General features: G+C 50.9%; 49 protein-coding genes (1 of these 49 running past the window's edge). 28 read left to right on the forward strand and 21 right to left on the reverse strand.

Features of this window, described 5'->3' with window-relative positions; genetic code table 11:
• On the reverse strand, positions 1-1,042 hold a 1,042-nt coding region (locus tag KP22_RS00005; protein WP_039321652.1), incomplete at its 3' end, for a BapA prefix-like domain-containing protein.
• A 721-nt stretch (positions 1,043-1,763) separates the two neighbouring features.
• Between KP22_RS00005 and KP22_RS00010 the strand changes: the two genes are divergently transcribed.
• The 7 genes from KP22_RS00010 to KP22_RS00040 all read left to right on the forward strand — a co-directional run bounded on the left by KP22_RS00010 (position 1,764) and on the right by KP22_RS00040 (position 9,482).
• Positions 1,764-3,410, forward strand: coding sequence for a multidrug ABC transporter permease/ATP-binding protein (locus tag KP22_RS00010; protein ID WP_039321655.1), 1,647 nt, complete (start codon positions 1,764-1,766; stop codon positions 3,408-3,410).
• A gap of 194 nt (positions 3,411-3,604) precedes the next feature.
• Positions 3,605-4,654: a type II asparaginase gene (locus KP22_RS00015; protein WP_197061550.1), complete on the forward strand. Its 1,050-nt coding sequence runs from the start codon at positions 3,605-3,607 to the stop codon at positions 4,652-4,654.
• A 281-nt stretch (positions 4,655-4,935) separates the two neighbouring features.
• Positions 4,936-5,457 carry a shikimate kinase AroL gene (gene aroL / locus KP22_RS00020; RefSeq protein WP_039321658.1) on the forward strand — a complete coding sequence of 174 codons (522 nt, stop codon included), beginning with the start codon at positions 4,936-4,938 and terminating at the stop codon, positions 5,455-5,457.
• 139 nt (positions 5,458-5,596) lie between these two features.
• The gene (gene ppnP / locus KP22_RS00025) at positions 5,597-5,881 is read left to right on the forward strand and encodes a pyrimidine/purine nucleoside phosphorylase (RefSeq protein WP_005975968.1); all 285 of its coding nucleotides are present in this window, start codon (positions 5,597-5,599) and stop codon (positions 5,879-5,881) included.
• 348 nt (positions 5,882-6,229) lie between these two features.
• A complete protein-coding gene (locus KP22_RS00030; protein ID WP_039321662.1) occupies positions 6,230-7,507 on the forward strand; it encodes a nucleoside permease in 1,278 nt (425 codons plus the stop codon).
• Positions 7,504-8,505, forward strand: a complete 1,002-nt coding sequence (locus KP22_RS00035; RefSeq protein ID WP_039301497.1) for an ADP-ribosylglycohydrolase family protein — start codon at positions 7,504-7,506, stop codon at positions 8,503-8,505. Before KP22_RS00030 ends, KP22_RS00035 begins: the two co-directional genes overlap by 4 nt.
• Entirely contained in the window at positions 8,505-9,482 is a 978-nt protein-coding gene (locus KP22_RS00040) for a PfkB family carbohydrate kinase (protein WP_039321665.1), read from the forward strand. Before KP22_RS00035 ends, KP22_RS00040 begins: the two co-directional genes overlap by 1 nt.
• Here the strand turns inward: KP22_RS00040 and KP22_RS00045 are convergent.
• Positions 9,456-10,202, reverse strand: a complete 747-nt coding sequence (locus KP22_RS00045; RefSeq protein WP_039301504.1) for a GntR family transcriptional regulator — start codon at positions 10,200-10,202, stop codon at positions 9,456-9,458. The genes KP22_RS00040 and KP22_RS00045 overlap by 27 nt on opposite strands.
• Before the next feature lie 1,134 nt (positions 10,203-11,336).
• Between KP22_RS00045 and KP22_RS00050 the strand changes: the two genes are divergently transcribed.
• Positions 11,337-13,127: a methyl-accepting chemotaxis protein gene (locus KP22_RS00050; protein ID WP_039321668.1), complete on the forward strand. Its 1,791-nt coding sequence runs from the start codon at positions 11,337-11,339 to the stop codon at positions 13,125-13,127.
• A gap of 124 nt (positions 13,128-13,251) precedes the next feature.
• On the opposite strand, the gene rdgC is transcribed toward KP22_RS00050, so the two are convergent.
• A complete protein-coding gene (rdgC, locus tag KP22_RS00055) occupies positions 13,252-14,181 on the reverse strand; it encodes a recombination-associated protein RdgC (protein ID WP_039301510.1) in 930 nt (309 codons plus the stop codon).
• Positions 14,182-14,472: 291 nt separating this feature from the next.
• On the opposite strand from rdgC, the gene mak reads away from it, so the two are divergent.
• Positions 14,473-15,384, forward strand: coding sequence for a fructokinase (gene mak, locus KP22_RS00060; protein WP_039301513.1), 912 nt, complete (start codon positions 14,473-14,475; stop codon positions 15,382-15,384).
• A gap of 3 nt (positions 15,385-15,387) precedes the next feature.
• Here mak and KP22_RS00065 read toward each other — a convergent pair whose 3' ends face one another.
• Together KP22_RS00065 and sbcD are read right to left on the reverse strand one after the other, a co-directional pair.
• A complete protein-coding gene (locus KP22_RS00065) occupies positions 15,388-19,071 on the reverse strand; it encodes an AAA family ATPase (protein WP_039321671.1) in 3,684 nt (1,227 codons plus the stop codon).
• Positions 19,068-20,294, reverse strand: coding sequence for an exonuclease subunit SbcD (sbcD, locus tag KP22_RS00070; protein WP_039301519.1), 1,227 nt, complete (start codon positions 20,292-20,294; stop codon positions 19,068-19,070). The genes KP22_RS00065 and sbcD overlap by 4 nt, the downstream gene beginning before the upstream one ends.
• Positions 20,295-20,588: 294 nt before the next feature.
• Here sbcD and phoB point away from each other — a divergent pair, with 294 nt between their 5' ends.
• The 6 genes from phoB (at position 20,589) to proY (ending at position 28,244) form a co-directional block, all read left to right on the forward strand.
• Positions 20,589-21,278 (forward strand): phosphate response regulator transcription factor PhoB, encoded by a 690-nt coding sequence (gene phoB, locus KP22_RS00075; protein WP_039301522.1) that lies wholly within the window; start codon positions 20,589-20,591, stop codon positions 21,276-21,278.
• Between the two features lie 27 nt (positions 21,279-21,305).
• Positions 21,306-22,628, forward strand: a complete 1,323-nt coding sequence (gene phoR / locus KP22_RS00080; protein ID WP_039321673.1) for a phosphate regulon sensor histidine kinase PhoR — start codon at positions 21,306-21,308, stop codon at positions 22,626-22,628.
• A gap of 15 nt (positions 22,629-22,643) precedes the next feature.
• On the forward strand, positions 22,644-23,582 hold the full coding sequence (locus KP22_RS00085; protein ID WP_039321675.1) for a PstS family phosphate ABC transporter substrate-binding protein: 939 nt from the start codon (positions 22,644-22,646) through the stop codon (positions 23,580-23,582).
• A 241-nt stretch (positions 23,583-23,823) separates the two neighbouring features.
• Entirely contained in the window at positions 23,824-24,930 is a 1,107-nt protein-coding gene (locus KP22_RS00090; protein WP_039301528.1) for a cobalamin-independent methionine synthase II family protein, read from the forward strand.
• Positions 24,931-25,408: 478 nt separating this feature from the next.
• Entirely contained in the window at positions 25,409-26,728 is a 1,320-nt protein-coding gene (brnQ, locus tag KP22_RS00095; protein ID WP_039321677.1) for a branched-chain amino acid transport system II carrier protein, read from the forward strand.
• A gap of 139 nt (positions 26,729-26,867) precedes the next feature.
• Positions 26,868-28,244 carry a proline-specific permease ProY gene (gene proY / locus KP22_RS00100; protein WP_039301532.1) on the forward strand — a complete coding sequence of 459 codons (1,377 nt, stop codon included), beginning with the start codon at positions 26,868-26,870 and terminating at the stop codon, positions 28,242-28,244.
• Positions 28,245-28,382: 138 nt separating this feature from the next.
• Here the strand turns inward: proY and KP22_RS00105 are convergent, their stop codons facing one another.
• The 3 genes from KP22_RS00105 to KP22_RS00115 form a co-directional block, all read right to left on the reverse strand.
• Positions 28,383-29,657: a mechanosensitive ion channel family protein gene (locus KP22_RS00105; RefSeq protein ID WP_039301534.1), complete on the reverse strand. Its 1,275-nt coding sequence runs from the start codon at positions 29,655-29,657 to the stop codon at positions 28,383-28,385.
• A gap of 219 nt (positions 29,658-29,876) precedes the next feature.
• Positions 29,877-30,479 (reverse strand): peroxiredoxin C, encoded by a 603-nt coding sequence (locus KP22_RS00110; RefSeq protein WP_039301535.1) that lies wholly within the window; start codon positions 30,477-30,479, stop codon positions 29,877-29,879.
• A 215-nt stretch (positions 30,480-30,694) separates the two neighbouring features.
• Positions 30,695-31,276 (reverse strand): acyl carrier protein phosphodiesterase, encoded by a 582-nt coding sequence (locus KP22_RS00115; protein WP_039321678.1) that lies wholly within the window; start codon positions 31,274-31,276, stop codon positions 30,695-30,697.
• Positions 31,277-31,587: 311 nt separating this feature from the next.
• On the opposite strand from KP22_RS00115, the gene queA reads away from it, so the two are divergent.
• From queA to secF, 5 genes are all read left to right on the forward strand, one after another.
• Positions 31,588-32,655 (forward strand): tRNA preQ1(34) S-adenosylmethionine ribosyltransferase-isomerase QueA, encoded by a 1,068-nt coding sequence (queA, locus tag KP22_RS00120; protein ID WP_039321680.1) that lies wholly within the window; start codon positions 31,588-31,590, stop codon positions 32,653-32,655.
• Between the two features lie 96 nt (positions 32,656-32,751).
• On the forward strand, positions 32,752-33,897 hold the full coding sequence (gene tgt / locus KP22_RS00125) for a tRNA guanosine(34) transglycosylase Tgt (RefSeq protein ID WP_039301591.1): 1,146 nt from the start codon (positions 32,752-32,754) through the stop codon (positions 33,895-33,897).
• A gap of 109 nt (positions 33,898-34,006) precedes the next feature.
• Positions 34,007-34,339, forward strand: coding sequence for a preprotein translocase subunit YajC (gene yajC / locus KP22_RS00130; RefSeq protein ID WP_010282033.1), 333 nt, complete (start codon positions 34,007-34,009; stop codon positions 34,337-34,339).
• A gap of 27 nt (positions 34,340-34,366) precedes the next feature.
• Positions 34,367-36,214, forward strand: coding sequence for a protein translocase subunit SecD (secD, locus tag KP22_RS00135; protein WP_072012517.1), 1,848 nt, complete (start codon positions 34,367-34,369; stop codon positions 36,212-36,214).
• Positions 36,215-36,286: 72 nt separating this feature from the next.
• Positions 36,287-37,198: a protein translocase subunit SecF gene (gene secF / locus KP22_RS00140; RefSeq protein WP_052012483.1), complete on the forward strand. Its 912-nt coding sequence runs from the start codon at positions 36,287-36,289 to the stop codon at positions 37,196-37,198.
• Positions 37,199-37,266: 68 nt separating this feature from the next.
• On the opposite strand, the gene KP22_RS00145 is transcribed toward secF, so the two are convergent.
• Positions 37,267-37,836 (reverse strand): SadB/YajI family lipoprotein, encoded by a 570-nt coding sequence (locus KP22_RS00145; protein ID WP_039321682.1) that lies wholly within the window; start codon positions 37,834-37,836, stop codon positions 37,267-37,269.
• A gap of 217 nt (positions 37,837-38,053) precedes the next feature.
• Between KP22_RS00145 and nrdR the strand changes: the two genes are divergently transcribed.
• From nrdR to pgpA, 6 genes are all read left to right on the forward strand, one after another.
• Positions 38,054-38,503: a transcriptional regulator NrdR gene (gene nrdR, locus KP22_RS00150; RefSeq protein WP_011092719.1), complete on the forward strand. Its 450-nt coding sequence runs from the start codon at positions 38,054-38,056 to the stop codon at positions 38,501-38,503.
• A gap of 35 nt (positions 38,504-38,538) precedes the next feature.
• Entirely contained in the window at positions 38,539-39,675 is a 1,137-nt protein-coding gene (gene ribD / locus KP22_RS00155; RefSeq protein WP_039301601.1) for a bifunctional diaminohydroxyphosphoribosylaminopyrimidine deaminase/5-amino-6-(5-phosphoribosylamino)uracil reductase RibD, read from the forward strand.
• A gap of 109 nt (positions 39,676-39,784) precedes the next feature.
• Complete coding sequence (gene ribH, locus KP22_RS00160) at positions 39,785-40,261, forward strand: 6,7-dimethyl-8-ribityllumazine synthase (RefSeq protein ID WP_039301604.1); 477 nt, start codon at positions 39,785-39,787, stop codon at positions 40,259-40,261.
• A gap of 10 nt (positions 40,262-40,271) precedes the next feature.
• Entirely contained in the window at positions 40,272-40,691 is a 420-nt protein-coding gene (nusB, locus tag KP22_RS00165; RefSeq protein ID WP_039301606.1) for a transcription antitermination factor NusB, read from the forward strand.
• Between the two features lie 68 nt (positions 40,692-40,759).
• Positions 40,760-41,740: a thiamine-phosphate kinase gene (gene thiL / locus KP22_RS00170; protein WP_039321683.1), complete on the forward strand. Its 981-nt coding sequence runs from the start codon at positions 40,760-40,762 to the stop codon at positions 41,738-41,740.
• Positions 41,715-42,251: a phosphatidylglycerophosphatase A gene (gene pgpA / locus KP22_RS00175; RefSeq protein WP_039321684.1), complete on the forward strand. Its 537-nt coding sequence runs from the start codon at positions 41,715-41,717 to the stop codon at positions 42,249-42,251. Before thiL ends, pgpA begins: the two co-directional genes overlap by 26 nt.
• A gap of 264 nt (positions 42,252-42,515) precedes the next feature.
• On the opposite strand, the gene dxs is transcribed toward pgpA, so the two are convergent.
• From dxs to xseB, 3 genes are read right to left on the reverse strand one after another with little or no spacing between them, the layout of a single operon-like run.
• Positions 42,516-44,381, reverse strand: coding sequence for a 1-deoxy-D-xylulose-5-phosphate synthase (gene dxs / locus KP22_RS00180; RefSeq protein WP_039321685.1), 1,866 nt, complete (start codon positions 44,379-44,381; stop codon positions 42,516-42,518).
• An 18-nt stretch (positions 44,382-44,399) separates the two neighbouring features.
• A complete protein-coding gene (gene ispA, locus KP22_RS00185) occupies positions 44,400-45,311 on the reverse strand; it encodes a (2E,6E)-farnesyl diphosphate synthase (RefSeq protein WP_039301616.1) in 912 nt (303 codons plus the stop codon).
• The gene (gene xseB / locus KP22_RS00190) at positions 45,308-45,556 is read right to left on the reverse strand and encodes an exodeoxyribonuclease VII small subunit (RefSeq protein WP_039301619.1); all 249 of its coding nucleotides are present in this window, start codon (positions 45,554-45,556) and stop codon (positions 45,308-45,310) included. Before xseB ends, ispA begins: the two co-directional genes overlap by 4 nt.
• Before the next feature lie 253 nt (positions 45,557-45,809).
• On the opposite strand from xseB, the gene thiI reads away from it, so the two are divergent.
• A complete protein-coding gene (thiI, locus tag KP22_RS00200) occupies positions 45,810-47,258 on the forward strand; it encodes a tRNA uracil 4-sulfurtransferase ThiI (RefSeq protein WP_039301622.1) in 1,449 nt (482 codons plus the stop codon).
• Positions 47,259-47,293: 35 nt separating this feature from the next.
• Here the strand turns inward: thiI and yajL are convergent, their stop codons facing one another.
• Positions 47,294-47,884 (reverse strand): protein deglycase YajL, encoded by a 591-nt coding sequence (gene yajL / locus KP22_RS00205; RefSeq protein WP_039321686.1) that lies wholly within the window; start codon positions 47,882-47,884, stop codon positions 47,294-47,296.
• Entirely contained in the window at positions 47,847-48,755 is a 909-nt protein-coding gene (gene panE / locus KP22_RS00210) for a 2-dehydropantoate 2-reductase (RefSeq protein ID WP_039321688.1), read from the reverse strand. The genes yajL and panE overlap by 38 nt, the downstream gene beginning before the upstream one ends.
• 188 nt (positions 48,756-48,943) lie before the next feature.
• Between panE and KP22_RS00215 the strand changes: the two genes are divergently transcribed.
• A complete protein-coding gene (locus tag KP22_RS00215) occupies positions 48,944-49,435 on the forward strand; it encodes a YajQ family cyclic di-GMP-binding protein (protein WP_005976012.1) in 492 nt (163 codons plus the stop codon).
• A gap of 60 nt (positions 49,436-49,495) precedes the next feature.
• Here KP22_RS00215 and KP22_RS00220 read toward each other — a convergent pair whose 3' ends face one another.
• The 7 genes from KP22_RS00220 to ampG form a co-directional block, all read right to left on the reverse strand.
• Positions 49,496-50,860 carry an MFS transporter gene (locus KP22_RS00220; protein WP_039321690.1) on the reverse strand — a complete coding sequence of 455 codons (1,365 nt, stop codon included), beginning with the start codon at positions 50,858-50,860 and terminating at the stop codon, positions 49,496-49,498.
• Positions 50,861-51,084: 224 nt separating this feature from the next.
• Positions 51,085-51,975 carry a heme o synthase gene (gene cyoE / locus KP22_RS00225; protein WP_039301634.1) on the reverse strand — a complete coding sequence of 297 codons (891 nt, stop codon included), beginning with the start codon at positions 51,973-51,975 and terminating at the stop codon, positions 51,085-51,087.
• Positions 51,976-51,989: 14 nt separating this feature from the next.
• Positions 51,990-52,322, reverse strand: a complete 333-nt coding sequence (locus KP22_RS00230; protein ID WP_011092734.1) for a cytochrome o ubiquinol oxidase subunit IV — start codon at positions 52,320-52,322, stop codon at positions 51,990-51,992.
• Entirely contained in the window at positions 52,323-52,937 is a 615-nt protein-coding gene (locus KP22_RS00235; protein WP_039301637.1) for a cytochrome o ubiquinol oxidase subunit III, read from the reverse strand.
• A complete protein-coding gene (gene cyoB, locus KP22_RS00240; RefSeq protein WP_039321692.1) occupies positions 52,927-54,918 on the reverse strand; it encodes a cytochrome o ubiquinol oxidase subunit I in 1,992 nt (663 codons plus the stop codon). Before cyoB ends, KP22_RS00235 begins: the two co-directional genes overlap by 11 nt.
• Positions 54,919-54,922: 4 nt before the next feature.
• Positions 54,923-55,885, reverse strand: coding sequence for a cytochrome o ubiquinol oxidase subunit II (gene cyoA, locus KP22_RS00245; RefSeq protein WP_039301644.1), 963 nt, complete (start codon positions 55,883-55,885; stop codon positions 54,923-54,925).
• Between the two features lie 423 nt (positions 55,886-56,308).
• On the reverse strand, positions 56,309-57,671 hold the 3' portion of the coding sequence (ampG, locus tag KP22_RS00250; protein ID WP_039321694.1) for a muropeptide MFS transporter AmpG. The gene runs 125 nt beyond the window's last position; only the last 1,363 of its 1,488 coding nucleotides appear in the window; its start codon lies off the right edge, out of view; its stop codon occupies positions 56,309-56,311.

Raw genomic sequence — 57,671 nt, forward strand, 5'->3', positions numbered from 1 at the left:
CACTCAGGGTATAGTCGCCGTTGGTTAACGCCTGAAGGACATCCGCAGGGATGGTGACTTTCCAGGATCCGTCGGCGGCCACAGTCCCGGTGTAGGTCATGCCGTTGAGGGTAACGGAAACGGTCTGCCCGGCCTCGGACGCTGAGGTACTGCCTAACAGATCCAGTGCCGATTGCAGTTCATCGGCGTTCAGCAGGTCATCCCCGGTCAGAGCCTCAAGTGTGAGCGTCGGCGCGGTGGTATCGACCAGCACAGTGAGGCTGGCTTGCGTTCCATCGGGACTGCTAACCCCGATCGCGTATTCGCCATTGCTCAAGGCGGCCAGCGCTTCGCTTGGCAGCGTTAAATTCCAACTTCCGTCTGCATTAATGCGTGTCTGGTAGACAACGTCATTGAACGTAATCGTCAGAAGGGTACCCGCAGCCAGATTAACGCTGGTGCCGCTGAGCTGCTGCGCTATGCCAACTTCGCTGCCGTTAAGGATATTATCGCCGGTTAAAGGCGATATCAGGATATTTGGGGTTGGGGCGGTCGTATTATTTTGATCGTCGCTACGCCCTGAACTGATACCAACAGCTGCGCCAGTGGCCAGTGCGAGCCCACCAAGAACACCGGCTATCGCGGTGGTAGACAGGCCAGAAGTACCGATACTCATTGCTCCCAGACTGGATAGAGCCACATATTCTGGTACAACGGCTAGCGTTTCCCCTGCTAGCGTCGCTCCTTCTGCGGCGGCTGCGCCAGAGAACTGTGCATGGGTAAGCTGGGTGCCATCATCAAAAACCAGTTCACTGTGGTAGCCTGCGTCGTCAAGCGTGAAGAAGCTTTGATAGCGAACGGTCGTGCCGTCCTCCATGTGCAAGATAAGATCGTCATCGATGCGTTCATAACGAGATACGATGTCCGGCGTGCCATAAATCCTTATTGTACTGCTTTCCAGCAGTTCGACATTTGTTGCTCCCTGAGGGACGACACCGATGAACTGACCGCTCTGGCGCGACAGGATATTGGCATTTCCCGCAATAACATTCATATCTGACATGAAATAGCCTCTTTCTTTTCTGTGACCATTGTCTGAATACGACTCCTGGCAGCGCGGATGCCATTGCGGAGAGGTATGGGTATACGCGCGACCAGAAGGGGCGCTGAAATAGACCTGGTTCAGAAATAGAAAGCAGAAAATAACAAAGCATGGCTAAATAAATATCGTGCCGTGCATCCCTCTTCCATGAGGACTAGGCTATCGGGATGACATCCATCCAATCTTTGATATTTATAGGTGTGGCTTAAGTAAAAATCCAATTTTTTTGAAATGTTTTGAAAATAAAAAATCATGGTAAAAATATGACTGATTAAATGATTTTTTTTGCTTTAACTTTTTAAATTCTCACTTCACTAATTATCATCTTGAATTGCATCACTTAACACTCGTAATGATCGTGGTGGCGTTTTTTTTTCGGAGAGTTGTAGACGGAAAGGCAATGCTTTGTCGCGAAAATAATGTCTCTATTTGTTTTGATTGTATCAATTTGTATTTTGCTTTTTTGCCACCGCTAGGGTTGTCTAGCACTACTTTGCCGTGAGGAAAATGGTCATCATCTGTGATGATTTATCGCCATTTAGGTACCTGTGCTGGTCACGCCAGGCGCTGATGTTAGGGCTATCGAGTTTCATCTGAAGCTGAGTATGAGAATTATTCTTGATATCACGGTTATCACCATTACACTGCGAGCGATTGTTTTTATCTGAGAGACCAGGCTGTTATGGCGTTGCTCCGCATTGTTTACCAACAATATCGTTGGCCCTTTCTTGCCGTTATCCTGCTCAGTTTGCTGAGTGCCGCGTTGGGCATCGGGTTGATCGCTTTTATCAATCTGCAACTGATTGAAACGGTCAATCAGTCGTTGAGTGTCTTGCCGCAGTTTTTGGGTTTATTATTGCTTCTAATGGGGGTGACGCTGGTATCGCAACTGGCGTTGACCACGCTTGGGCACCATTTCGTTTATCGCCTGCGCGGGCAATTTATCAAACGAATTCTGGATACCAACATTGCGCGCATTGAGCAGATTGGGAGTGCACAACTGCTCGCTAGCCTGTCCAGTGATATCCGCAATATCACCATCGCGTTTGTACGCCTGCCGGAACTGATTCAGGGCATTGTGCTGACTATCGGTTCAGCGGCTTATCTGGCGTGGCTCTCTCCAAAAATGCTAGTCGTGACGTCCATCTGGATTGTGGTAACCCTCTGGGGCGGATTCATGCTGGTTTCCCGCGTATACCGCCATCTTACTCACGTTCGAGAAGCGGAAGATCGCCTCCAGAAAGATTACGAAACCGTGATTAATGGGCGTAAGGAGCTGACGCTCAACCGGGAGCGGGCGCAAAAACTGTATGAAGAGGTTTATCAGGCCAATGCGCAAGATTATCGACAGAATGTGATTCGCGCCGACACCTTCCATCTCAGTGCGGTGAACTGGTCGAATATTATGATGCTGGGCGCGATTGGCGCCGTCTTTTTCATGGCGAATAATCTTGGCTGGGCCGATACCAATGTTGCAGCGACTTACTCACTTACGCTACTTTTTTTACGGACGCCGATGCTTCAGGCCGTTGGCGCACTGCCGACGCTGCTGAGTGCGCAAGTCGCATTCAATAAGTTGAAACGTTTTGATTTGGTGGATTATCAGGAATCTTTTTCCTCTGCGATCGCTCCTGCTGACTGGCACACGCTGGAGCTGCGTGATGTGGTGTTTCGCTATGACGATTTCGGCTTTGAAGTGGGGCCGATCAATCTGGTGATAAAGCGTGGCGAACTGGTATTTCTCATTGGCGGGAACGGGAGCGGGAAATCGACGTTAGCGATGCTGCTGACGGGGCTTTATACCCCGGTGTCGGGCACGCTGTTGCTGGATAACCATCCCGTTACGTCGGAAACGCGAGGGGATTACCAAAAACTATTTTCTGCCATTTTTACCGACTTCCACCTGTTCGGACAGATGATGGGGCCGCTGGGCGCGGAGCCCGATACGGCGTTGGTCGATGATTGGCTGGATCGCCTGAACATGCGCCATAAACTGACGTTGGAGAACCATCAGGTGATGAATTTGCAGCTCTCGCAGGGGCAGCGTAAGCGTGTGGCGCTACTATTGGCCGTTGCCGAACAGAGGGACATCTTGCTGCTGGATGAATGGGCTGCCGATCAGGATCCACAATTCCGTCGCGTGTTCTATCTTGAGCTTTTACCGCAGTTGCGCGCTTTGGGGAAAACGATTGTGGCGATCAGTCATGACGATCACTACTTTGAATATGCCGATCGCCTGCTTGAAATGCATCAGGGTAAGCTGTCAGAACTGACGGGGGCGGCGCGTGAACAGGCCTCGCAGGATGCCATCGCGCAGATTAGCCGGTAACGTAAGAATGTCGCCCTGTGAGTCACAACACACCGTTAGCGTGAAGTCTGACAGGCATATATTAATTCGTTGAGTTCTGGGGCATTATAAGCGCCAATGTTGGCAGGCTGCCAACAGAGTTGAGGTTTTTTACTTACAGATCAGGCACCTGACGTATCTGGTCTGCCACTTAACTCAATAAGTTGGTATAGGTTATGAAAAGGATGTTTAACGCATTATTCGTTGTTGTTTTTGTTTGCTTTTCGTCTCTGGCAAATGCGGCAGAAAATCTACCCAATATTGTCATTCTGGCAACGGGTGGTACGATTGCCGGTTCCGCCGCAGCTAATACGCAAACCACTGGGTATAAAGCGGGTGCTCTGGGTGTAGAAACGCTGATTCAAGCGGTACCAGAGCTGAAAACGCTTGCCAATATCAAAGGTGAGCAGGTTGCCAGCATCGGCAGTGAAAATATGACCAGCGATGTACTGTTGAAGCTGAGCAAGCGCGTGAACGAGCTGCTGGCACGCAGCGATGTTGATGGCGTGGTCATTACGCACGGTACGGATACGCTCGACGAATCTCCTTATTTCCTGAACCTGACGGTGAAAAGCGACAAGCCGGTAGTCTTTGTTGCTGCGATGCGTCCGGCAACGGCAATCAGTGCCGACGGCCCGATGAACCTGTATGGTGCAGTAAAAGTGGCAGCAGATAAAAACTCTCGCGGTCGTGGTGTGCTGGTCGTATTGAATGACCGCATTGGTTCTGCCCGTTTTATCAGTAAAACCAACGCCTCTACTCTGGATACCTTTAAAGCGCCAGAAGAAGGTTATCTGGGCGTGATTATCGGCGACAAAGTTTACTACCAGACTCGTCTGGATAAAGTTCACACCACGCGTTCCGTGTTTGATGTGACCAACGTAGATAAACTGCCAGCCGTCGACATTATTTATGGTTATCAGGATGATCCAGAATATATGTATGACGCCTCTATTAAGCACGGCGTGAAAGGCATCGTGTATGCGGGCATGGGCGCAGGTAGCGTATCCAAGCGTGGCGACGCGGGTATCCGTAAAGCGGAAAGCAAAGGCATTGTTGTCGTGCGCTCCAGCCGTACCGGTAGCGGTATCGTCCCACCGGATGCAGGCCAGCCTGGTCTGGTTGCCGATTCTCTGAGCCCGGCAAAATCACGTATTCTGCTGATGTTGGCGCTGACGAAAACGACGAACCCAGCTGTGATTCAGGATTACTTCCACGCTTATTAATCGCTTGTGCGGTTTGTAGTGTGATGGCCCCGCCTTTAAACGCGGGGCTTTTTATTTCCTGTCATCCCATTTTTACTTTTAGTTATTCAACTTTTCGTTTCCACTGAGAAGTCACTTCCCTCTCTGTCGATTTTATCGGTATGATTCAGCCCACGACAAAGCAGGTAATCACCCCGTTTATCTTTGATTCCCGAAATCGTTCGAGTTGTGGCACAGCCAAATACGCGTGCGGCTTGAACTATAGCGGAACGGGTGAGTAAAAAAGAAGGATTCGTCATTACATGACACACCCCATTTTTATGGTTGGTGCCAGAGGCTGTGGGAAGACCACTGTAGGGCATCAGCTAGCGCAGGCGTTGGGATATGACTTTGTCGATACCGACCTATTTATGCAGCAGACGACCAACATGACGGTCGCCGATGTGGTCGAGCAGGAAGGATGGCATGGTTTCCGCCAACGTGAAAGCCTGGCGCTTCAGCAGGTGACGTCTAACCGCTGCGTCGTGGCCACAGGTGGTGGAATGGTACTAGCGGAAGCCAATCGACGGTTTATGCATGATAAAGGCATTGTGATTTACCTCCACGCGGATGCCGAGCTACTGGCTCAGCGGTTGGAAGAAAATCCGCAAGATAACCAGCGACCTACACTGACTGGTCGCCCTATCGCCGATGAAATGGCTGATGTACTGGCTGCGCGTGACGCGTTTTATCGCGGTGTCGCGCACCACGTCATCGATGCGTCGCAGACGCCTGAAGCTATTGTGGCAAGCGTGTTGAAGGTGCTGCGTTCGTCGGCAGCGTAGGGCGGTAAAACGGGATACTGGTAAAATAATCACCAGTCAGTGTTACTGAGCACTAACTTTCAATGAATAGATCGTGACAGTAGCTCAACTCTCCTTTTAAGATGAATTTCCTGAATTTTTCGACAATAGGTGCCGCGCTATGCTGAATGTAAATGAGTATTTTGCAGGGAAGGTCAAGTCAATCGGTTTTGAAGGCGACAGCATTGGTCGCGCTAGTGTCGGGGTTATGGATGCGGGCGAATACACGTTTGGAACCGGGCAGCCGGAAGAAATGACCGTCATCACCGGGGCATTGAAAGTACTGTTGCCCGGCGCGCCAGATTGGCAGGTTTTCACACCGGGAGAAACGTTTTTCGTTCCGGGGAAAAGCGAGTTCAATTTACAGGTAGTAGAACCAACTTCTTACTTGTGTAAGTACCTGTAATAACTATTGTATTTATATTCTATATCCTAAGTAATCCGAGTTTCAGGACCAAACGTTAGCGTTTTGCACAACGCACGTGCAACTTGAAATACCACGGGTATACAGCATTCTCGCCGCGTTATGTGCTACATGATGCGGCGTTTTTTATGCTGATTCTGCATCATCCCCCTTATCTCCATTTTAACTCCACGCTGTTATCGCGCTTTTCTGCCATTCTTTCTCCCTGGAATGATAAATAATGCTGCAAAAATGTTACGTAGCTCAAGAAATGAACTCAAAGGTATTTAAAAGGTATTATTAATTGGTATTTTAAAGGTGTACCTTTACTCTGTCATGAAGGATGTAAATATGAAAACTACAGCAAAGCTGTCGTTCATGATGTTCGTTGAATGGTTTATCTGGGGAGCCTGGTTTGTCCCACTCTGGTTGTATCTGAGCAAAAGCGGGTTCTCAGCGGGCGAAATCGGCTGGTCGTATGCCTGTACCGCGATTGCCGCGATTTTGTCGCCGATTCTAGTAGGGTCACTCACCGATCGTTTCTTCGCTGCGCAAAAAGTGCTGGCGGTGCTGATGTTTGCTGGGGCAATACTGATGTACCTGGCAGCGCAGCAAACGGAATTTATGTACTTCTTCCCGCTGCTGCTGGCGTATTCATTGACCTACATGCCGACTATCGCCCTGACGAACAGCATCGCCTTTTCGCATGTGGCCGATGTGGAACGGGATTTCCCACGCATCCGTGTATTGGGAACGATTGGTTGGATCGCCTCCGGTATCGTATGTGGTTTTCTGCCAACGTGGCTTGGATTTAGCGATATCTCTCCCACCAATATTCCGTTGCTGATTACCGCCGCCAGCTCCGCGTTGCTAGGATTATTTGCGTTTTTCCTGCCCAATACGCCACCGAAAAGCACCGGCAAGCTGGATGTTAAAGTCATGCTGGGGCTGGACGCGATTGTGTTGCTGAAAGACAAAAACTTTCTGGTGTTTTTTATCTGCTCCTTCTTGTTCGCGATGCCGCTGGCGTTTTATTACATTTTTGCCACGGGCTTCCTCACTGAAGTCGGCATGAAAAATGCGACAGGCTGGATGACGCTGGGCCAGTTTTCGGAAATTTTCTTCATGCTGGCGCTACCGTTTTTCACCAAACGCTTTGGTATTAAAAAGGTGTTGTTGCTGGGGCTGGTGACAGCGGCCATCCGTTATGTCTTCTTCGTCTACGGCGACGCTTACCACTACTTTACATATGCACTGCTGTTCCTCGGCATTTTATTGCATGGAGTGAGTTACGATTTTTACTATGTTACCGCCTATATCTACGTTGATAAAAAAGCGCCGGTACATATGCGTACGGCAGCGCAGGGGCTGATTACGCTTTGCTGTCAGGGGTTCGGCAGCCTGTTGGGATACCGTTTGGGTGGCGTGATGATGGAGAAACTTTTCGCCCACGGCGAGCCGGTAAACGGCCTGACCTTTAACTGGACCGGTATGTGGCTTTTTGGTGCGGTGATGATCGCGATTATTGCGCTGATCTTTATCCTGCTGTTCCGGGAGTCAGATAAAGCGATCTCAACGATTGACGTAAAGGGTGCAAACCAGCATTTCAGTACAGAGGAAAACAAATGAAACAAGAACGTATTCTCGGTGCCTTATATGGCCAGGCTTTAGGGGATGCGATGGGCATGCCATCAGAACTGTGGCCGCGAACGCGTGTTAAAGCGCATTTCGGCTGGATTGATCGTTTTTTACCTGGTCCGGCGGAAAACAATGCGGCGTGCTATTTCGGCCGCGGCGAGTTTACGGATGATACCTCGATGGCGCTGAGTCTGGCCGATGCCATCATTGAATGTGATGGGGAAATCAATGCCGATGCGATTGGTCGTCACATCCTGAAATGGGCTGAATCGTTCGACGCATTTAATAAAAACGTGCTCGGCCCAACGTCTAAAATTGCGTTGAACGCGATCCTTCAAGGCACGCCGGTAAGCGAACTGGAAAATAATGGCGTCACGAACGGTGCAGCGATGCGGGCATCTCCGCTCGGCTGTCTGCTGCCCACGCACAGTCTTGATGCTTTCATTGAGCAGGTTGCGCTGGCATCCAGCCCGACGCATAAATCCGACTTGGCGATTGCGGGAGCCGTCGTCATTGCCTGGGCTATTTCCCGAGCGATTGACGGAGCAGACTGGCAGGATATCGTCGATGCGTTGCCGTCTGTGGCGCGACATGCTCAGGAAAAGCGTATCACGACGTTTAGCGCCTCTCTTGCCGCGCGTCTGGAACTGGCGCTGAATATCGTGCGTAACGCAAACGGTACGGAAAGCGCCAGCGAGCAGCTTTATCAACTGATTGGTGCGGGAACGAGCACGATTGAATCTGTTGCTACTGCAATAGCCATGGTGGAACTGGCGCAAACCGACCCAAACCGCTGTGCGATTCTGTGTGCCAACCTCGGGGGGGACACCGATACGATTGGGGCGATGGCGACGGCGATATGTGGTGCGTTGCACGGCGTAACGGCGATTGATGTCGCGTTGAAGCAAGAACTGGATGACATTAACCAGCTTGATTTTCATCGCTATGCCAGCCTGCTGCTGCAATATCGTTCAGCGCGGGAGGCGTGATGAAAGCCAGCGAACTTGCCGCAAAACTGGATGAATTAACGACACGTCAGCCGCTGACCATCATTGGGGCAGCGGTAATTGATGTGATTGCCGATGCTTATGCGTTGCCGTACCGCGGATGTGATATCGAACTGAAGCAGCAAAGCGTGAATATTGGTGGCTGCGCCTTGAATATTGCCATTGCGCTTAAACGCCTTGGGATGGTGACACAAAACGCTTTGCCCGTCGGGCAAGGTGTGTGGGCGGATATCATTCGTAATAGTCTGGAAAAGCAGAACATTACCACGGTGGTACAAACCGATTCGGGAGACAACGGCTGGTGTCTGGCGCTGGTTGAGCCGGACGGCGAACGTACGTTTATGTCCTTTAGCGGCGTTGAAAACCAGTGGAGTGACAGTTGGCTCGCATCGCTATCCGTCGCATCGGGGAGTTTGATTTCTCTTTCGGGCTACCAACTGGCGGCGCCATGCGGCGAGCGTCTGGTAAGCTGGCTGGAAACCTTGCAGAACGTCACCCCATTTATCGATTTTGGTCCACGGATTGCCGATATCCCGGCAAACCTGATGGCGCGTATTATGGCGCTTCATCCCGTAGTGTCGCTTAATCGTCAGGAAGCGGACGTGGCGGCGGAAACGCTCGGTGTGTCGGCTGAAGCGAAAATTCTGGGTTGTGCCTGGCGGGAGAAATACCGTGCACCGGTGATTATTCGGCAAGACAAAGCGGGAGCCTGGTATTTCGATGCGACTTCTGAGGGGCTCGTCGCCCCGTTTCCGGCAACGGTGGTTGATACCATCGGCGCGGGAGACAGCCACGCGGGAGGGACGTTGGCAGGCCTAGCCGCTGGGTGGTCGTTGGCGGATGCCGTCATGCTGGGGAATGCTGTCGCAGCTTATGTCGTGAGTCACCGTGGGGGAGATTGCGCGCCGACCCAGACTGAACTTCGTGCTCGGTTACTCCTCGCAGACGAACACGTATAGATCGCTACGGCAATAGCTGATGCTGTATTCGATAGGCCGGTTCTGTTGGTCGAGCGCAATTTGCTTGATCACCAGTACCGGTATTTTATTATCAAGCTGAATATGTGACTGAAACTCGGCATCGGGCATACGTGCGCTGACGCGACTGCGTGTACGCTGCGGATTGATGTTCTGGCTACGGAAATAGTCATAAAGCGAGACGCCGATATCCGCAGCGTCAGCGATCAGCTCAACAGGGACATACGACTCTTCTATGGAAACGGCGTCTTCATCCACATAACGGATGCGCTTTAGCAGAAAAACGGGGGTCTCAGGCGCAATAGCCAACTGTTCGGCTACTTCCTTGCTGCTTTTTACGATTTGCTTGTTCACCCACAGCGTATTGGGTTTTTTGCCTCGCAGCACGACCTGTTGTGAAAATCCGCGCGCTTCTTTCAGCGAATACTCAAAAATATTATTGATTTGTGTACCGTAGCCGCGCACGCGGGTAACAACACCTTCTTCTTCCAGCGTCTGCATAGCCTTGCGCACGGTAATGCGCGACACACCCGCTAACTGGCTCAGGTCTCGCTCTCCCGGCAGAATGTTGCCATGTTCCAGCGCACCGCTACGCACGGCATTTTTGACCGTTTCGGCAAATTTTAGGTAGAGCGGGGTATTGTCTGCTGTCGCAAAACGCTGAGTAAGCTGTTCTATTAATTGAGTATGCGCGTGTTCCATTCTTCTCTGATCCTAGTCTACCTGCGTAGGGTATTCATAATACCACTGGTATTATCGTCTATACTCGTCATACTTCAAGTTGCATGTGCGTTGGCTACGTTCACTCACCCGAATCACTTACTTGAGTAAGCTCATCGGGACTCCTTCTCTTGCCGCCTGCCTGAAACTCGAATTATTTAGAGTATATATACCTAAAATGGCAACGTTGTAATCCATTGTCAGATGATGACACCTACGATACGAAATGCGCGGTAGGCGCGTGGTGGCAATGTGTTAATGCAGGCGTTCACTTTGGGCTATTGATTCATTAAAAATAAATAATTTTATGTCGAAGAATTCCACTGTGTAGCGCGTATAATTAAGTTGATTAATCGATAGCATATTTTTCTATAATGCAATCTCTCATCTTTATTGTAACGCTAATCATTAACTCCATACATGAATTGTTCTATTTAATTATATTTATACTCGTCATACTTCAAGTTGCATGTGCGCTGGTTGCGCTACTCGGCCCACTCGCGTGATCTCGTCCTGAAGGGCTGCCGCAAGCAGCGTTTAAATCGGCCAAGCCGATTTGTCCTTACTCACTCCAGTCATTTACCTGAGTCAGTTCCCGTGGATAAAATGAGAGACAACCTGTCGCTCACCAGAGGCCAGCCGCTAGCTGGTCAAATTCGTTCCCGACAAATTTTTCACTCAGTTGCCGCGTTACAAGGCCATAAATGAGCCTTGCCCTATAGCGCCAACGCATGGCGTTGTTCAACATGCTAACGTTTTGTCACGCCACTCGAATTATTTAGGGTATCTTAATTAATAATACGAAAGAATGGCGAGTTTATTAAGAATTATCCCTGAGCTGTTAAAATTTAATGCATAATGAATCGCATCAATAATTTTTTATTATGGATAACAATAAGTGGTTTATTCTTTTCTGTCGTTTTTCGATGGTGGTTTGCTTTGGTTTTTTAGCATATTATTCATTGCCAAACTTTTTTTACGTAATAACTTGGTTGAATGTATTAATTTTTAAAGCAACTTTTAAGATAAATGGCGGCTATAGAATGTGAACGCATTCAAGTTTTATTTTGCAGTGCCGTTATGGATAGTATAACTATTCTACGCAAAGAGTATTTTATGCTGAAAACGACGCGTTCCCGCATTCTTGCGGCCTGTTCGACCATTGTTGTACTTTCTCTTGTTATTAATACTTTTCTTAATTACACCATAGCCAATAACGCCAATAAAACATCGACCCAGAATACGCTGGATGCAGTAGCGACTAGCCATAGTATAGCGATTAGCGACTGGGTTGCTTCTAAAACGCTGATGATCTCCGCGCTGCATGATCGCGCCATACAGGATGAAGATCCTATCCCGCTGTTTAAACAGATTGTAGCCTCCGGCGGGTTCCTGAACGTGTACATGGGCTATGCAAATGGTACGGCCAAGTTTGCCGATCCTGGTGGTATTCCCGCCGATTACAACCCCACCATCAGACCCTGGTATCAGCAGGCGGTGAAAGAAGGCAAGCCGCTAGCGACTGCACCGTACGTTGATATGGTAACGAATACGCTGGTGGTATCTTTTGTCGCTCCCGTACTGGAAGGTGGCAAGGTTAGAGGCGTCGTCGGCAGCGACGTCACGATGAATAGCGTGATCGAAAACGTGAAAGCAATCAATCCAAGCCCGGGGAGTTTCGGCGTATTGATTGATCGTAACGGTACGATCATTGCTCACCCCGATGAAAAACTGACGCTGAAAAATATCACCGATATTGCCCCTGCGATTAATCTGAACGATATTCTTTCAGCTAATAGCGCCCGTGATGTGGATTTTTCTGGATCGACAAAACTGGTATTGGCAAAACCGATTACTGGCACGAGTTGGTACATGCTGGTGGCGTTGGATAAAGCCGAAGCCACCGCAGGCATGCGCTCTCTGCTATCTACTTCTGTCATCACGCTGGTTGCTATCGCGCTGCTGGGAACGCTGATTATCGGTTTCATCATTACGTCAACGCTCAAACGTCTGCTGCAAATCCGCGACGCAATGGATGATATCAGCAACGGCAACAACGACCTGACACAGCGACTGCCGGATGAAGGGCATGATGAAGTGTCGCAAATTGCCCGCTCGTTTAATATTTTCGTCGATAAGATCAGTCAGGTAATGATTCAGATTCGGGATATCAGCGCGTCGCTTCAGGTTGCAGCGGATGAGATCTCAGCAGGAAACAACGATCTCTCTGCGCGCACTGAATCTGCGGCGTCGAGCATTCAGCAAACGGCAGCTTCTTTGGAGGAAATCTCTGCGGCAGTTACACAGTCGGCAGGATCTGCGCAACAGGTTAACGCTAAAGCGCTGCTGCTGTCGAAAGATGCGGGCACGGGCGGAAAAGTGGTGTCTGATGTGATTGTTACGATGGAAGAAATCGTGGTCGCGTCTGGCAAAATCGGCGACATTATCGGTGTGATCGATGGCATTGCGTTCCAGACTAACATTCTTGCACTCAACGCCGCCGTAGAGGCTGCGCGAGCAGGTGAACAGGGCCGTGGTTTCGCCGTTGTCGCCGGTGAAGTTCGCAGCCTGGCACAGCGCAGTGCGCAGGCCGCAAAAGAAATTAAAGAGCTGATTGAAGCGACGGTCTCCAGCGTGACGTCTGGCTCAGTTCAGGTTCGTCAGGCTAGCGACAAAATGAATGAAATTGTCGGCGGCGTATCTACGGTGAGCACGGTGATGTCTGAAATTACGCATGCAGCGGATGAGCAAATGCGTGGCATTAACGAGATCAACAAAGCGGTAGCGCAGTTGGATTCGATGGTGCAACAGAACGCCGCTCTGGTGCAGGAGTCTGCTGCTGCGTCTGGGGCGCTGCAATCACAGGCCGGAGAATTGAATTCCGTTGTCGGAGCATTTCGGGTTTAACGGCTTCAGGTAGTGAAGTGGTATTGCCCGCCGAACATTGGCGGGCAATCACCGACTGCATTAACAATCGGCTGCATTAACAATAGGCTGTATCAAAAATCGGCTGTATCAAAAATCGACAGTATTAACGTTGGGCTTCACCGCCCAACGCTTCAATCAGATTCGCAATCAATGCAGCCAGCTCGCTGGTCATCAAAATGAAATCGGCATCAAACCGCTGAGCAAAATCTTCCCGATCGATATCGTCATTCTGTTCCCGCAGCGTATCGGAGAACTTCAAGCGTTTTACCGAGCCGTCATCAGACAAGACCAGTTGAATGCGTTCCTGCCAGTCCAGTGCCAGCTTGGTCACCAGCTTGCCCGCTTCAATATGCACGGCAATTTCATCGCAGACCAAATCCTGTTTTTTACAGCGGATAACGCCGCCGTCTTCCAGAATCGCTTTCAACTCTGCTTCATCCTGTAGCACAAAACCCGCCGCTGGCTCACCAGAACGAACCCACTCGGTCAGCGTTAGCTCGATGGGGTTTTCCATCGTCAGCGGTACAACAGGCAGAGAGCCCAGCGTTTTGCGCAGTAGCGCCAGCGTGTCCTCCGCTTTTTTGGCGCTGGCGGCATCGACCATAATCAGGCCGTTAACCGTGTCGATCCACAGCCAGACCTGACTGAAACGGCTGAATGCACGTGGCAGCAGGCTGTGCAGCACTTCGTCTTTCAGTGAATCTTTTTCGGTTTTTTTCAGCTTGCGATGCTGTTCCGCTTCCAGACGTTCAATTTTGGCCTGAAGGGTTTGTTTGATGACGGGAGATGGCAGAATCTTTTCTTCTTTGCGAACGCAGATAACGATTTGCCCATTAACCACATGCGTTAATGCATCGCTATGCGAGCCCATTGGCGATACCCAACCCGTTTTCATCATATCCTGACTGCCGCACGGGGTGAACGGGAAGGCGCTGAGCCGTTTTTCCATTTCATCCGCAGACAAAACGTTATCTTTCGACAGCACGCTGTCCCGGCTTAAGCGGTAAATCATTAAGTTTTTAAACCACAACATGGTGTTATCCCTGACTGGGCGCGCAGGTTTGCACGCGGGTTTGTAATATTGCGCGCATGATAACGAATTCGAGACCGTAATGTGGAATAAAATACCGCGATTCAGAGGAATACCTATCACGCTTTGGATTGCAGCTGATTGGTTTCTCTGGTTATCTCTATATAAGAAAGTTTTCAGGTTGGTGACAAACTTACTGTTGTAGAACAAGAGTGACCACTGCTCGACGCAACGTTGTCAGCGACCTCATTTCTCGGGGAATCCGAGCCTATTTACCACACGAGGGGAGACATCATGAGAATCGGTATCGATCTGGGCGGGACGAAAACAGAAGTCATCGCGTTGGACGACGAGGGGCAGGAACGTTTTCGGCAGCGTATGCCGACGCCAAGAAATGATTATCCGGAAACCCTGCGGACTATTGTCACTCTGGTGGCAATGGCTGAAAAAGCGATCGGCTGCCACGGTAGCGTCGGCGTGGGTATTCCGGGGACGCTGTCGCCGTTTACCGGTAAGGTAAAAAATGCCAACTCCACCTGGCTCAACGGTCAGGCGCTGGATCTCGATCTTGCCACGCTGCTAAATCGACCCGTGCGGGTGGCGAATGATGCGAACTGTTTCGCTGTTTCAGAAGCGGTAGACGGTGCCGGAGCAGGGAAGCAGACGGTTTTTGCGGTCATCATCGGCACTGGCTGTGGATCGGGAATTGCGCTGAACGGGCAGGTTCATGTCGGTGGCAACGGTATTGCTGGCGAATGGGGCCATAACCCGCTGCCCTGGATGGATGAAGATGAGCTGCGCTATCGGCAGACGGTTCCCTGTTACTGCGGCAAGTCCGGTTGCATTGAATCTTTTATTTCCGGTACGGGATTTGCGCTGGATTACCAGCGCCTGAGCGGCCAGCCGCACAAGGGCGAGGCAATTATTGCTTTAGCGGAGCAGGGTGATCCCATCGCAGAGCTGGCATTACAGCGCTATGAACATCGTTTGGCAAAATCGCTGGCGCATGTGATTAACCTGCTCGATCCTGACGTGGTGGTTCTGGGAGGCGGAATGAGCAATGTTTCTCGCCTTTATCAGACTGTACCGGAAAAGATTAAACCGTGGATCTTCGGCGGCGAGTGCGAAACGCCTGTGCGGCAGGCCATACACGGCGACTCCAGCGGGGTGCGCGGAGCCGCCTGGCTATGGCCAAAGACGGAGTAATAGCTAAATGGCGTACTCCGGTGCCAGTCGGCTGACGCCTAGTCCGTTAATTTTTTGGACTTTGATCTGTACAGGAATACGTTCTTTCATGGCTTCGACATGACTGATGACGCCGATGGTTTTACCGGAGGCGTTGAGGTTATCGAGCGCATCCAGCGCGATATCCAGTGTTTCAGCATCCAGCGTACCGAAGCCTTCATCCAGAAACAGAGAGTCGATGCTGGCTCTATGGCTGACCAGATCGGATAGCGCCAACGCCAGCGACAAACTCACCAGAAAACTTTCGCCGCCGGATAGCGTTTTTGTGTCGCGTTCGGCATCTGCCTGCCAGGTATCCATCACCAGAAGTTCCAGTTCGCCACCGGGCTTACGTTTTAGCTGGTAACGATCGTGCAGGCGTGAAAGCTGGAGGTTGGCGAGATAGATCAGATGATCCAACGTTAGCCCCTGAGCAAACTTACGGAATTTATCCCCTTTACTTGAACCGATCAGCGAGTTTAACGCATCCCAGTCATCATACATTTGCTGGCTTTGGGCGATCTCGCCAAGCAAGGTCTGTTGGTTCTGGCGCTGTTGCCGATCGTCAGATAACTGACGTTGGCACTCACCCTGTTGCCGCAGGTTGGCTTTCAGCATTTCATCCTGTTCTGACAACTGCTTTTGCGCCGATTCCTGCGTGGTTTCTTCTGGTAGGGATGCAGGCCGTTTTTGTTGCTGTTCAAGTAATGCCTGTTTAGCCTGCTGGTGGAGTGCTGCTGCCTGCTGCAAGCTTTGATACAGTTTCTCCTTCAATGCCTGTAAGGCCTGTCGTTCCTGTTCATCAAGCAGCGCATTCAGGAAGGTGGTTTCATCAGTAAAAGCACTTTGGTGCAAAGCCTGAGTAAAGCGTTCAGTCGCACCATCGCGTTGATGTGTGCTCTGTCCATACTGCTGCTGCGCGCGGGTCAGTTCTCCCGTCAGGCGGCTCAACGTCGTTTCGGTCTGCTGGCGTGCTGACTGGGCTAACCGGAGCACGTCTTCATACTGCTGGCTGGTACGTTGCAGGTGTTCACGAACATCCGCTGTTTTCCTGTCACCGAAAAGCGCCTGTCGCGCCTGTTGGCTCGTTTTGAGTGCCTCGCAGTACTGTTCCAACTGCTGTTGCTGCACCTGTAGCAGCTGTTTTGCTTCGGTTACGCTGAGATTCAGATGCTGAAAATCGCTTTCCAGCGTGGCTAACCGCGGGATTAAGCAAGACTGCTCCTGTTCTTTGGTTTTCCAGTCTTGCCATTCGCTCTCGCGCTGAACCAACCAGCTATCCTGTGCACCGCTTTCCGGCAGACGAAGGCCTGCATTTTTCAGCGTCTGCGTAATTTCCTGAGTGTACTGCTCTAGCTGCCGCTGCATGTTTTGCAGTGACTGGACGGTATCAGCCTGCGTGACGAGTAGAGAGGTCTGTTGCTGGGTATTCAGCGCAATTTTTTGGTCGAGTTCCCGCAGCACTGCCTCATTAGTTGTCAGTGAATCCTTACTTTCCTGCCACTGCTTTTGCTGTTGTTCACGCGTACTAATCTGCTGGCGAATATCCTGTTCTTCGGCTTCGCGTTGTGCAAACCAGGCAGCAACTTCGTCCTGCTGTTCCAGCGTGTAGTTAACTTGTAAGCGCTCACTGACATCTTGCCACTGTTGCAACAGCGTTTGATGTTCGCTATCAAGCTGAACGATATCCTGTTGCAGTTGTTCCCGCTGCTGCTCTAGCGAGGCCAGTCGTGCCGTCGTATGCGCCAGTACCGTTGCTAATTGGCTCACTTCCTGCTGTAGCGCCGTTAGGCGCTTTTGGGTTTCGGATGGTTGCAGCGCCTGATAGCGTTCAATCGCCGGATGCTCGGTTGAACCGCACAGCGGACAAGGATCGCCAGCCTGTAGCCGTTGCCGTTCGGCTTCCAACTTAACGATACGCTCTTCCTGTCGGTACAGTGTTTCCAGATCGGCCAGATGCTGGGTACGCTGCTCGAACTCAGACTGTTGCTGTTTCTTTAAGACGCCTGACTGGCTGATATGCCCTTGTATTTCATCTTGTCTGATGAGGTACTGCTGTTTACTGGTATGAAGACGTTGGAACTGGTCGCAGATTGTTGCGAGCTGTTGGCGTGCGATTCGCTGATCGATGAGTTGATTGAACCGCTGGTGCAGGGCGGAAAGTGGTTGCTGTGCTTCCTGATTTTTCCGTGTCTCATCGTGTTGTGTGAACAACTCGCGTGCTGCATCAACGGCCTTTTGCTGTTCACGTTGCTGTGCTGCCAGCGTCTCGGTCTCTTGCTGTAGCGTCGCCGACTGTTCGGTGTGCTGTGCCTGTTTTTGGTTCAGCCTATGCTGTTCGTCCTGAAGTTGGTGTAACTGTCGAAACTGCGTGCGCCACAGAGGAAGCTGTTCTCCCCACTGTTGATGATGCTCGTGTTGCTGGCGATAAGCTTGGATCTGTTCAAGCTGTTGTTTGGCGTGCTGTTGTTCCGCCACTATCTGCGTTTGTTTGCTTTCGTCAGCTTGCAGGCGATGCTGTGTTTTTGCCAGTTCGTCCTGCTGCTGGGCTTTTTGCAATTCCAGCGTGGCAATTCGATGGTCAAGTGGCACAACCTGTTCGTTGATCAACAACTCTTGTTTCTGACGTTCCCGTTTATGCCCGGTAACGTCCTGCTCTGCCTTTTCTTCCTGCTGGCGTAACGTTGTCAAAGACGACTGTTGTGCGCTTTGTTTCTCAGTCAGTTGTTCAATCTGCTGGACGAGCGTAAGAGACTCCAGCCGATAGCGCTCTCGTTCCTGATGTAGCGGCCTCAGTTTTTCTGCCGGTTCGCTGTTAGCTAATTTATCGAGCTGTGGCCTGGCCTGCTGAATGGCAGATTCTGCGCTCGCGTGCTGTGCCTGCGTATTGGTTAGCTGTGTTTGTCGCTGCGCCAATTGCTCAAACCAGCGCAGCGTAGTCAGTACTTGCTCACGTTCGGCGTTGCCCTGTTGCTCTTGCCGGAGCAGCTCGGCAAGCTGCTCCTCCACCTGCTGACGTTGTTCATCGGTCAACAGCTGAATGCCTGATGCGCGTGCCTGTAGCGTGTTTAATGCTACGTTTGCCTGTTTGTGTTTGTCATAGACGCGTTCGGAAATCAGTCCGTAAATATCCGTACCGGTTAGTTCTTCCAGTAGTTCCGCTCTGTCGTCGGCTTTTGCATTGAGGAACGCGGCAAATTGCCCCTGCGATAACATCATGGATCGTGTAAAACGGCCAAAATCCAGCCCGGTGAGCTGCGTGGTCATCTCTTTTTTGTCATTGAGCTTTTCGCTCAGAATCTTGCCGCTTTCAATGAGGGCGAGTTCGGCCTTGGGGGACTGTAAATTACCATCCGGCGAGTTTCTAGCCCGACGCTGGCTCCAGAAAGCGCGGTATCCGACGCCTTTAACCTCAAACTCGACCTCGGCGAGGCACTCTGCGGTGTTACGTGTCATCAGATCATTATTACCTGCGGAAAGCTGACCCAACCGTGGTGTTTCGTGATAAAGCGCCAGACAGATGGCATCGAGTAGCGTGGTTTTTCCTGCCCCGGTTGGGCCGGTAATCGCAAACAAGCCGTTGCTGGAGAATGGCTCCTGCGTGAAGTCGATCTTCCATTCGCCTTTCAGCGCGTTGAGATTCTTTAAGCGCAGACTGAGGATTTTCATTTGGCAGACTCGCTATTTTCTAATTCATCAATAACCTGATTAAACAGCGTGCGCACACGCTGTTGGCGACTGTCTTCCATTTCTGTCTCCGTTGCCAGACGACGTTCAAAAACATCATGCACGCTCAATTCGTTTAGCGTTTCCTTGTCCTGTCGGGTAATCGCCTGCAAACGCTGTTCGCGCGTGCGGCGCAGCAGAAGTACCTCGACGGGCAGGTTCTCAGTCATCGCCTGAATGCGTTTTTGCATGTCGCTCAGATAATCCTGCGTACTGAGTTCGATATCCAGCCACACGGGTTTATCGCCCTGATAGTTCTCGAAGGCGGATAGCTGTTGTTCAATATCACTCAGACTACCTTTAATCAGCTGCATCGGCTGGGTTACGGGAATGGGCAGAAGATCTATTTTCGGTGGCGCATCGGGTATAAAGCTGACCAGACAAACGGATTTCTCGCTGCCGAGTTCATCAAAACTCAGCGGGATAGGCGAACCGCTGTAGCGGATATGCTCGCTTTGGGTCACGCGCTGGGGGCGGTGAATATGCCCAAGAGCAATATAATCCGCAGGGGGAAAAGCCTGAACAGGAAAGGCATCAAGCGTACCAATATAGATATCGCGCACGGATTCCGAAGCGGTTGCGCCAATCGTCGTCAGGTGCCCGGTTGCAATAATCGGCAGCGGCAGGCCAAGTTCATCGCGCTTTTGGCAAGCCAACTGGTAACACTGCTGGTAGTGCGCGGTAATCGCTTCCTGTAGCGCCAGCTGTTTTTCATCACCGGATTGTCCGGCTTTGCTGGTTAGCACATCACGCGGACGTAAAAAAGGAATCGCGCAGAGTAGGGCTCCGGGCTGCTGCTGACGGTTTTCCAGCAGGAGCACCTGCTGGGCAGGATCGTCGCTGGCGCAGGCAATCACCCGCGTATTCAGGCAGGCTAGCAAGCCACGGGATTCATGCAACATCGCAACGGAATCATGGTTGCCGCCGAGAATAACGAGCTGGCAGCCTGTGCGCTGTAGTTCTACCACGAAGCTATAATACATTTCCCGCGCATAGCTAGGGGGCGAACCGTTATCAAAAATATCGCCTGCGACTATAATGGCATCGACGTGGTGCTGTTCCACCTGAGTGATAAGCCAGTGCAGAAAAGCCTGATGCTCAGCTGCGCGGCTTTTGGTATAAAAATATTGCCCTAAATGCCAATCGGCGGTGTGGATAATGCGCATCGTGCTCTCTCGATATTCATGCCGTGAAGCGTTGGATGACGTTGTCATTGTCCATTATGTGGAATGGGTGTCGTCGCCATGGTGCCCTGTCATCGTAATGCCATGATTATATATAGCAGGGATGACGACTGTCGCGGTGGAATCAAGAGTTTGGAAAGCGGCTCGAAAAATAGGATGTACGCGCTGTAACATCATGCGATGGAGGGCTGTGCGTTTTTCATAAATCTGTCATAAAACTGACGCATAATGCCTTTCGCCTGCTAACAGCGACGATGATTAACGACAGGATTAACAATGGCAAAACGCATATTAGTCGTGGAAGATGAAGCACCAATTCGTGAAATGGTCTGCTTTGTACTGGAACAAAATGGTTATCAACCCGTTGAAGCCGAAGATTATGACAGCGCGGTAACGCAACTGTCAGAACCGTTCCCAGAATTGGTGTTATTGGACTGGATGCTGCCAGGCGGTTCGGGCCTGCAATTCATCAAGCATATGAAGCGCGAAGCGCTGACGCGTGATATTCCGGTGATGATGTTGACCGCGCGTGGTGAAGAAGAAGACCGCGTACGCGGTCTTGAAGTGGGAGCGGATGATTACATTACCAAACCGTTTTCCCCTAAAGAGCTGGTGGCGCGTATCAAAGCCGTTATGCGCCGCATTTCACCGATGGCGGTGGAAGAACTGATTGAAATGCGTGGCCTAAGTCTTGACCCTTCCTCTCATCGTGTGACGACTGAAGAACACGCCTTGGATATGGGGCCGACGGAATTTAAACTGCTGCATTTCTTTATGACGCATCCTGAACGTGTTTACAGCCGGGAACAGTTGCTGAATCACGTTTGGGGCACTAACGTTTATGTTGAAGATCGTACTGTCGACGTTCATATTCGTCGCCTGCGTAAAGCGCTGGAAACCAGCGGACATGACAAAATGGTGCAAACCGTTCGGGGAACGGGCTACCGTTTTTCAACGCGTTACTGAGGTGATCGTAACCGGAGAAACACTAACGTGCTAGAACGTCTATCCTGGAAAAGGCTGGCATTGGAGCTGGCTTTTTTTTGTTTACCCGCGCTACTGCTGGGGCTGATTTTTGGTTATCTGCCTTGGTTCCTGCTGGTCGCCGTTTTAGGCCTGCTCTGCTGGAATTTTTATAACCAGCTCAAACTCTCTTACTGGCTGTGGGTTGACCGTAGTATGACGCCACCGCCCGGCAGCTGGAGCTGGGAGCCGCTGTTTTACGGGCTCTATCAGATGCAGTTGCGTAACCGACGCCGGCGCCGGGAACTGGCGCTCCTGATCAAACGGTTTCGCAGCGGTGCAGAATCCTTGCCGGATGCTGTGGTGATCACCACCGAAGAGGGAACGATATTCTGGTGTAATCATCTGGCGCAGCATCTGCTTAATTTCCGCTGGCCTGAAGATAATGGTCAGAATATCCTCAACTTATTACGCTATCCTGAATTCACTAATTACATGAAAAGACAGGATTTCAGCCGTCCTCTTACGCTGCAATTGAATAATTCCCACCATGTCGAATTCCGTGTGATGCCCTATTCCGAAGGGCAGCTACTGATGGTGGTGCGTGATATTACGCAAATGCACCAGCTTGAAGGGGCCAGACGTAACTTTTTTGCCAATGTAAGCCATGAACTGAGAACCCCGCTGACGGTGTTGCAGGGCTATCTGGAAATGATGCAGGAAGAAACGCTGGATACGGCGCTACGTGGGAAAGCGTTGAGTACCATGCAAGAGCAGACCCGACGCATGGACGGGCTGGTCAAACAGCTGCTGACGTTGTCCCGCATTGAGGCGGCGACGGCGATCGATCTGAATGAAAAAGTCGATATTCCGCTGATGCTGCGCGTGTTGCAGCGTGAAGCGCAAACCCTGAGTCAGGGGCGTCATGAGATCGTCTTCCGTGTGAATGAAAACCTGCGCGTATTTGGTAATGAAGAACAGTTGCGCAGTGCGGTATCCAATCTGGTGTATAACGCGGTCAACCATACGCCAGAGGGAACGCGTATCGAAGTCTGCTGGCAGAAGATCCCACAAGGTGCGCAATTTCAGGTCAGCGATAACGGGCCGGGCATTGCAGCCGAGCATTTGCCGCGCCTGACTGAACGTTTTTATCGTGTGGATAAAGCGCGTTCGCGACAGACGGGCGGCAGCGGGCTGGGGCTGGCGATTGTTAAACACGCGCTTAGCCATCATGATTCCCGTCTGGAGATCATGAGTGAGGATGGTATGGGGTCACGTTTTGTCTTTACGTTGCCGAATCGGTTGATTGTCCCTACCTCTCTGACTGAAAATACGCTGAAACCTTCAGCCTGACGGAAAACGCCATCCATGAAATCCGCCATACGTATTGCGAGCGCTTTTTTACTGCTGCTCAGCGCGTTTTGCTTCGCGCAGCCTCGCCAGATGCTGGCGGGTAACCTTTCCAGTGCGGGGTCGGATACGCTGGCTAACCTGATGGCCTTTTGGGCGGCGGATTTCAGCCAGCATTATCCGAATGTGAATTTACAGATTCAGGCTGCCGGGTCATCCTCCGCGCCAACGTCTCTGGCATCAGGAGCTGCGCAGCTTGGGCCAATGAGCCGGGCGATGAAGGCCAGCGAAATTGAGGCGTTCGTCCAGCATTATGGTTATCCGCCGCTGGCGGTGCCGGTGGCAATGGATGCGCTGGTCGTGTTGGTTAATCAGGATAACCCCCTGACGGGGCTGAATTTGTCACAGCTGGATGCTATCTTTTCGATCACGCAGCGCTGCGGTAACCATCAGCCGATAAAACACTGGGGCGATCTTGGACTACGCGGCAGTTGGGAAAAGCGCACACTACTGCGCTATGGGCGAAATTCTGCGTCGGGAACCTATGGGTTCTTTAAGCAAAAAGCGCTCTGTCGTGGCGATTTTCTTCCTCAAGTCAATGAGCTACCAGGCTCAGCGTCCGTTGTGCAGGCGGTTGCTGCGTCAACCGATGCGATTGGTTACGCCAGCGTGGGTTTTCGTACTAGTGGCGTAAAGATGTTGCCATTAGCCGCACAAGGCGCCGACTATATTTATCCCTCGACTGAAAATATTCGCAGTGGCTTGTATCCCTACACCCGCTATCTCTACATCTATGCCAACAAAGCACCCGGGCAACCGCTGGAAGCGCTGACGGCGGCATTTTTGGCGCGCGTGCTGTCTGAAACGGGACAATCGCTGGTGAATCAGGATGGTTATTTACCGCTGCCGGAAGAAACGCGTCGTCAGGCGCGTCAACAGATTGGCCTGCCTGAATAATTTTTTCTCAATGACGAATTTGCGATATTTTCTCGCTACATGAACTTTATTCATGTGATGTGAAAATTCTTCCATTGCCCTGTAATTCGGCACGTGACAGGATAGCTTTAAATTTAGACGTCCAGATGGCTAAATAAGATTGAATGTAACTATCCCTCTGGGCAAATATTTCATATTGAAACTATCTGTCAGTACACTTCTTTCCTGAAGATGAGTGCTGGCAACCTGTCAGGAGCGACATATGCCGAACACCTTATCCCCTTTCCGTGCCGATATCGTCGGCAGTTTCTTGCGTCCGGCTGCGATTAAGCAGGCGCGGCTTCAGCATCAGGCGGGTGAGATTGATGATGTTGCGCTGCGCAACATTGAAGATCGTGAGATTCTGCGGGTGGTAGAAAAGCAGCGTGAAGCTGGCTTGCAGGTTGTGACGGACGGTGAGTTGCGCCGCGCATGGTGGCACTTTGACTTCTTTGCCGACTTGCACGGCGTGGAGCGTTACGAAGCCGATCACGGTATTCAATTCAACGGTATTCAGACCAAATCCCATGCGATTCGCGTCGTGGATAAAGTGAGTTTTAATCCCCAACACCCAATGCTCGATCATTTCCGCTACCTGAACAGCATTTCTGGTGATGCAGTCGCTAAAATGACGATTCCTAGTCCAAGCGTGATGCATTTCCGCGGCGGACGAAAAGCGATTGATGCGACGGTTTATCCCGATCTGGCTGACTACTTTGACGATTTGGCGCAAACCTGGCGCGATGCGATCCACGCATTTTATGATGCAGGTTGCCGCTTCCTGCAACTGGATGACACTGTGTGGGCCTATTTGTGCTCTGACGATCAAAAACGCCAGATCCGTGAACGTGGTGAAGATCCTGCACAGTTGGCACGGACCTATGCCGATGTCCTGAATAAAGCACTGGCTGATAAACCTGCCGATCTGGTTATTGGTTTACACGTTTGTCGTGGTAATTTCCGTTCGACCTGGATTTCTGAAGGTGGATATGAGCCTGTTGCAGAAATTCTGTTTGGTGAAGTGAATGTCGATGCATTCTTCCTGGAATACGATACCGAGCGAGCGGGCGGGTTTGAGCCACTGCGTTTTGTGAAGCCGGGCCATCAGCAGGTGGTGCTGGGGCTTATTACTACGAAGAACGGTGAGTTGGAGGAGGCTGAAGTCGTGCAGGCGCGTATCGCGGAGGCGGCAAAGTATGTCGATCTCAGCCAGATCTGCCTGAGCCCGCAATGCGGTTTTGCTTCAACGGAAGAGGGCAATAGTCTGACGGAAGAGCAGCAGTGGAATAAGCTGAAGCTTGTCGTGGATATTGCTAATCGCGTGTGGTAACACCGATGAAGTAACCTTGCTCTGATAATGGATATACAGAGGCTGGATCATACGATCCAGCCTTTTTTGTGGGCGTTATCCTGCTTTCCACCGGCGACATTTTTGTACAATATGTTTTTTTTATGATCTAACAACGCATTTTATGACGATTTTTGTCAGTTTTATTGCAATGAAATATCGATAAATGCGCAAATCATGTGTTATGTAGTTCAGGATAAACAAATTTATATTCTTATTTTTTCGCATAATCAGGCTGGATACTCTAGTTTTTAGATCTCTACTTGTCTTTTTGCGCTATAAACGGTTTACTTATCACCCGATATGGCTGTGCAAAAAATAACTCCTCTATGCTCGCCATCTTTCGCGTCGACAGCGTGTTGGCACCATGCTTCGGGCTACCCGTTTGCGAACGGCTTCTGCGGCGATAAACGACACGATTTTCTTTTTATCGATTTGATACAGGCAACACGACATCACTATGAGTCATCGTTTAACTTCCAAAGATATTGTGGCATTAGGTTTTATGACCTTTGCTTTATTCGTGGGGGCTGGAAATATCATTTTCCCCCCTATGGTGGGATTGCAGGCAGGAGAGCACGTATGGATCGCAGCGCTCGGCTTTCTGCTAACGGCGGTTGGTCTACCAGTGTTGACCGTGATCGCGCTTGCCCGGGTTGGCGGTGGCGTTGATGCGCTCAGCTCGCCGATTGGTAAAAAGGCCGGTGTGGTTTTGGCTACCGTGTGCTATTTGGCCGTTGGGCCACTGTTCGCCACGCCGCGCACGGCAACCGTGTCGTTTGAAGTCGGTCTTGCTCCTTTGGTCGGTAACGGTGCCGCTCCTCTTCTGGTTTACAGCCTGATTTACTTTGCTATCGTCATCGGGATTTCTCTGTATCCGGGAAAACTGCTGGATACGGTCGGCCATGTGCTGGCACCCTTGAAGATTATTGCACTGGCGGTACTGGGTGTTGCTGCGGTGCTGTGGCCTGCGGGCACGCCGATTCCTGCGACAGAAGCGTATGAGCATCTGCCGTTCTCCAATGGCTTCGTTAATGGCTATCTGACAATGGATACGCTGGGCGCGATGGTCTTTGGTATTGTAATTGTCAATGCGGCACGCTCACGGGGGGTGACAAGTTCAGTGCTGCTGACGCGTTATACCGTGTGGGCTGGGTTAATTGCAGGCATCGGTCTGACACTGGTCTATTTGAGCTTATTCCAGCTCGGTTCTGTCAGTGGTGAACTGGCGCCGCAGGCACTGAATGGGGCAGAGATTCTCCATGCTTATGTGCAACACACGTTCGGTAACATGGGAAGCAGCTTCCTGGCGTTGTTAATCTTTATCGCGTGTCTGGTGACGGCGGTGGGGCTAACCTGTGCGTGTGCTGAATTCTTTGCACAATATCTGCCGCTGTCTTATCGCACGTTGGTATTTGTACTGGGAGCGTTCTCAATGGTGGTGTCCAACCTGGGCTTGAGCCACCTGATCCAACTTTCCATTCCCGTGCTGACGGCGATTTATCCACCGTGTATCATTCTGGTTTTATTGAGCTTTACGCTGCGTTGGTGGAATAGCGCTTCACGTATTGTGGCCCCTGTCATGTTAGTCAGTCTGTTATTTGGCATGATTGATGGTATAAAATCATCGGCTTTCAAATCGCTGCTGCCAGAGTGGAGCCTCAACCTGCCGCTGAGCGAGCAAGGGTTGGCCTGGCTATCACCATCACTGCTGATTTTGCTGGTCGCGGTGATTTACGACAGACTGTGTGGTCGACAGGAAGTTACGGTACATCAATAATATCGTTAATGCCTGATAGCGTTGGGGCGGTAGGGATAGCGTACTGCTCCAGCACAGCGTTGGGTTTCTGCACCACAGGTATTTGCCTGTGGTTTTTCTTTTTGTACGTTTTTCTTTTATAAGACAGGGCTGCTTATCAATGGAACAACCATCCTCCAAGCTCAAGCGTGGGTTAAGCACGCGGCATATCCGCTTTATCGCCCTTGGCTCGGCGATCGGAACCGGTCTGTTTTATGGTTCCGCGAGTGCGATTCAAATGGCTGGCCCCAGTGTGTTACTGGCTTATCTAATCGGCGGGGTTGTCGCGTATATCATCATGCGCGCACTGGGCGAAATGTCGGTGCACAATCCACAATCCAGCTCGTTTTCTCGCTACGCACAGGATTATCTTGGGCCGTTGGCAGGATATATCACGGGCTGGACCTACTGTTTTGAGATGCTGATTGTTGCTATTGCGGATGTGACCGCATTTGGCATCTACATGGGCGTCTGGTTCCCTGCGGTGCCGCACTGGGTGTGGGTCTTGAGCGTAGTGCTCATTATTGGTGCCATCAACCTGATGAATGTTAAAGCCTTTGGCGAACTGGAGTTTTGGCTCTCTTTCTTCAAAGTGGCCACCATTATCATCATGATCGTTGCCGGGATCGGCATCATTGTCTGGGGTATTGGTAACGGTGGTCAACCCACCGGTATCCATAATCTATGGAGTAATGGCGGGTTCTTCAGTAACGGTGTGATGGGGATGATTCTATCGCTACAGTTGGTGATGTTTGCGTATGGCGGCGTGGAGATTATTGGGATCACCGCTGGTGAAGCCAAAGACCCGCATAAATCCATTCCTCGTGCGATTAACTCTGTACCGTGGCGTATTCTGGTGTTCTATGTCGGTACACTATTCGTCATTATGTCGATTTATCCATGGAATCAGGTAGGCACCAACGGGAGCCCGTTCGTGCTGACGTTCCAGCATATGGGCATTACGGCGGCGGCAGGTATCCTGAACTTTGTCGTGATTACGGCTTCGCTGTCGGCGATTAACAGCGATGTCTTCGGTGTCGGACGTATGCTGCATGGGATGGCGGAGCAGGGACATGCACCGAAAGTGTTTAGCCGTGTATCCAAACGTGGTATTCCGTGGGTTACGGTCGTTGTGATGATGATGGCACTGCTGGTAGCGGTGTACCTGAATTACATTATGCCCGGCAAAGTGTTCCTGGTGATTGCTTCACTGGCCACCTTTGCGACGGTGTGGGTGTGGATCATGATTCTGTTCTCTCAGATCGCATTCCGCCGCCGCCTGAGCCCTGATGAAGTGAAGTCGTTGGCGTTCCCTTTACGTGGGGGTATCGCGACCTCTGTGTTTGGTATCGTCTTCCTGTTCTTCATCATCGGTTTGATTGGCTACTTCCCGGATACCCGTGTGTCTCTGTATGTCGGCATCATCTGGATATTGCTGCTTTTAGTGGGCTATGTCTGGAAGAAGAAGCGTCAGAACACGGTAGCGGCACAGAATTAAGCTAGCTGTTTGCTATTAGATAGCGCTCCCGTCGGAGCGCTGAGGTTGCTGACAAAGTCCGTTACTCCCGTTTTCATTTAGGAAATAGGTTTGTCAACGCTCTGAAAGCTCCCGTTGGAGCGCTTTTTTTAACCGGTATTACGCTTTCGGCGTAGCTATTTGCTGCGCCATTACCCGCATATCATGGCCGGTTGGAGCTTGGTGAATGCGCAGATCGAATTCCGGCAGAATCGCAAAGATATGGTCGAAAATATCGGACTGAATACTTTCGTAATCAATCCAGGCGGTGGTGTTGGTAAACGCGTAAATCTCCAGTGGTACCCCTTCTGACGTTGGTTCAAGTTGTCTCACCATCAGCGTCATCCCTTTATGAATACCCGGATGAGTGCGCAGATAAACCTGAAGGTAGGCGCGGAACGTCCCCAGATTCGTCAGACGACGGCCATTCAGCGGCGATGTCAGGTCAGAATCGGATTGTGCGTTGTGCTGCTCTAGTTCGCTCTTCTTGTTTTGAATATAAGTCGATAGTAACTTGCTGCGCAGCAATCGCGCCTGCTCGTCCTCCGTCATGAAATGCACGCTGGTGGTATCGATATTGATGCTGCGCTTGATGCGTCGCCCCCCTGATTCCGACATTGAACGCCAGTTTTTGAAAGAGTCGGATACCAGCGAATAGGTAGGAATAGTAGTGACGGTATTGTCCCAGTTTTTTACTTTTACCGTTGTCAGCCCAATGTCGATGACAGCACCGTCAGCGCCATATTTCGGCATTTCGAGCCAGTCTCCCAGCGTCAGCATATCGTTGGCGGAAAGCTGGATGCCAGCGACTAAACCCATGATCGGATCTTTGAATACCAACATCAGCACGGCAGCCATGGCACCTAAACCACTAATCAGGATCAGCGGTGATTTCCCGATGAGTAGTGACACCACCATGATGCTGATGACGATAGTGGCGATCAGCTTCAGACTCTGGAAGATACCGCGCAGCGGCAACTGTGCAGCGACTTTGGTTCGAGCGGAGACATTCAGCAGCACATCAAGTAATGAGAAGAGAGACAGCAGCGCAAAAATCATAATCCACACTTGGGAGCAGATGATGAGTGCTTCACGGGTTTCACTCTGCGAGGGGAGCCACACAACGACCTGAATATTCAGGATTACCCCCTGTAGCAAGAAAGCCAGCCGATTAAACAAGTTGTGTTGTGTTAGCGCCTGCTTCCACCCATGCCCTTCGGTTTTTCCTGGCTTCTTGAGTGAACGTAAAACCATTCTTTTCAGCACAACCTGATGCAGAATCAGATGAATGACGGCAGAAATAAGTAATATCAGCCCAAGAACAATCAATAATGCAATGATGCCAGCGTGTTGGATATCGGCTTCTCTCAACCACAGCGCGAGGTTTTGTTGCATGCGTTCTCCTTTTATTCCATCAATCTGCTGTGCATTAACACAATGTGACGTCAAGGCTAAGGATTTAGCGCTCCTAGTCAACCTTTTGTATCCTTTGGGATCGCTTAGGGAAGATGAGTTGTTAGGGGAATGATGAGGGAGAAATCACGAATATAAAAAAGCCAGTCGCATGGCAACTGGCTTGATTATCACATTACCTATGAAGGTAAAGATGAAGGATTACAGTTTGTCTGCGTTTTCAGACAGGTATTTCGCTACGCCGTCTGGTGACGCGCCCATACCGGATTTCCCTTTTTCCCACTGCGCTGGGCAGACTTCACCGTGTTCTTCATGGAATTGCAGCGCGTCAACGGTACGCAGCATTTCATCGATGTTACGACCCAGCGGCAGATCGTTCACCACTTGGTGACGAACCACGCCGTTTTTGTCGATCAGGAAAGAACCACGCAGTGCAACACCCGCTTCTGGGTGCTCAATGCCGTAGGCCTTCTGGATTTCGCGCTTAATGTCAGCAACCATCGCGTATTGCACTTCGCCGATGCCGCCTTTGTCCACAGGGGTTTTACGCCATGCGTTGTGAACAAACTCGGAGTCGAAGGAAACACCAACCACTTCTACGCCACGCTTTTTGAATTCGGCATAGCGGTGATCGAAAGCAATCAGCTCTGACGGACAAACGAAGGTGAAGTCCATCGGCCAGAAGAAGATCACGGCTGCTTTACCGTTGATATGTTCCTTCAGGTTGAAATTTTCGACGATTTCGCCACTGCCTAAAACGGCAGCTGCGGTGAAGTCTGGGGCTTGACGAGTTACCAGGACCATAATTACTCCTGTAGATAGCGGTTAATAATCGGAGGATGTAAAAAAACAGCGATCAGTATAGGGATTCTGCCTAAGTGAATACAGGCAAAGAGACCAATTAATGAGATAGCTTTTGCCTATTGAACCCATCGCTATTTCCTTTCAAGAGTAGATTAACCTTTTTAATCCAAAGGACAATATATCGCATAGAAAAAATAGAAACGTTGCCATTTTTCTTACAGCTGTTGCGCTTTCGCTAGCTGCATCATACGTGGATAAAATTGCCAGAAGAGTATTTCAAATTGGTGATAGTGCTGCTCGATATCCTGAAACGAGCCGGACAGTGCGGCGAGCTTCGGGCGTCGCACCGACATTCTGTACAGCACATCGGCGATAAACGGCAGCTCCGCATAGCGCGTCATCCAACGTTCCGGCCACAAATAGCGATTCAGGTTCTGAAAGCGTTCAGGGGTTTGCGCCAGATGGGGCTCGATTTGTGATTGCGCGCCATCGATAAAGGTCTGCAAAGGCGTGTCCGGTACCAGCTGTAGCCAGTGACGTGCAAGATAGTGATCCCACAGAACATCTAATGTAATGGGGGCGACGCGGCGGAATTCATCGCTGAAATACTGACGCGCCTGTTTAACTTCCGGCAGGCTGTCGGTCAGCGAGTCAACGCGGCGATGCAGGCGGATACCCGCGACGATCTCGTCAGCATAGCTGTCCTGTGGGTTGCCGCGAACAAAGTCCGCCATCAGATTACCTAACAGGGAGCTGTCGGCCAGCGCGGCCAGATGAAGGTGGGCAAGAAAATTCATGGCAACAGTATATACCCTTCATCTTTCGAGTTACAGGCTCGTTGGCTGCCCTTAAATACTCGGCCCGTCGTGGGCCTCGCCCTGAAGGGCCGCTGCAAGCAGCGTTCAAATCTGCTCCCAGCAGATTTGTCACCCCAGCCACTTACTGATGTAAGCTCCTGGGGACTCCCTCAGTTGCCGCCTTTCTGTATCTCGAAATCTATTGGGTATCATGCATTCCACGACTCAGGCGCTTATTCCTTGCAGCCATGCGCTTGCGGCTCTAGACTAGGCCGCCCATTTTTAATGTATTAACAGCTAAGTGAATTGCCATGCGCGTTGCCGACTTTTCGTTTGAACTTCCTGAGTCATTGATTGCCCATTACCCACAAGCGGAACGCAGTGGTTGCCGTTTGCTATCGCTGGATGGGCCAACGGGAAATCTGACGCACGGCGTGTTTACCGATTTGCTGGAGAAGCTGAATCCGGGCGACCTGTTGGTATTCAACAATACGCGCGTGATTCCTGCACGTCTGTTTGGCCGCAAAGTTAGTGGTGGAAAGCTGGAAGTATTGGTGGAGCGCGTGCTGGATGATCATCGGATTCTCGCCCACGTTCGGGCATCAAAAGCGCCAAAGCCGGGCACGGAACTGCTGCTGGGTGATGATGAAAGCGTCAAGGTTACGATGGTCGCTCGTCATGACGCGCTATTTGAGCTGCATTTCGATGATGCTCGCGATGCCCTGTCGATTCTGAATGACATCGGCCATATGCCGCTGCCGCCTTACATCGACAGGCCTGATGAAGACGCCGACCGTGAACTGTATCAGACGGTATATAGCCAGCGCCCAGGTGCCGTAGCGGCGCCGACTGCGGGGTTGCATTTTGATGAACCGATGTTGGCCGCACTGCGCGAGAAGGGCATCGAAATGGCATTCGTTACGCTGCACGTTGGTGCAGGTACTTTCCAGCCAGTACGTGTCGATACGATTGAAGATCACATCATGCACGCCGAATATGCCGAAGTGCCACAGGATGTCGTTGATGCCGTGCTGGCGTGCAAGGCGCGCGGAAATCGCGTGATCGCTGTTGGCACTACCTCGGTACGTTCACTGGAAAGTGCTGCGCAGGCCAGCCAGAATGCGCCGATCGCTCCGTTCTTCGGCGATACCAAGATTTTTATCTATCCGGGCTATCACTACCGCATTATTGATGCGCTGGTGACCAATTTCCATTTGCCCGAGTCGACGTTAATTATGCTGGTGTCGGCCTTTGCCGGTTACCAGAACACGATGTCTGCCTACCGCCAGGCGGTGGCAGAGCAGTATCGTTTTTTCAGCTACGGTGATGCGATGTTTATTACGCATAACCCGATGGCTGAACAGGAAAAAGTGGGATAAACCTGCTTTCTGCATAATAGCGATGCCACAGACCACGCTCTGTCAGGCATTAATACATCATTACCATCAGACTGTTTTTCTGATGCTGGAGGCTAAGTGAAGTACGAATTACAAACAACGGACGGCCGTGCGCGACGCGGTAGATTGATTTTCGAACGTGGCGTGGTAGAAACCCCGGCGTTTATGCCCGTGGGGACGTACGGAACGGTGAAAGGCATGACGCCGGAAGAAGTGAAAGAGACTGGCGCACAGATTCTGCTCGGTAATACGTTCCATCTGTGGTTACGCCCTGGTCAGGAAATCATGAAGCTGCACGGCGATCTGCACGATTTCATGAACTGGCACGGCCCGATTCTGACGGACTCTGGCGGTTTTCAGGTGTTCAGTCTCGGCGATATTCGCAAGATTACCGAGCAGGGTGTGCACTTCCGTAACCCGATCAACGGAGACTCGATTTTCCTTAGCCCAGAAAAATCGATGGAAATTCAACACGATCTCGGTTCCGATATCGTGATGATTTTTGATGAGTGTACGCCGTATCCTGCTGATTGGGATTATGCTAAGCGCTCGATGGAGATGTCACTGCGCTGGGCGAAACGCAGCCGCCAGCGTTTTGACGAACTAGAGAATAAAAATGCGCTGTTCGGTATTATTCAGGGTAGTGTTTACGAAGATTTACGTGATGTATCCGTAAAAGGTCTGGTAGACATTGGCTTTGATGGGTACGCTGTGGGCGGCTTGGCGGTAGGTGAACCGAAAGAAGACATGCACCGTATTCTGGAGCACGTTTGCCCGCAGATTCCAGAGGATAAGCCGCGCTATTTGATGGGCGTAGGCAAGCCGGAAGATCTGGTTGAAGGTGTACGCCGCGGTGTCGATATGTTTGACTGCGTGATGCCAACGCGTAACGCACGCAACGGGCATCTCTTCGTGACTGATGGCGTCGTGAAAATCCGTAATGCGAAGCATAAAGATGACGTCAGCCCGCTGGACGAACACTGTGATTGCTACACGTGTCGCAATTATAGTCGCGCCTACTTGCATCATCTTGACCGTTGCAACGAAATACTCGGAGCACGGCTCAATACCATCCATAACTTGCGTTATTATCAGCGTTTAATGGCGGGTTTACGTCAGGCCATTGAAGAGGGTAAATTAGAGCACTTCGTGGTGGATTTTTACCAACGGATAGGCAAACCCATTCCGCCGCTTGCTGAAAAAGACGTTGCCGCAAGCAACTGACAGCCCGTTTGCTATGAATTGCATTTTGCTGTGAAGCGTTTTTACGATTGTAAGGTTGATAATTTATCTTTTTGATAGCTTATCTTTTGACAAAAAAGAGGATATTTAAATGAGTCTTTTCATCTCCGATGCTGTAGCTGCAACCGGCGCTCCGGCTCAGGGAAGCCCGTACTCTCTGGTTATTATGCTGGCCGTTTTTGGTCTTATTTTCTACTTTATGATCCTGCGTCCTCAGCAAAAACGCGCCAAGGAACACAAAAAGTTAATGGATTCCATCGGCAAGGGTGATGAAGTCTTAACGACTGGCGGTCTGGTTGGTCGCGTGACCAAAGTGTCCGAAACTGGCTATATTGCGATTGCGTTGAACGAAACCAATGAAGTGGTTATCAAACGTGATTTCGTGGCTGCCGTGCTGCCGAAGGGCACGATTAAGGCCCTGTAATTTCCGATTTTCCCGAAGGGAACTGCCGTGTTAAATCGTTATCCTTTGTGGAAGTACCTGATGCTGGTCGTGGTGTTGTTTGTCGGCCTGCTCTACGCACTTCCTAACCTATATGGTGAGGATCCGGCGGTACAAGTTACTGGCGCGCGGGGAACCGCCGCCAGCGAAACGACGCTGATCCAAGTCCAGAATGTCTTAAAAGAACAAAACATTACCAGTAAGTCGATTGCATTGGAAAACGGTGCAATTCTGGCTCGCTTCTCTAACCCTGATATTCAGCTCCGCGCGCGTGAAGCGCTCGTTAATGAGCTGGGTGAAAAATTCGTCGTCGCACTTAACCTGGCACCAGCTACGCCAACCTGGCTGCGGCTGTTAGGCGCGGAACCGATGAAATTGGGGCTTGACCTGCGCGGCGGCGTTCACTTCCTGATGGAAGTGGATATGGATACAGCGCTGGGTAAACTGCAAGAACAAACCATGGACTCTTTGCGCAGCGATTTGCGTGAGAAGAGCATTCCTTATGCCTCCGTGCGTAAAATTGATAATTACGGCGTCGAAATTCGTTTCCGTGATGTTCAAACGCGTGATGACGGTATCAACTATCTGACGTCCCGTCACCGCAATCTGGTTCTCAGCAGCAGCGGTAGCAACCTGCTACGCGCAGTGATGTCTGACGAGCGTTTGCGTGAAGCGCGTGAGTACGCCGTACAGCAGAACATCAATATCCTGCGTAATCGTGTGAACCAACTGGGTGTTGCCGAACCGCTGGTGCAGCGTCAGGGGGCTGACCGCATCGTCGTTGAGTTACCGGGTATTCAGGATACGGCGCGTGCAAAAGAAATCCTTGGTGCAACCGCTACGCTGGAATTCCGTCTGGTCAACAGTAATACTGATGCGACCGCAGCGGCGAACGGCCGCGTGCCGGGCGACTCTGAAGTTAAAAACATGCGTGATGGCTCACCCGTGGTGTTGTTCAAACGCGTGATTCTGACCGGCGACCATATTACCGATTCGACATCGAGTACGGATGAATACAACCAGCCTCAGGTGAATATCTCTTTGGACAGCGCGGGTGGCAACACCATGTCCAATTTCACCAAAGACAGTATCGGTAAACTGATGGCAACGCTGTTTGTCGAATACAAAGACAGCGGAAAAAAAGATGCGACTGGCCGTTCAATATTGGAAAAACACGAAGAAGTGATCAACGTGGCGACGATTCAGTCGCGACTAGGTAACAGCTTCCGTATTACCGGTATTGATAACCCCAACGAAGCGCGTCAGCTTTCTCTGCTGTTACGTGCCGGTGCGCTGATTGCTCCGATCCAGATTGTTGAAGAACGTACCATTGGGCCAACGCTGGGGATGCAAAACATCACTCAGGGGTTGGAAGCCTGTTTGTGGGGCTTGATCGCATCGATCCTCTTTATGGTCTTTTTCTACAAGAAGTTTGGTGTCATCGCGACCAGTGCGCTGGTTGCTAACCTGGTATTGATTGTCGGCGTGATGTCGCTGTTACCAGGTGCTACGCTGACCATGCCGGGTATCGCCGGTATCGTACTTACGCTGGCGGTCGCTGTGGATGCTAACGTACTCATTAACGAACGTATCAAAGAAGAACTCAGTAATGGTCGCTCTGTACAACAGGCTATTCATGAGGGCTACAAAGGTGCATTCAGTTCGATTGTTGATGCGAACGTCACGACGTTGATTAAAGTCATCATCCTGTATGCAGTGGGTACTGGCTCTATCAAAGGGTTTGCTATCACGACTGCGATTGGGATTGCGACCTCAATGTTTACGGCGATCGTCGGTACTCGTGCCATCGTTAACCTGCTTTACGGCGGTAAACGTATCAACAAGCTGTCTATCTAGGAGTGCGTTGTGGCACAGGAACAGGAATACAACATTGAACAACTAAACCATGGGCGTAAAGTCCATGATTTCATGCGCTGGGACACATTGGCATTTGCCATTTCCGGTCTGCTGATTATCGCTTCTATCGCGATTATGGGTGTGCGTGGTTTCAATTGGGGACTCGATTTTACCGGTGGTACGGTTATTGAGATTAACCTTGAGAAACCTATCGATCTCGATGTACTGCGTAGCTCATTGGAAACCTCTGGGTTTTCAGAGCCGCAGGTGCAGAATTTCGGTAGCAGCCGTGACGTGATGGTACGTATGCCACCCGTTTCTGGCAGCGAGAACGAAGCGCTCGGTAACAAAGTGCTGAAGGTGGTGAACGATACCTTCCAGCAGCATGCGACGGTGAAACGTATTGAGTTTGTCGGGCCGAGCGTGGGGAGTGATTTGGCACAGGCGGGCGCATTGGCGCTGCTGTCTGCGTTGATTGCTATCCTTATTTATATCGGTTTTCGTTTTGAATGGCGTCTGGCGATGAGTGCCGTGCTGGCTTTGGCGCACGATGCGATCATCACGATGGGTCTGCTGTCTTTGTTCTCTATTGAGATTGACCTAACGATCATTGCGTCACTGATGTCGGTAATTGGTTATTCACTTAACGATAAGATAGTCGTATCTGACCGTATTCGTGAGAATTTCCGCAAGATTCGTCGTGGAACACCTTACGAAATTACCAACATTTCTCTGACGCAGACGCTTCACCGTACCATTATTACATCAGCGACCACGTTGGCGATGATCGTGATCCTCATGGTCTTCGGTGGCGCCTTGTTGCATGGCTTCTCGTTAACGATGTTTATTGGTGTAATCATCGGTACGATCTCTTCCATCTATGTTTCTTCTGCTCTGGCGCTGAAACTCGGTATGAAGCGTGAACACCTGATCGTTCAGAAAGTGGAAAAAGAAGGAGCGGATCAACCGTCTATCCTGCCTTAATCTACTGGCTGTAAACATAAAAAACCCCGCGTCGCGGGGTTTTTTGCATCTTAGCGTAGGGACATGTGTTAGGGGGACTCGGTTGCGGCAACAGGCGGAGGACTTTGTATTTCCTGAACCTGATGCACTCGAATAAAGCCAAGCTCTTCTGGCGTCAGACTGCTCAGACGCAATTCAATAATGGCTTCAGCTTTAGGGAGAAGCGTAGGTGAGACGACAAAAGACTGTGTCTGTGTGTCGCCAGCTAAAGGTTTCCCGCTCACGGAGTCGAGTCTCCCCCAATCGAGCTGCGCGCCAAAGGCTGGTAGCCCTTTCGCATCAAGAGTGCGAATATGCAACAACGCGCTTGTTCCGTTTGCTTCTGTTTCGATATTGCGTAGCGATACGATGAGTCTGCCAATACTGCTTTCCAGCATGGTGCTGGTTTGTGCTGCGGGCAGTAAATAAACGCCGGAGGTGGATTGGGAGTTCAACGCATTTTGACGTTCTAACGCCGTGGCCTGATCGGTCAGCGTTTGTAGTTGCTGATTGAGCTGACCTATCTGATTCTGTAATTTTGGCATCTGTCGCTGTTCCGCGCACCCGGCAAGCAAAAGCAGTGCGGGCAGGAAGGTCAGTACGCGATATCGGGTTCTCATATCTGTGGTTCCCCTTTCGATGTTTTATTCATTGATCCGTTGATCCCTGTTGCTGAGTTTAGCTGTGATTGCGCCTAAGTCATAGGCGATGCAGCTTTTTTCATCCTGTTACCCGAAGAGATGCGAAACCCTTCGCAAGGCGGAGTAGGAGTTTTGGTTAGTCCGTTAATTCAGGGTAAACTGTCCCCACGTTAAGGATTATTGGTCAGGACATATCATGCATTGCCCGTTTTGTTCCGCTGTTGATACCAAAGTCATTGATTCCCGTTTGGTCGGCGAAGGTTCACAAGTCCGTCGTCGTCGGCAGTGTCTGGTTTGTCATGAACGTTTCACCACGTTTGAAGTGGCTGAACTGGTACTACCGCGAGTGATCAAAAGCAATGAAGTTCGCGAGCCTTTTAATGAAGATAAATTGCGTAGCGGCATGCTGAAGGCGCTGGAAAAAAGGCCGGTGAGTTCTGATGACGTCGAAATGGCGATTAATCACATTAAATCTCACCTCCGCGCTACCGGCGAACGAGAGGTGACGACTAAGATGGTGGGCAACTTGGTGATGGAAGCATTGAGAAAGCTGGATAAAGTCGCTTACATCCGGTTTGCGTCGGTATACCGCAGCTTTGAAGATATCCGTGAATTTGGCGAAGAAATTGCGCGTTTGCAGGATTAAGTTGTGATGGCTCGCCAGAGATAAGAGGGACGGGAATGAGCGTTTTTCAGGAAAACGGCCAGTCGCCGCAGGATGAATTATACATGGCGCGTGCGTTAGAACTGGCGCGTCGCGGCCGTTTTACGACAGCACCCAACCCTAATGTTGGTTGCGTGATAGTGCGTGATGGCGAAATTGTCGGCGAAGGCTACCATTTCCGTGCTGGTGAACCTCATGCAGAGGTACATGCGCTGAGAATGGCGGGGGAGCGTGCACGTGGTGCGACGGCTTATGTCACGCTGGAACCGTGTAGCCATCATGGGCGAACGCCGCCTTGCGCTGATGCGTTGATTACGGCTGGCGTTTCCCGCGTGGTTGCTGCGATGCAGGATCCGAATCCACAGGTGGCGGGTCGTGGTTTGCATCGCTTACAGCAAGCGGGGATTGCCGTCAGTCATGGTTTGATGATGGCTGAAGCAGAGAAGGTGAATGCTGGCTTCCTGAAACGCATGCGGACGGGCTTTCCTTACGTGCAGCTCAAAATGGCGGCATCTTTGGATGGACGTACTGCGATGGCGTCGGGAGAAAGCCAGTGGATCACCTCACCGCAGGCGCGACAGGATGTGCAGCGCTTTCGTGCGGAGAGTGCAGCGATTCTGAGCAGCAGTGCGACGGTATTAGCCGACGATCCTTCGCTCACTGTACGGTGGTCAGAACTCGATGCTGATGTTCAGCAACGCTATTTAGAAGCTGATCTTCGGCAGCCCGTACGGGTGATTGTGGACAGCCAGCAGCGCGTCACACCACAGCATCGGCTTGTTAGCCAACCGGGGGAAACGTGGCTGGCACGAGTACAGGGTGATGCACAGGCATGGCCACTGGGTGTTGAGCAACTCATGTTACCGAAGCACAATGGCGGCGTTGATTTAGTGGCGCTAATGATGGTACTGGGGAGACGTCAGATTAACACCGTCTGGGTTGAGGCTGGTGCCAGTCTGGCGGGGGCGTTGCTTAATGCTGGTGTCGTTGATGAGCTTATCGTTTATCTTGCCCCCAAACTATTAGGTGAAAATGCCCGTTCGCTGTGCCTCTTGCCAGGGTTGAATCAGCTTTCTCAGGCACCGGAATTTGACATTACAGAGGTTCGCCAGGTTGGCCCTGATTTGCGATTACGCCTGAGACCCAAATTCTGATGTGCGTGTAAATACGTGGCGCGTGTTCGACAAAACCGAATACGTGCCATCGAAAATTATGATAGAATCCGCCCCCCTACGGGGCATGAAGACCAGATAAAGGAAAGCTATGAACGTTATCGAAGGTGTTGTTGCTACTCCTGATGCCCGTGTGGCGATTGCGATTGCGCGTTTTAACCATTTTATCAACGACAGCCTGCTGCAAGGTGCGATTGATGCATTGAAACGCATCGGTCAGGTTAAAGACGAAAACATCACCGTTGTCTGGGTGCCGGGTGCTTACGAACTGCCATTGACGGTTCGTGCGCTGACCAAAAGCGCGAAAAATGGCGGGTATGATGCTGTTATTGCTCTGGGAACGGTCATCCGTGGTGGAACAGCGCATTTTGAATTTGTTGCTGGCGAATGTAGCTCAGGCCTGTCCTCCGTTGCGATGGACAGCGAAATCCCTGTCGCTTTCGGCGTTCTGACGACGGAAAGCATTGAACAGGCGATTGAGCGTGCTGGTACGAAAGCGGGGAACAAAGGTGCAGAAGCCGCCTTGACCGCGCTAGAAATGATTAATGTATTGAAAGCGATTAAGTAAGGGGAATTCCGTGAAACCTGCTGCTCGTCGCCGCGCTCGTGAATGTGCGGTTCAAGCGCTTTACTCCTGGCAGTTATCTAAAAATGATATTGCCGATGTTGAACACCAATTCCTGAGCGAGCAGGATGTCAAAGATGTCGACATTACCTATTTCCGTGAATTGCTGGCGGGCGTTGCCACTCAGGCTGAGAAGCTTGATCAACTGATGGCACCTTTCCTGTCTCGTCAGATTGATGAATTGGGACAGGTTGAAAAAGCGATTTTGCGTTTGGCAATGTTTGAGCTGAGCAAGCGTGAAGACGTTCCTTACAAGGTGGCGATTAACGAAGCCATCGAACTCGCTAAAATCTTCGGCGCTGAAGATAGCCATAAGTTTGTGAATGGCGTGCTGGACAAAGCTGCTCCGAGTGTACGGAAAGGCAAGAAGTAAAATGAATCGCATCAGGGCCGGATATCCGGCCCTGATCGCTTTTGAATGATAGGTTGGCTGGAAAGGTTATGGTTGAAGGTGAGTTTGACCTTATTGCCCGCTATTTTAATCGGGTTAGAAGTTCACGTCGCGATGTTGAATTAGGCATCGGTGATGACTGTGCATTGCTGACGGTGGCAGATAAGCAGATGCTAGCGGTGAGTACCGACACGCTGGTATCTGGCGTTCATTTCCTACCTGATATCGATCCCGCCGATCTGGGTTACAAATCTCTGGCAGTTAATTTAAGCGATTTGGCTGCAATGGGCGCCGATCCTGCCTGGCTTTCTCTCGCTATTACCCTACCTCAAAGCAACAGTCAGTGGCTGTCCGCGTACAGTGACAGCTTATTTGAACTGCTTGATTACTATGGCATGCAGTTGGTGGGCGGTGATACAACACGAGGGCCGCTTAGTCTGACGCTAACTATCCACGGTCTGGTACCTGCTGGCCGGGCGTTAACGCGTCGTGGCGCCAGAATTGGCGACTGGATTTATGTTACTGGTTCATTGGGCGATAGCGCTGCTGGTCTGGCTATCCTCCAGAATACATTGCACGTTGATGATGATGAAATGCGGCAAGGGTTGCTTCAGCGTCACCTCCGTCCTCAGCCCAGAATCCTGCAAGGTCAGGCGCTGCGCGATCTAGCCAGTTCTGCCATCGATCTTTCTGACGGCCTTATCTCCGATCTACAGCATATACTTAAAGCCAGCGAATGTGGTGCACGTATTCATCTGGACGCGATTCCACAATCTGATTGGTTGCGGAACTGTACTGACGAAGAACAGGCTTTGCGCTGGGCATTATCTGGTGGTGAAGACTATGAGCTGTGCTTTACCGTGCCGGAAATTAACCGTGGTGCACTGGAGCTTGCCTTGGGGCATCTCGGTGCCGCCTATACCTGTATCGGGCAAATCGGGCCTTCATCTGAAGGATTATGCTTTTTCAGGGATAATAAAGCGACCGAGCTGAACTGGAAGGGGTATGACCATTTTAGTGAGCAAAACTGATTCCTCGAACAAGACGAAAGGTGCTGAGGTGGCAAAACGCCGCTTACGATTGAGTAACCCGTGGCACCTGCTGGCGACAGGGTTTGGTAGCGGTTTATCTCCCTGGATGCCGGGTACGGTAGGGTCGCTGGCAGCGATTCCACTGTGGTATCTCATGTCGTTCCTTCCGCTTGAATTGTATTCGCTGTTGGTGATGCTGAGTATTTGTATCGGTGTTTACCTGTGTCATCAAACGGCAAAAGATATGGGCGTTCACGATCACGGTAGCATCGTCTGGGACGAATTTGTCGGTATGTGGATTACCCTGATGGCGATTCCGGTGGATAGCTGGCAATGGGTCGCGGCGGGATTTGTCGTATTCCGTTGTCTGGATATTTGGAAACCCTGGCCGATTCGCTGGTTCGATCGCAACGTGCATGGCGGTATGGGGATCATGATCGATGATATTGTCGCGGGGGTGATCTCTGCGGGAATTATCTATTTTATCGGCCATCACTGGCCGATATTCTGATGTCAGGACGCTATTGAAAACGGGAGTAACGGAATAGAAGAGTAAAGGTTTGCGCCATGGACAAAAGCGTTTCTTACGCTTTTGAACGTCGCTAGCGACGGCCCTGCAAGGCTGAATCTCATCCTTGAGATTCATATTCGCGCAAGCCGAGCGCACAGGGATGTGTTCACAGCGCCTTTACGATCTATCCGTTACTCCTGCTTGACGGATTTTGTCAGCAATCTCAATCGGGGCGAGCCAGGTGCCCCGGTTTGCGTTAATCGCTTATTCCATCCACTGCGTGATTCTGCGCTCAATGCCTGCGGCATCCAGACCCAGATCGACGCGAATTTCTTCCTGCGAACCTTGCGGGATAAATACGTCCGGTAGCCCAATGTTTAGCACCGAGACAGCAAGGCGTTTCGCCATCAGGAATTCATTTACACCGCTCCCAGCACCGCCCATAACCGCATTCTCTTCCAGCGTCACAAATGTGCTATGAGACTGTGCCAGTTCTTCAAGTAACGCTTCATCCAGCGGTTTGACAAAACGCATGTCGACGAGCGTGGCGTTTAACTTTTCTGCCGCCTCCTGAGCTTCTGGCAACAGTGTACCGAAATTCAGAATAGCGATCGTTTCACCCTGACGGCGCACCACGCCTTTCCCGATTGGCAGCTCTGATAGTGCTGTCAACTCAGTTCCTGTACCGTTCCCACGTGGGTAGCGTACCGCTGTAGGGCCTTTCTGGTAGTGATAGCCTGTGTGCAGCATCTGGCGACATTCATTTTCATCGCTGGGCGTCATGATGACCATATTCGGGATGCAGCGTAAGAAAGAGAGATCGAATGCACCTTGATGCGTTTGCCCATCGGCACCAACAATGCCGCCACGATCGATAGCAAACAGAACCGGTAGATTCTGGATCGCCACGTCGTGGATAACCTGATCGTAGGCACGTTGCAGGAAAGTAGAGTAAATAGCGACAACCGGATGATAGCCACCGACAGCCAAACCCGCAGCAAACGTTACGGCGTGCTGTTCAGCAATCGCCACGTCAAAATATTGCTGCGGATAGTCGCGTGAAAACTGCACCATGCCGGAACCTTCACGCATCGCTGGCGTGACCGCCATGAGCTTGCTGTCTTTGGCGGCAGTTTCCTGTAGCCATTGACCGAAGATTTTGGAATAAGTAGGTTGTGCGCCTTCTTTGCTTTTCGGTAATGTGCCGCTGGCTGGATCGAATTTTGGTACCGCGTGCCAGCTAATCGGATCCTGCTCGGCGGGGGCGTAACCCTTGCCTTTCTTCGTCATGATGTGCAGAAGCTGCGGACCTTTCAGATTACGCATGTTCTTCAGCGTATGCGCTAGCGCCTGAACGTCATGACCATCGACTGGGCCAATATAATTAAAGCCCAGCTCTTCAAATAGCGTACCCGGCACAACCATGCCTTTAAGGTGCTCTTCAGTGCGTTTCACCAGCTCTTTGATGGGAGGCAAACCGGATAAGACCTTTTTACCGCCTTCGCGCAGGCTGGCGTAGAGCTTACCGGATAACAGCTGTGCGAGATGGTTGTTCAATGCGCCGACGTTTTCCGAAATCGACATTTCATTGTCGTTCAGTACAACCAACAGATCGGATTTGATATCGCCCGCGTGATTCATCGCCTCAAAGGCCATACCTGCGGTTATCGCGCCGTCGCCGATCACACAAACGGTACGGCGACCTTTACCTTCACGTTCGGCCGCAACGGCCATGCCTAGTCCGGCACTGATTGAGGTGGATGAATGCCCAACGCTTAATACGTCATATTCGCTTTCATCCCGCCATGGGAAAGGGTGCAAACCGCCTTTTTGGCGGATCGTAGAAATACGATCGCGGCGGCCTGTGATGATCTTGTGCGGGTAAGCCTGATGGCCGACATCCCACACCAGATGATCAAAAGGCGTGTTATAGACGTAGTGCAGCGCAACTGTTAATTCAACCGTCCCTAACCCTGAAGCAAAATGTCCGCTTGAACGGCTGACGCTGTCCAGCAGATATTGGCGCAGCTCATCACACAGCTTTGGCAGGCTCTCTTTTGGCAACAACCGAAGTTCATCCGGTGTTTCCACTAACGCCAATGTAGGGTACTTCGCGGTATCAAAACTCATTAGAGACTCATTAAGTAATTACTTATCGCGTTCAACGATGAAATTCGCCAGCGCTTGTAGTGGCGCAATATTCAGGGGAGTCGGACTGGATGCGACGAGATCGTCCAGCGATGCCAGTGATTCCTGATAGAGCTCCTGTGCTTTTTTTCGTGCGTTATCTAACCCCAGTAAGCTGGGATAGGTGCTTTTACCTAATTGCTGGTCTGCACCCTGACGTTTGCCTGTTGTCGCGCTGTCGCCAACAACATCGAGAATATCATCCTGAACCTGGAAGGCGAGTCCAATCGCGTTAGCGTAGCGATCCAGATTGGGTAATGCTGAACGGCCAGCGTCACCCGCGGCTAGCGCACCCATCCGAACGGCGGCGCGGATCAAGGCACCGGTTTTATGGCGATGAATCCGCTCTAATGCAGCCAGATCCACCTGATGGCCTTCCGCTTCCAGATCGAAAGCCTGACCGCCGCACATGCCTGCTACGCCACTTGCCTGTGCTAATTCTGAGATCATCGCCAGCCGATCGCGGTCAGAGACCTGCGGCATCGGCGCATCGGCCAGAATGGAGAAGGCCAGCGTTTGCAATGCATCGCCCGTAAGAATGGCAGTGGCTTCGCCAAATTTGATATGGCAGGTTGGCTGCCCGCGGCGCAAATCATCGTCGTCCATCGCTGGCAAATCGTCATGAATCAATGAATAGGCATGGATACATTCTACTGCCGCAGCGGGGGCATCCAGGCTCTCTAGCGGCATGTCAAACAGTTCGCCAGTAGTATAAACCAGAAACGGGCGCAGGCGTTTGCCTCCTAAGAGTGAGCCATATTCCATCGCATTGACCAGTGGACTACTCTGAAAAGGGAGGTCGGCGATGAAATGCCCCAGCATCCGATTAGTGCGTTGGTAATGCGCATTCAGTTGCGTGCTGAAATCGGTCATAGCGACTCATTATCCGGTGTAAACGGTGACAGCGGCGCATCGGGATCGTCGCTCAGCAGGATTTGTACGCGTTGTTCGGCCTGTTGCAGCTTTTGCTGCCCTTGACGAGCGAGCTGGATGCCATGCTCAAACTCATTTAGCGCGTCGTCCAGCGGCAGTTCACCTGATTCGAGGCGGGTAACGATTTTTTCCAGTTCGTTCAGTGAGCTTTCAAAGCTGACTGGCTGCTCGGTCTTCTTAGGCATAGTGGTTTCGGAATCCTGGTGTTATACGCCGTTGGCTTGTGGCGACAAAGCGTGGTGTTACGTTTGGTCATCCGCCGATGGCGCGACGATTATACGGTTAAAACGCACAGTATATCTGCATATAATGATATACTCCGCGCCTTGGATGCTATTGGTAAAATCATCTCTGTTCTGGCTGATTTTACCGATAACGTGATTTTAGTGCCCAGGGTGAATTTATTTACACCTTTCTGACCAAGTAACGACAGCCACCATGAAGTTTATCATTAAATTGTTCCCGGAAATCACCATCAAGAGCCAATCTGTTCGGTTGCGCTTTATCAAGATTCTAACCGGAAACATTCGCAACGTATTAAAACACTATGATGAAACGCTGGCGGTTGTCCGTCACTGGGATCATATCGAAGTTCGGGCTAAAGACGAAAATCAGCGTGAAGCGATTCGTGATGCGCTGACGAGAATTCCAGGTATTCACCATATTCTGGAAGTTGAAGACCACGCCTACACCGACGTGCATAACATCTTTGAACAGGCGTTGGCGCTGTATCGTGAACGGTTGGAAGGTAAGACGTTTTGTGTGCGGGTAAAACGCCGTGGTAAGCATGAGTTTAGCTCACAGGACGTAGAGCGCTATGTTGGCGGCGGTTTGAACCAGCATATTGAGACTGCGCGAGTCAACCTCACTGCGCCGCAGATCACCGTGCATCTGGAAATCGAACAGGATCGTCTGCTGCTGATTAAAGGTCGCTATGAAGGGATCGGTGGCTACCCGATAGGTACGCAGGAAGATGTGTTATCACTGATTTCCGGTGGTTTCGACTCTGGTGTATCCAGCTATATGCTGATGCGTCGCGGATGCCGCGTGCATTACTGCTTCTTCAATCTTGGCGGTGCAGCACACGAGATTGGTGTGAAACAGGTCGCGCATTATCTGTGGAACCGTTTTGGAAGCTCACATCGGGTTCGTTTTGTTGCTATCGATTTCGATCCTGTTGTCGGTGAAATTCTGGAGAAGGTCGATGACGGCCAGATGGGCGTCGTGCTGAAGCGTATGATGGTGCGCGCTGCCTCCAAAATTGCCGAGCGTTACGGTGTTCAGGCGTTGGTGACCGGCGAAGCGTTAGGGCAAGTGTCTAGCCAGACGCTGACTAACCTGCGCTTAATCGACAATGCCTCTGATACCCTGATTTTACGCCCGCTGATTTCTCATGATAAAGAACACATCATCAAACAGGCGCGCGAACTGGGAACGGAAGACTTCGCCAAAACGATGCCGGAATACTGTGGTGTGATTTCGAAAAGCCCGACGGTGAAGGCAGTGAAAGCGAAGATTGAGGCCGAAGAGGGCCACTTTGATTTCTCTATCCTGGATCGTGTGGTGAGTGAAGCGCGGAATATTGATATTCGTGAGATCGCCGAGCAGACCAAGCAAGAAGTGGTTGAGGTCGAAACGGTTGCATCATTTGCGCCAACCGACGTACTGCTGGATATCCGTTCTCCAGATGAACAGGACGATAAGCCGCTTGAATTGGATCAGATAGAAATCAAATCCTTGCCGTTCTATAAGCTGGGTACGCAGTTTGGCGATTTGGATCAGAGCAAAACCTATCTGCTTTACTGTGAACGTGGCGTGATGAGTCGCTTGCAGGCGCTTTACCTGCGTGAGCAAGGTTTTAGCAATGTGAAGGTATACCGTCCGTAATAGAATAAGGCGCGCAAGCGCCTTTTTCGTCAAGCTTAATCATGATAGTTATAAATCCCCGGTGGCAGGATGAGCTGTGCGGCGACCTCGGCGGCTTTTTCTTTCCCCAGCAGCAAATCGATGATCTTCAGCGCGAAATCCATACTGGTGCCAGGCCCTTGTGTGGTTAGCAAATTCACGCGTGGATCGTAGACGACGCGTTTTTCCATCCATTTCTCTGGTGCGATGCTCTCTTTGAATGTGGGATAGCCCGTCATGTTTCCCACGGGGAACAGCTGATGATATTCAAGCACCAGAGCAGGTGTTGCACACATCGCGGCAACAATTTTCCCTTCCAGATGCGCTTGCCGAACGCACTCCACCAAGATCGGGCTATCGCGGAAGCACTCCGCACCTTGCAGGCCGCCCGGTAACACCAGCACATCGAAAGGTCGATCGGCGACCATAGCCAGTGGTGCATCGGCCAGTAGCCTGACTCCGCGTGAGCAGACGATTTCAAGATTGCCATCGCTGGCTACGCTGGCGAGTGTTACCGATATACCCGCGCGGACAAGCAAGTCTATGGTGGTGACGGCTTCAATTTCTTCACTACCAGGCGCCAGACACACCAGTGCCGATGCGGTCATAGTCATTTTCCTTTTGCTTAATGTAGTCAAACAGGCGGGCATTTTCAGGGAGTATCAGGCCGTGGAGACGCGCACGGCGCAGTAAATACCCAGTAATGTAGTCAATTTCGGTATGTCGCTGAGCGATGATGTCCTGCAACATTGATGAGGTATTTGCCGCGGTGTTCTGAATAATTTGATTAACGTAGAGCAGCAAACTGTCTCTCGATGTGTGGAAGCCTTCCCGTTCCATGACATTGACCACTTCCAGACAAAGTGAGGCAATAAGCTCCGGGTAGGCAGAAAGCTCGCCATTGGTGCAGTGATATTTCACCGTTAGCGGATTGATGACGCAGTTAGCTGCCAGCTTCAGCCAACAGGTGGCGCTAATGTTGGTATGCCAGGCTACATCAGGTAAGGCCTGATGCAGCATTTCAGCTAAATGGCTTTGACTGCTGTCCCCGTTAAACGTACCGATATGCGTCGTGCCTGCGGCAACGTGTACAACGTTGGTTGCGTCGCGCCGTGCTGCATGGGTGGTGATACCGAACACCAGCGGTTGCTGTAGCGGCGGTAACTCTTCCCGCGTGCCCATCCCGTTATGTAACAGCAGAATCGTGCAATGCGGGTTGAGTTGTGGCAAGAGTACAGTAACGGCATCGGAAACTTGCCAGGCTTTTAGCGTGACCAGCAGCAGCTCGCTCTGGGCAAGATGATCGGGATCGTTAGCTGTCAGATGGAGATTACTGTGCTGGCCATCCAACATGGTGACATTGACCGAACAATAGGGTTGCGGAATGCGCAGCCATCCCTGGACATCATGCCCTTGCTGATGCAACGCGGCGAGCCAAAGTTGGCCCAGCGCGCCACAGCCAAGAACGGTGGTTTTCATGTGTGTCTCCCTTGTTTGATGCGGGCGCTGTCGATCTCTGATCTTAGGCTATCATTCACATCGTGATCTTGTGCTATTCGGCCTGTTTACCTGATGCAGAGTAAAAACCGGGATCGTGTCTGGCATCTTGCTTATCGCAGAAGAGCGGTTATTATGCTCGCCAGCCAAATTTGTCAGGAGAGCGAATTATGCCATCTTTCGATATTGTTTCGGAAATTGATATGCAGGAAGTCCGTAACGCGGTAGAAAATGCGACGCGCGATCTGAGCACCCGCTGGGATTTTCGTAATGTTCCGGCCAGCTTTGAACTGAATGAGAAATCACAGAGTATCAAAGTGGCCAGTGAATCTGATTTTCAGGTACAGCAACTGGTTGATATTCTCCGTGAAAAACTGGTTAAGCGGGGTATTGAAGGCGGTGCGTTGGAGATCCCTGAAGAGATGGAACACAGCGGTAAAACGTACAGTGTGGAAGCGAAGCTGAAGCAAGGTATTGAAACTACGCTGGCGAAGCAAATCATCAAGCTGATTAAAGATAGCAAGTTGAAAGTGCAGGCGCAGATTCAGGGTGAACAGGTTCGTGTCACTGGTAAATCACGTGATGATTTGCAGGGCGTAATGGCGTTGATTCGTGGTGGCAACCTGGGACAACCGTTCCAATTTACCAACTTCCGCGACTGATGCTTTTAGCCATCTGCCGATGAACAGAAAGGGCCAGCGAAAGCTGGCCTTTTGCTTAGCTTATGCTTGACCTGTTAATTGTTCTAACTGCTGTCGATTTGTCTTTTTGTTGTCGATCTTCACATAAGCACTGTATTCATCCGGCACGATAACCACTTCGGCAACACCCGGCTGAGTGCGAATTTTTTGTTCCAGCTCACTATCCTGCAATGCTAAATCGGACAGTGCTATTCTCAGGCTGCTAAGGTACGGCGGCTCCTGCATGGTGAAGCTGACAAGCAGCCAGATGGCCGCAATAGCGACGCCAGCCATAAACACGGCTGATGCGCCATAAAGCTCAAACAGCCCGCCACCGAGACTTCCTCCAATTGCTACACCGATAAACTGTGTGGTGGAGTAAATGCCCATCGCCGTGCCTTTATATCCCGCAGGTGATTCCTTGCTGATTAGCGATGGCAACAGCGCTTCCATGACGTTAAAAGCCAGGAAAAACAGCTGTACGCCGACGATAATTTGCCAGAGATGGTTACCTGACGCCCACAGAACAATCTCTGCCGCTACCAGTATCACGATGCAGCCGATAAAGACCTGCTTCATCCGTCTTTTCACTTCAGCATAAATGATGAAGGGCACGACACCGGCAAAGGAGACCAACATGGTAACCAGATAGACTTTCCATTGTTCCTGCGGGGCCAGTCCGGCGGATTCCATTGCGCGGGGTAGGGCGACGAAACTCGACATTAATAAAATATGCAGACACATGATGCCGACATTCAGTTTCAGCAGGCGGCTATTGCCGAGTACTTTGCGGAAACTGCCACGCACCATCGCTGACTCCCGGTTTAGGACGTGTGCTGGTGCGGAAGGAATGAGGGTCAGCGTGATAGCAATGCCTGCGAGCGACAGAACGGCGATGCCCCAGAAGAGTGCCTGTAAACCGAAGGCGTGAGTAACGATAGGGCCAACGACCATCGCGATAGCAAAGGTAACGCCAAAGCTCACGCCGATAAATGCCATGGCCTTGGTTCGGTTTTGTTCACGAGTCAGGTCGGAAAGCAGCGCCATGACGGCGGCGGAGATGGCACCCGCGCCTTGCAATGCCCGGCCAAGGATAATGCCCCAAATGGAATCACTCAGTGCAGCGATAACGCTACCAAGAGCAAAAATCAGCAGCCCTCCGACGATCAGGGGCTTTCTGCCGATACGATCGGAGACCAGACCGAAGGGAATCTGGAAAATAGCCTGCATCAGACCATAAATACCAATCGCAATCCCGATCAGTGCTTCACTGGCACCTTGTAATGCCATTCCGTAGGTGGTCAGAACGGGCAACACCATGAACATGCCAAGCATGCGTAGTGAAAAAACGGCACCCAAGCCCCATGTGGCGCGTAATTCGCCTGGAGTCATTTTATTATCGTTCATTCATTACCTCTGAAAACAATTGGCGCTATTTTAGTGCGTTATTGGCCAGACAGTAAACGATAGGTTTGTTACGTGATTTGGCGGGGGAGGAAATGAGAGACGTTATAAAGAAAAATACAGTGGCGTTTTTCAACGTCGCTTGCGACGGCGTGCAGGACGCCGGCTATAAAAAAACAGGCGGACGAGCCGCCTGTTTTTCTTAACGTGTGGAGCACTGCTTATGGTTAACGCAGGTAGGTCAGCAGAACTTCATGCGTTGGAGCCATTGAATCCACGGACATCATAACGCTTAGTGAGGTAATCGCGACGATGGAGAAAACAAACAGTTTTCTTGCCCATACGCGATCATCAATCGCATTTTTATAGCCTGACAACGCCATACCCAACCACCACACGCTGACTGCTGCGGCAACGATCAGGTACTTGTAGCCTGCATAGCCGCCGAGAGACAGCATCAACGTTGCTACCGCAAACGCGACGATATAGAGCGTGATGTGGTTTTTCGCAACGGAAATACCTTTCACAACGGGTAGAACCGGGATGTTGGCTGCCTGATAATCTTTGAAGCGGAAAATCGCAATCGCGTAGGAATGCGGCATCTGCCACAGGCTAAAGATCAACAGCAGAATCAACGCGCCAGCATCGAACTGGTTGCTGACGGCACAGTAACCGATAACCGGTGGTGCTGCGCCTGACAGACTGCCAATCAGCGTGCCATAAACAGAATGTCGCTTCATGTAAAGGCTATACACACCGACATACACGACGAAGCCCATCACAGCCAGCCACATAGCCAGCGGGTTGGCTGCGATGTACAGCAGAGCAAAGCCCGCAATACCTAACAGCGATGCGTAAACCAGCGTTACCTTCAGCGAAATCAGCCCTTTTACCAGAACTCGATTTTTGGTTCTCTCCATTTTTTTGTCGATGTCGCGGTCAATGACGTTGTTAAACACGCAGCCAGACGCAACGACTAACGACACACCCACGAGGGTGGCGAGAAACAGGGGATAATCAATGCGGCCTTGGGCCGCAAGGAGAAATCCACCGATAACGGAAATCAGATTTCCGAAAATAATTCCTGGTTTAGTAACTTGCAGGTATTGCTTAATCATCTTTTACGGCTCTGTTACTGGATCATCATGTTGTGGTGTGCGCTCATCATAATCCAGATGGAGCCCACGACGACAATCGCGATAATCAGGACGGCAAACACAAGAGCCACCACGTTCCAGCGCTCTTCTGAGGACGTATTCAGGTGCAGGAAGTACACCAGATGCACCAGAATTTGAACCACTGCACATCCCACCACCGTGAAAAGAATGGCGTTGTGCGAGGCAGTGCCGCTCATGACCATACTGAAAGGAATGACTGTCAAAATAACGGACAGAACAAAACCTATCACATATGACTTAACGCTACCGTGGCTGGCACCTGCATGATCGGTTGTTGAATGACTCATTTAGATTGCCCCCAGCAGATAAACAACGGTGAAGACACAAATCCACACTACGTCAAGGAAGTGCCAGAACAGGCTCAGGCACATCAGACGTGTTTTGTTGGTTGCAGTCAGGCCGCGCTTGGACACCTGAATCATCATGATGACCAACCAGATCAGACCGCCCGTTACGTGGAGCCCGTGGGTGCCGACCAGTGCGAAGAAGGCAGACAGGAACGCACTGCGATCCGGGCCATAACCTTCAACGATCAGGTGATGGAATTCATAGATTTCCATCCCGATAAACACCAGACCGAACAAGAAGGTTACACCCAACCAGGTATTAACCTGAGATTTGTTGCCCTTGTTCATGGCGATCATCGCCATGCCGTAGGTAATACTACTAAACAACAGTGCGAACGTTTCTACCAGCACGAAGGGCAGTTGGAAAATGTCCTTCCCGCTTGGGCCACCCGCAGTACCATTAACCAGTACGGCATAGGTTGCGAACAGTGACCCGAAAATGATCAGGTCGCTCATCAGGTAGACCCAGAAGCCGAATACCTTGGTGGCTCCTGTGTCGTGGTGCCCATGCTCGGCATGGGCAGTATTGTGGTTAGTCAGAGTTTCAGTTGACATGTTTCACGCCTGCCTTACTGAGTTGATCAAAATTCTGATTCTCAATTTGCTCAATTTCTTTAACCGGTACGTAGTAATCCACGTCCTGATTAAAGCTATGCACAATCCAGGTCACAATCATGCCTGCGAAGCCAGCAATGACCAGCCACCAGATATGCCAGATCATAGCAAAACCGAATACCAGGCTAAATGCAGAGATAATCACACCAGCGCCGGTATTCTTCGGCATGTGAATCTCTTCATAGCTGGCAGGACGTTTGTAAGCTTCGCCTTTCTCTTTCGCTTCCCAGAAAGCATCACGCTCGTCAACTTGCGGCACGATAGCGAAGTTGTAGAACGGCGCAGGAGAAGAGGTTGCCCACTCCAGAGTGCGTCCACCCCACGGGTCGCCCGTCAGATCGCGGTTCTGGTCACGGTCGCGGATACTGACGTAGAACTGGATAACCTGGCACAGTACACCGATACCGATCAATACTGCACCGATGGAGGCCACAACCAGCAAGGCGTGGAACTCAGGGTTGATTTGCTGGCTCAGACGGCGCGTCATTCCCATGAAGCCGAGGACGTACAGCGGCATAAAGGCAACGAAGAAGCCGATAATCCAGAACCAGAACGCGCGTTTACCCCATGTTTCGTTCAGGGTGAAACCAAAGGCTTTCGGGAACCAGTAAGTAATACCCGCGAAGCAACCAAACACCACGCCGCCAATGATCACGTTATGGAAGTGAGCAATCAGGAACAGACTGTTGTGCAGGACAAAGTTTGCGCCAGGTACTGCCAGCAGTACGCCTGTCATCCCACCGATGGTAAAGGTGATGATAAAGCCCGTGGTCCACAGCATCGTGGAGTGCGGCTGAATACGGCCTTGGTACATAGTGAACAGCCAGTTGAAGATTTTAACCCCGGTTGGGATTGAAATAATCATAGTGGCTATACCAAAGAAGGCGTTGACGTTTGCGCCGGACCCCATGGTAAAGAAGTGGTGCAGCCAGACGATGAACGACAGAACCGTAATCGCAATGGTTGCCCATACCAGTGAGGTGTAGCCAAACAGCCGTTTTCTACAGAAGGTGGCAACCACTTCGGAGTAAACACCGAATATCGGCAGCACCAGAATGTAAACCTCAGGATGACCCCATGCCCAAATCAGGTTGATGTACATCATCATGTTGCCACCCATATCATTGGTAAAGAAATGGGTGCCGAGGTAACGGTCAAGCGTCAGCAGCGCAATGGTAACAGTCAATATCGGGAATGCGGCAATGATCAGCACGTTGGTACACAGTGCTGTCCAGGTAAATACCGGCATTTTCATCAGGGTCATGCCTGGCGCGCGCATCTTCAGAATGGTCGCGAAGAAGTTAACACCAGTCAGCGTGGTACCTATACCGGATATCTGTAGACTCCATATCCAGTAATCGACCCCGACGCCGGGACTGTACTCCTTGCCTGAAAGCGGCGGATAGGCCACCCAACCCGTCTGTGCGAACTCACCAACACCGAGAGAAAGGTTGATTAAGACAACGCCAGCCACAAATAGCCAGAAGCTGAGGGAGTTCAGGAAGGGGAAAGCAACGTCACGCGCACCGATCTGCAAGGGAACCGCAAGGTTCATCAAGCCAACAACGAACGGCGTTGCCACGAAGAAGATCATGATGACACCGTGAGCGGTGAAAATCTGATCGTAGTGGTGAGCGTTTAGGAAGCCTTCTTGCCCGGCAGAGGCAAGAACCTGCTGACCGCGCATCATGATGGCATCGGCAAAACCACGTATCATCATCACCAAACCGACGATGATATACATGATACCGATTTTCTTATGGTCTACGGAGGTGAACCACTCGGCCCACAGCCATTTCCATTTACCGAAATAGGTTATTGCCGCCAGCAGCGCAAGGCCGCCAACGATGATCGCCGCCACGGTGACCATAATAATGGGTTCGTGGTACGGAACCGCATCGAGTGTAAGTTTTCCGAACATCGTATTATCCCTCGGCTCCTTTGTGCGAGCTATGCTCGCCCATGTTCATACCCTCACCGTGTTGCATGTTTTCATCGGGCTTCATGCCTTCACCATGATGTTGCATGTTCATGCCGCTGCCTGTGAATTTGCGAATAAGATTATTAAACAAATCCGGCTGGACACTGGAGAAGTATTCGACAGGATGGAATTCACTTGGTTTAGCCAACGTGTTGAATTCATCCATGGTATTCAGTGTCTTAGGGGACGACCGAACGTTCGCAACCCACTGGTCGAACTCTTGTTGAGTTGGCGTTGCAATCGCAGTGAACTTCATACCAGAGAAGCCTTTACCACTATAGCCGCCAGAGATACCGTCATATTTGCCCGGTTCGTTAGCGATCAGGTGGAGCTTCGTCTGCATTCCTGCCATGGCATAAATCTGTCCACCAAGACGAGGGATGAAGAAGGAGTTCATCACGGAGTCGGATGTAATCTTGAATGCAACAGGCACATTGGCAGGGAAAGCCAATTCGTTCACCGTAGCGATACCAAGGTCCGGGTAAACAAACAACCATTTCCAGTCAAGCGAAACAACTTCGACATTGATAGGTTTGACGTCTGATACCAGCGGCTTGTACGGATCAAGCGAGTGGGTCGTCTTCCAGGTAATCGTGCCAAGAATAACGATAATGATAATTGGTACAGTCCAGACTACAGCTTCTATCTTGTTGGAGTGTGACCAGTTCGGGGTATATTTTGCCTTTTCATTGGAAGCACGGAACTTCCAGGCAAAAGCTATCGTCATAACGATAACGGGAATCACAACGATCAACATCAGCCCGATGGCAGTCAGTATTAGCGATCGTTGTTCTAACCCGATCTCTCCTTTGGGGTTCATCAGCGCCATATCGCAACCGCTCAGTAGAACAGTGGCTGCAAATAAAGACAGCATCCCAAAAATTTTATTGTATTTCTTGAGTCTCATCTAGCGACCTCAATAACAAGGGCTCTATTGTCATTTCATGCGAGCGGGCATTTTACGGGAAGGTTACTGCACTGTAAACATGATTAAGGTTATGTCAGCCGATTGTTGCTGTTTTTTGCCCTTAATGTCACAAAGATAACCAAAATAAAAATGATATTTAAAAACAGCAAATTAAGTGGCTACCCAGATGAGAGTATGGATGGATAATAAGAAATTACAACTCACCATAACGCTTATTTTCTATTTTTAGTTTGGTGAGATTTTTACTCAACATGTGTTTTTGATAACGAATGAAATTAGTTCTTAAGAGATTTTACGTGGAAATAAAATTTCCTCTAGCAAGATAATTATGAAAAAAATAATTAAATAAAGGAAGAGGATAATAGGTTCAGGCAGCAGATGAGACTACCTGAACGAATATCATCAGTGTGCGGACGGTTTTGATGCTCGTCTGAGTGACAGATAGTCCAGCAAGCTACCGAAGAAAATGCCTAACAACGCGAGCGCACAGCCTGCGGTGAGTAGATATTCTGCCAACAGGTGCAATGCAGACCATTCCAGCGCATTGCTGATGAGTAGGATGAGCCACAGCGCCAGTAGTATCACCCCCAGCCCTAACACATATAATGCCTTTTTATAATAATTCTGGAAGTGTGTACGTAACTGAAAGGTGTCTGTTTTCTGAGTGAATTCCAGTGTCTCACGACAAATCATCAGGATTGCCAGACCCGGTAATGCGGCAAAAATTGAGAACAGGTAGAACCATGCCCAGCCATAGGATTCGACAAACCAGCCTGCGATAGGGCCAACGTAAACCCGTCCGACGGCAGCAAGGGCAGAAAGCAGAGCAAACTGTGTGGCTGAGAACGATTTATTACACAGCGTCATTAACAGTGCGACGAATGCTGCTGTCCCCATACCGCCGCAGAGATTTTCCAGAAAAACAGCGGTAGCCATGGTGAACAGACTTTTGGCGGTGATAGCCAGCAGCCAGTATCCCGCGTTGGACACGGCCTGAAGAATACCAAACAGCATCAGCGCTCTGAACAAGGAGAGCCGCTGCATCAATAATCCGCCGTAAATGGCTCCCACGATGGTGGCGAAGAGTCCAAGCGTCTTATTAACCAGCCCGACATCACCTGCATTGAAGCCAACGCCGCGTATCAGGAAGGTGGTCGTCAAACTGATCGCGAAAGCGTCACCGAGTTTGTATAACACGATCAACAGGAGAATGAGCCAGGCGTTATTGCGTGTGAAGAAATCGCGCAAAGGGGCAACGATCGCTTGCTCCATGGTGCGCGGCGCAGGCTGACTATTCAGCGGTTCTGGTGCAAACAGGGTAGCGAATACACCGATTAGCATGAGTCCTGCCATTAACCAATAGGTGGCCTGCCAGCCGAAATAGCGATCGGCCATCCACAACGCTAGTCCACCAGACACCAGCATCGCCAGACGATAACCTAATACCGAGGTGGCTGCGCCCGTACCGCGTTCTTCTGGAGGAAGTAAATCCGTCTTATAGGCATCAAAAACAATATCCTGAGAAGCGGAGCAGAACGCGACCAGAACCGCCAATGCAGCCAGCCACCAGAGATCGCGTGCCGGATTCATAAATCCCATGCCAATAATGGCAGCAATTAGCAGCAGTTGACTGAGTATCAGCCAGCCGCGACGTCGGCCAAGAAACGGTGGGGTGTAACGATCCATCAGCGGAGACCACAGAAACTTGAATACGTAAGCTTGGCCGACCAGAGAGAAAAAACCGATGGTTTTAAGATCGACGTTT

The sequence above is a fragment of the Pectobacterium betavasculorum genome, from assembly GCF_000749845.1.
Taxonomy (GTDB): domain Bacteria; phylum Pseudomonadota; class Gammaproteobacteria; order Enterobacterales; family Enterobacteriaceae; genus Pectobacterium; species Pectobacterium betavasculorum.

Excerpts from the sequence above, each read along its gene's own strand:
- KP22_RS00030 (WP_039321662.1), top strand. The coding sequence starts at position 6,230 with ATGAAAACTACAGCAAAGCTGTCGTTCATGATGTTCGTTGAATGGTTT.
- yajC (WP_010282033.1), top strand. The coding sequence starts at position 34,007 with ATGAGTCTTTTCATCTCCGATGCTGTAGCTGCAACCGGCGCTCCGGCT.
- rdgC (WP_039301510.1), bottom strand. The coding sequence starts at position 14,181 with ATGTTGTGGTTTAAAAACTTAATGATTTACCGCTTAAGCCGGGACAGC.
- dxs (WP_039321685.1), bottom strand. The coding sequence starts at position 44,381 with ATGAGTTTTGATACCGCGAAGTACCCTACATTGGCGTTAGTGGAAACA.
- xseB (WP_039301619.1), bottom strand. The coding sequence starts at position 45,556 with ATGCCTAAGAAGACCGAGCAGCCAGTCAGCTTTGAAAGCTCACTGAAC.
- KP22_RS00110 (WP_039301535.1), bottom strand. The coding sequence starts at position 30,479 with ATGGTCCTGGTAACTCGTCAAGCCCCAGACTTCACCGCAGCTGCCGTT.
- KP22_RS00085 (WP_039321675.1), top strand. The coding sequence starts at position 22,644 with ATGAAATCCGCCATACGTATTGCGAGCGCTTTTTTACTGCTGCTCAGC.
- yajL (WP_039321686.1), bottom strand. The coding sequence starts at position 47,884 with ATGACCGCATCGGCACTGGTGTGTCTGGCGCCTGGTAGTGAAGAAATT.
- ribH (WP_039301604.1), top strand. The coding sequence starts at position 39,785 with ATGAACGTTATCGAAGGTGTTGTTGCTACTCCTGATGCCCGTGTGGCG.
- thiL (WP_039321683.1), top strand. The coding sequence starts at position 40,760 with ATGGTTGAAGGTGAGTTTGACCTTATTGCCCGCTATTTTAATCGGGTT.
- KP22_RS00050 (WP_039321668.1), top strand. The coding sequence starts at position 11,337 with ATGCTGAAAACGACGCGTTCCCGCATTCTTGCGGCCTGTTCGACCATT.
- pgpA (WP_039321684.1), top strand. The coding sequence starts at position 41,715 with ATGACCATTTTAGTGAGCAAAACTGATTCCTCGAACAAGACGAAAGGT.
- KP22_RS00040 (WP_039321665.1), top strand. The coding sequence starts at position 8,505 with ATGAAAGCCAGCGAACTTGCCGCAAAACTGGATGAATTAACGACACGT.
- thiI (WP_039301622.1), top strand. The coding sequence starts at position 45,810 with ATGAAGTTTATCATTAAATTGTTCCCGGAAATCACCATCAAGAGCCAA.
- KP22_RS00010 (WP_039321655.1), top strand. The coding sequence starts at position 1,764 with ATGGCGTTGCTCCGCATTGTTTACCAACAATATCGTTGGCCCTTTCTT.
- proY (WP_039301532.1), top strand. The coding sequence starts at position 26,868 with ATGGAACAACCATCCTCCAAGCTCAAGCGTGGGTTAAGCACGCGGCAT.
- KP22_RS00105 (WP_039301534.1), bottom strand. The coding sequence starts at position 29,657 with ATGCAACAAAACCTCGCGCTGTGGTTGAGAGAAGCCGATATCCAACAC.
- KP22_RS00115 (WP_039321678.1), bottom strand. The coding sequence starts at position 31,276 with ATGAATTTTCTTGCCCACCTTCATCTGGCCGCGCTGGCCGACAGCTCC.
- KP22_RS00215 (WP_005976012.1), top strand. The coding sequence starts at position 48,944 with ATGCCATCTTTCGATATTGTTTCGGAAATTGATATGCAGGAAGTCCGT.
- KP22_RS00220 (WP_039321690.1), bottom strand. The coding sequence starts at position 50,860 with ATGAACGATAATAAAATGACTCCAGGCGAATTACGCGCCACATGGGGC.
- KP22_RS00090 (WP_039301528.1), top strand. The coding sequence starts at position 23,824 with ATGCCGAACACCTTATCCCCTTTCCGTGCCGATATCGTCGGCAGTTTC.
- aroL (WP_039321658.1), top strand. The coding sequence starts at position 4,936 with ATGACACACCCCATTTTTATGGTTGGTGCCAGAGGCTGTGGGAAGACC.
- ispA (WP_039301616.1), bottom strand. The coding sequence starts at position 45,311 with ATGACCGATTTCAGCACGCAACTGAATGCGCATTACCAACGCACTAAT.
- panE (WP_039321688.1), bottom strand. The coding sequence starts at position 48,755 with ATGAAAACCACCGTTCTTGGCTGTGGCGCGCTGGGCCAACTTTGGCTC.
- KP22_RS00235 (WP_039301637.1), bottom strand. The coding sequence starts at position 52,937 with ATGTCAACTGAAACTCTGACTAACCACAATACTGCCCATGCCGAGCAT.
- KP22_RS00065 (WP_039321671.1), bottom strand. The coding sequence starts at position 19,071 with ATGAAAATCCTCAGTCTGCGCTTAAAGAATCTCAACGCGCTGAAAGGC.
- cyoA (WP_039301644.1), bottom strand. The coding sequence starts at position 55,885 with ATGAGACTCAAGAAATACAATAAAATTTTTGGGATGCTGTCTTTATTT.
- sbcD (WP_039301519.1), bottom strand. The coding sequence starts at position 20,294 with ATGCGCATTATCCACACCGCCGATTGGCATTTAGGGCAATATTTTTAT.
- KP22_RS00230 (WP_011092734.1), bottom strand. The coding sequence starts at position 52,322 with ATGAGTCATTCAACAACCGATCATGCAGGTGCCAGCCACGGTAGCGTT.
- ppnP (WP_005975968.1), top strand. The coding sequence starts at position 5,597 with ATGCTGAATGTAAATGAGTATTTTGCAGGGAAGGTCAAGTCAATCGGT.
- brnQ (WP_039321677.1), top strand. The coding sequence starts at position 25,409 with ATGAGTCATCGTTTAACTTCCAAAGATATTGTGGCATTAGGTTTTATG.
- KP22_RS00145 (WP_039321682.1), bottom strand. The coding sequence starts at position 37,836 with ATGAGAACCCGATATCGCGTACTGACCTTCCTGCCCGCACTGCTTTTG.
- cyoB (WP_039321692.1), bottom strand. The coding sequence starts at position 54,918 with ATGTTCGGAAAACTTACACTCGATGCGGTTCCGTACCACGAACCCATT.
- KP22_RS00015 (WP_197061550.1), top strand. The coding sequence starts at position 3,605 with ATGAAAAGGATGTTTAACGCATTATTCGTTGTTGTTTTTGTTTGCTTT.
- phoB (WP_039301522.1), top strand. The coding sequence starts at position 20,589 with ATGGCAAAACGCATATTAGTCGTGGAAGATGAAGCACCAATTCGTGAA.
- nrdR (WP_011092719.1), top strand. The coding sequence starts at position 38,054 with ATGCATTGCCCGTTTTGTTCCGCTGTTGATACCAAAGTCATTGATTCC.
- mak (WP_039301513.1), top strand. The coding sequence starts at position 14,473 with ATGAGAATCGGTATCGATCTGGGCGGGACGAAAACAGAAGTCATCGCG.
- KP22_RS00045 (WP_039301504.1), bottom strand. The coding sequence starts at position 10,202 with ATGGAACACGCGCATACTCAATTAATAGAACAGCTTACTCAGCGTTTT.
- KP22_RS00035 (WP_039301497.1), top strand. The coding sequence starts at position 7,504 with ATGAAACAAGAACGTATTCTCGGTGCCTTATATGGCCAGGCTTTAGGG.
- ribD (WP_039301601.1), top strand. The coding sequence starts at position 38,539 with ATGAGCGTTTTTCAGGAAAACGGCCAGTCGCCGCAGGATGAATTATAC.
- queA (WP_039321680.1), top strand. The coding sequence starts at position 31,588 with ATGCGCGTTGCCGACTTTTCGTTTGAACTTCCTGAGTCATTGATTGCC.
- secF (WP_052012483.1), top strand. The coding sequence starts at position 36,287 with ATGCGCTGGGACACATTGGCATTTGCCATTTCCGGTCTGCTGATTATC.
- cyoE (WP_039301634.1), bottom strand. The coding sequence starts at position 51,975 with ATGATTAAGCAATACCTGCAAGTTACTAAACCAGGAATTATTTTCGGA.